General features: G+C 61.7%; 49 protein-coding genes, 1 tRNA gene and 1 pseudogene (1 of these 51 running past the window's edge). 15 read left to right on the forward strand and 36 right to left on the reverse strand.

Going from position 1 to position 57,671, the window contains the following annotated elements:
- Positions 1 to 98: 98 nt before the first annotated feature.
- Positions 99 to 680, reverse strand: a complete 582-nt coding sequence (locus PAN31108_RS07330) for a hypothetical protein (RefSeq protein WP_150668240.1) — start codon at positions 678 to 680, stop codon at positions 99 to 101.
- Positions 681 to 1,353: 673 nt separating this feature from the next.
- Here PAN31108_RS07330 and PAN31108_RS07335 point away from each other — a divergent pair.
- Positions 1,354 to 2,238 carry an EamA family transporter gene (locus PAN31108_RS07335; RefSeq protein WP_150668241.1) on the forward strand — a complete coding sequence of 295 codons (885 nt, stop codon included), beginning with the start codon at positions 1,354 to 1,356 and terminating at the stop codon, positions 2,236 to 2,238.
- Here the strand turns inward: PAN31108_RS07335 and PAN31108_RS07340 are convergent.
- Together PAN31108_RS07340 and PAN31108_RS07345 are read right to left on the reverse strand one after the other, a co-directional pair.
- The gene (locus PAN31108_RS07340; RefSeq protein WP_150668242.1) at positions 2,207 to 2,671 is read right to left on the reverse strand and encodes a GNAT family N-acetyltransferase; all 465 of its coding nucleotides are present in this window, start codon (positions 2,669 to 2,671) and stop codon (positions 2,207 to 2,209) included. The two genes, PAN31108_RS07335 and PAN31108_RS07340, sit on opposite strands and share 32 nt — an antisense overlap.
- Before the next feature lie 171 nt (positions 2,672 to 2,842).
- Positions 2,843 to 2,919: transfer RNA gene (locus PAN31108_RS07345), tRNA-Met, on the reverse strand.
- A gap of 233 nt (positions 2,920 to 3,152) precedes the next feature.
- On the opposite strand from PAN31108_RS07345, the gene PAN31108_RS07350 reads away from it, so the two are divergent.
- The 7 genes from PAN31108_RS07350 to PAN31108_RS07375 all read left to right on the forward strand — a co-directional run bounded on the left by PAN31108_RS07350 (position 3,153) and on the right by PAN31108_RS07375 (position 8,305).
- Complete coding sequence (locus PAN31108_RS07350) at positions 3,153 to 3,764, forward strand: NUDIX hydrolase (protein WP_246183848.1); 612 nt, start codon at positions 3,153 to 3,155, stop codon at positions 3,762 to 3,764.
- Positions 3,757 to 3,888 (forward strand): hypothetical protein, encoded by a 132-nt coding sequence (locus PAN31108_RS26980; RefSeq protein WP_281350044.1) that lies wholly within the window; start codon positions 3,757 to 3,759, stop codon positions 3,886 to 3,888. The genes PAN31108_RS07350 and PAN31108_RS26980 overlap by 8 nt, the downstream gene beginning before the upstream one ends.
- Before the next feature lie 7 nt (positions 3,889 to 3,895).
- Positions 3,896 to 4,660: a leucyl/phenylalanyl-tRNA--protein transferase gene (aat, locus tag PAN31108_RS07355; RefSeq protein WP_150668244.1), complete on the forward strand. Its 765-nt coding sequence runs from the start codon at positions 3,896 to 3,898 to the stop codon at positions 4,658 to 4,660.
- Positions 4,657 to 5,433, forward strand: a complete 777-nt coding sequence (locus PAN31108_RS07360) for an arginyltransferase (RefSeq protein ID WP_150668245.1) — start codon at positions 4,657 to 4,659, stop codon at positions 5,431 to 5,433. Before aat ends, PAN31108_RS07360 begins: the two co-directional genes overlap by 4 nt.
- Positions 5,434 to 5,618: 185 nt before the next feature.
- Positions 5,619 to 6,647, forward strand: a complete 1,029-nt coding sequence (locus PAN31108_RS07365) for a quinone-dependent dihydroorotate dehydrogenase (RefSeq protein ID WP_150668246.1) — start codon at positions 5,619 to 5,621, stop codon at positions 6,645 to 6,647.
- Positions 6,648 to 6,696: 49 nt separating this feature from the next.
- A complete protein-coding gene (locus PAN31108_RS07370; protein ID WP_150668247.1) occupies positions 6,697 to 7,494 on the forward strand; it encodes a transporter substrate-binding domain-containing protein in 798 nt (265 codons plus the stop codon).
- A gap of 151 nt (positions 7,495 to 7,645) precedes the next feature.
- Complete coding sequence (locus PAN31108_RS07375) at positions 7,646 to 8,305, forward strand: amino acid ABC transporter permease (RefSeq protein ID WP_150668248.1); 660 nt, start codon at positions 7,646 to 7,648, stop codon at positions 8,303 to 8,305.
- A 110-nt stretch (positions 8,306 to 8,415) separates the two neighbouring features.
- Here PAN31108_RS07375 and PAN31108_RS07380 read toward each other — a convergent pair whose 3' ends face one another.
- The 3 genes from PAN31108_RS07380 to PAN31108_RS26325 all read right to left on the reverse strand — a co-directional run bounded on the left by PAN31108_RS07380 (position 8,416) and on the right by PAN31108_RS26325 (position 12,075).
- Positions 8,416 to 9,825, reverse strand: coding sequence for a lactate utilization protein B (locus tag PAN31108_RS07380; RefSeq protein ID WP_150668249.1), 1,410 nt, complete (start codon positions 9,823 to 9,825; stop codon positions 8,416 to 8,418).
- 165 nt (positions 9,826 to 9,990) lie between these two features.
- Positions 9,991 to 10,716: a (Fe-S)-binding protein gene (locus tag PAN31108_RS07385; protein WP_150668250.1), complete on the reverse strand. Its 726-nt coding sequence runs from the start codon at positions 10,714 to 10,716 to the stop codon at positions 9,991 to 9,993.
- Positions 10,717 to 10,806: 90 nt separating this feature from the next.
- Positions 10,807 to 12,075, reverse strand: a complete 1,269-nt coding sequence (locus tag PAN31108_RS26325; RefSeq protein WP_174994889.1) for a hypothetical protein — start codon at positions 12,073 to 12,075, stop codon at positions 10,807 to 10,809.
- Between the two features lie 259 nt (positions 12,076 to 12,334).
- Here PAN31108_RS26325 and PAN31108_RS07395 point away from each other — a divergent pair, with 259 nt between their 5' ends.
- Positions 12,335 to 13,159: an IclR family transcriptional regulator gene (locus tag PAN31108_RS07395; protein WP_150668251.1), complete on the forward strand. Its 825-nt coding sequence runs from the start codon at positions 12,335 to 12,337 to the stop codon at positions 13,157 to 13,159.
- A gap of 203 nt (positions 13,160 to 13,362) precedes the next feature.
- Here the strand turns inward: PAN31108_RS07395 and pbpG are convergent, their stop codons facing one another.
- The 4 genes from pbpG to PAN31108_RS07415 all read right to left on the reverse strand — a co-directional run bounded on the left by pbpG (position 13,363) and on the right by PAN31108_RS07415 (position 17,717).
- Positions 13,363 to 14,628: a D-alanyl-D-alanine endopeptidase gene (pbpG, locus tag PAN31108_RS07400; RefSeq protein WP_150668252.1), complete on the reverse strand. Its 1,266-nt coding sequence runs from the start codon at positions 14,626 to 14,628 to the stop codon at positions 13,363 to 13,365.
- 188 nt (positions 14,629 to 14,816) lie between these two features.
- Positions 14,817 to 15,563 (reverse strand): nitroreductase, encoded by a 747-nt coding sequence (locus tag PAN31108_RS07405; protein ID WP_150668496.1) that lies wholly within the window; start codon positions 15,561 to 15,563, stop codon positions 14,817 to 14,819.
- Between the two features lie 181 nt (positions 15,564 to 15,744).
- Entirely contained in the window at positions 15,745 to 16,689 is a 945-nt protein-coding gene (locus PAN31108_RS07410) for a DMT family transporter (protein ID WP_246183849.1), read from the reverse strand.
- Positions 16,690 to 16,775: 86 nt separating this feature from the next.
- A complete protein-coding gene (locus PAN31108_RS07415) occupies positions 16,776 to 17,717 on the reverse strand; it encodes a histone deacetylase family protein (RefSeq protein ID WP_150668254.1) in 942 nt (313 codons plus the stop codon).
- A 507-nt stretch (positions 17,718 to 18,224) separates the two neighbouring features.
- Here PAN31108_RS07415 and PAN31108_RS07420 point away from each other — a divergent pair.
- Positions 18,225 to 18,785 carry a phasin family protein gene (locus PAN31108_RS07420; RefSeq protein WP_150576875.1) on the forward strand — a complete coding sequence of 187 codons (561 nt, stop codon included), beginning with the start codon at positions 18,225 to 18,227 and terminating at the stop codon, positions 18,783 to 18,785.
- A gap of 631 nt (positions 18,786 to 19,416) precedes the next feature.
- Here the strand turns inward: PAN31108_RS07420 and lpdA are convergent.
- From lpdA to aceE, 4 genes are all read right to left on the reverse strand, one after another.
- Positions 19,417 to 21,198: a dihydrolipoyl dehydrogenase gene (lpdA, locus tag PAN31108_RS07425; protein WP_150668255.1), complete on the reverse strand. Its 1,782-nt coding sequence runs from the start codon at positions 21,196 to 21,198 to the stop codon at positions 19,417 to 19,419.
- A 20-nt stretch (positions 21,199 to 21,218) separates the two neighbouring features.
- The gene (locus PAN31108_RS07430; protein WP_047907736.1) at positions 21,219 to 21,800 is read right to left on the reverse strand and encodes an Ntn hydrolase family protein; all 582 of its coding nucleotides are present in this window, start codon (positions 21,798 to 21,800) and stop codon (positions 21,219 to 21,221) included.
- Positions 21,801 to 21,878: 78 nt separating this feature from the next.
- Positions 21,879 to 23,573 carry a dihydrolipoyllysine-residue acetyltransferase gene (gene aceF / locus PAN31108_RS07435; protein ID WP_150668256.1) on the reverse strand — a complete coding sequence of 565 codons (1,695 nt, stop codon included), beginning with the start codon at positions 23,571 to 23,573 and terminating at the stop codon, positions 21,879 to 21,881.
- 95 nt (positions 23,574 to 23,668) lie between these two features.
- Positions 23,669 to 26,356 carry a pyruvate dehydrogenase (acetyl-transferring), homodimeric type gene (aceE, locus tag PAN31108_RS07440; protein ID WP_150668257.1) on the reverse strand — a complete coding sequence of 896 codons (2,688 nt, stop codon included), beginning with the start codon at positions 26,354 to 26,356 and terminating at the stop codon, positions 23,669 to 23,671.
- 342 nt (positions 26,357 to 26,698) lie between these two features.
- Here aceE and PAN31108_RS07445 point away from each other — a divergent pair, with 342 nt between their 5' ends.
- From PAN31108_RS07445 to PAN31108_RS07460, 4 genes are all read left to right on the forward strand, one after another.
- Positions 26,699 to 29,182 (forward strand): PAS domain-containing sensor histidine kinase, encoded by a 2,484-nt coding sequence (locus PAN31108_RS07445; protein ID WP_246183831.1) that lies wholly within the window; start codon positions 26,699 to 26,701, stop codon positions 29,180 to 29,182.
- Positions 29,179 to 29,847 carry a response regulator transcription factor gene (locus PAN31108_RS07450; RefSeq protein ID WP_150668258.1) on the forward strand — a complete coding sequence of 223 codons (669 nt, stop codon included), beginning with the start codon at positions 29,179 to 29,181 and terminating at the stop codon, positions 29,845 to 29,847. Before PAN31108_RS07445 ends, PAN31108_RS07450 begins: the two co-directional genes overlap by 4 nt.
- Before the next feature lie 260 nt (positions 29,848 to 30,107).
- Positions 30,108 to 30,959 (forward strand): bifunctional methylenetetrahydrofolate dehydrogenase/methenyltetrahydrofolate cyclohydrolase FolD, encoded by an 852-nt coding sequence (gene folD, locus PAN31108_RS07455; protein ID WP_150668259.1) that lies wholly within the window; start codon positions 30,108 to 30,110, stop codon positions 30,957 to 30,959.
- Between the two features lie 364 nt (positions 30,960 to 31,323).
- Positions 31,324 to 33,402 (forward strand): M3 family metallopeptidase, encoded by a 2,079-nt coding sequence (locus PAN31108_RS07460; protein ID WP_150668260.1) that lies wholly within the window; start codon positions 31,324 to 31,326, stop codon positions 33,400 to 33,402.
- A 184-nt stretch (positions 33,403 to 33,586) separates the two neighbouring features.
- Here PAN31108_RS07460 and PAN31108_RS07465 read toward each other — a convergent pair whose 3' ends face one another.
- The 17 genes and pseudogenes from PAN31108_RS07465 to ndk all read right to left on the reverse strand — a co-directional run bounded on the left by PAN31108_RS07465 (position 33,587) and on the right by ndk (position 51,127).
- The gene (locus PAN31108_RS07465; RefSeq protein WP_150668261.1) at positions 33,587 to 34,225 is read right to left on the reverse strand and encodes a DUF4189 domain-containing protein; all 639 of its coding nucleotides are present in this window, start codon (positions 34,223 to 34,225) and stop codon (positions 33,587 to 33,589) included.
- A gap of 299 nt (positions 34,226 to 34,524) precedes the next feature.
- Complete coding sequence (locus PAN31108_RS07470) at positions 34,525 to 35,061, reverse strand: phosphoribosyltransferase (RefSeq protein WP_150668262.1); 537 nt, start codon at positions 35,059 to 35,061, stop codon at positions 34,525 to 34,527.
- A gap of 27 nt (positions 35,062 to 35,088) precedes the next feature.
- Complete coding sequence (locus PAN31108_RS07475) at positions 35,089 to 36,429, reverse strand: adenylosuccinate synthase (protein WP_150668263.1); 1,341 nt, start codon at positions 36,427 to 36,429, stop codon at positions 35,089 to 35,091.
- Between the two features lie 73 nt (positions 36,430 to 36,502).
- On the reverse strand, positions 36,503 to 37,663 hold the full coding sequence (locus tag PAN31108_RS07480) for an ATP phosphoribosyltransferase regulatory subunit (protein ID WP_150668264.1): 1,161 nt from the start codon (positions 37,661 to 37,663) through the stop codon (positions 36,503 to 36,505).
- A 38-nt stretch (positions 37,664 to 37,701) separates the two neighbouring features.
- Positions 37,702 to 37,893: a DUF2065 domain-containing protein gene (locus PAN31108_RS07485; RefSeq protein ID WP_150668265.1), complete on the reverse strand. Its 192-nt coding sequence runs from the start codon at positions 37,891 to 37,893 to the stop codon at positions 37,702 to 37,704.
- A 71-nt stretch (positions 37,894 to 37,964) separates the two neighbouring features.
- Positions 37,965 to 38,864 (reverse strand): protease modulator HflC, encoded by a 900-nt coding sequence (gene hflC, locus PAN31108_RS07490; RefSeq protein WP_150668266.1) that lies wholly within the window; start codon positions 38,862 to 38,864, stop codon positions 37,965 to 37,967.
- 12 nt (positions 38,865 to 38,876) lie between these two features.
- On the reverse strand, positions 38,877 to 40,196 hold the full coding sequence (gene hflK / locus PAN31108_RS07495; protein WP_150668267.1) for an FtsH protease activity modulator HflK: 1,320 nt from the start codon (positions 40,194 to 40,196) through the stop codon (positions 38,877 to 38,879).
- Between the two features lie 343 nt (positions 40,197 to 40,539).
- Positions 40,540 to 41,619 (reverse strand): annotated as a pseudogene (gene hflX / locus PAN31108_RS07500) (GTPase HflX); the annotation flags it as partial.
- Positions 41,620 to 41,718: 99 nt separating this feature from the next.
- A complete protein-coding gene (gene hfq, locus PAN31108_RS07505) occupies positions 41,719 to 41,955 on the reverse strand; it encodes an RNA chaperone Hfq (protein ID WP_010807283.1) in 237 nt (78 codons plus the stop codon).
- A gap of 126 nt (positions 41,956 to 42,081) precedes the next feature.
- Positions 42,082 to 43,419 carry a ribosome biogenesis GTPase Der gene (gene der / locus PAN31108_RS07510; RefSeq protein ID WP_150668269.1) on the reverse strand — a complete coding sequence of 446 codons (1,338 nt, stop codon included), beginning with the start codon at positions 43,417 to 43,419 and terminating at the stop codon, positions 42,082 to 42,084.
- A 79-nt stretch (positions 43,420 to 43,498) separates the two neighbouring features.
- Positions 43,499 to 44,692 (reverse strand): outer membrane protein assembly factor BamB, encoded by a 1,194-nt coding sequence (bamB, locus tag PAN31108_RS07515; protein WP_174994902.1) that lies wholly within the window; start codon positions 44,690 to 44,692, stop codon positions 43,499 to 43,501.
- 98 nt (positions 44,693 to 44,790) lie between these two features.
- On the reverse strand, positions 44,791 to 45,420 hold the full coding sequence (locus tag PAN31108_RS07520; RefSeq protein ID WP_150668271.1) for a YfgM family protein: 630 nt from the start codon (positions 45,418 to 45,420) through the stop codon (positions 44,791 to 44,793).
- A gap of 32 nt (positions 45,421 to 45,452) precedes the next feature.
- Positions 45,453 to 46,832, reverse strand: coding sequence for a histidine--tRNA ligase (gene hisS / locus PAN31108_RS07525; protein ID WP_150668272.1), 1,380 nt, complete (start codon positions 46,830 to 46,832; stop codon positions 45,453 to 45,455).
- Between the two features lie 51 nt (positions 46,833 to 46,883).
- Entirely contained in the window at positions 46,884 to 48,164 is a 1,281-nt protein-coding gene (gene ispG, locus PAN31108_RS07530) for a flavodoxin-dependent (E)-4-hydroxy-3-methylbut-2-enyl-diphosphate synthase (RefSeq protein ID WP_150668273.1), read from the reverse strand.
- An 18-nt stretch (positions 48,165 to 48,182) separates the two neighbouring features.
- Positions 48,183 to 49,259 (reverse strand): helix-turn-helix domain-containing protein, encoded by a 1,077-nt coding sequence (locus PAN31108_RS07535; RefSeq protein WP_174994891.1) that lies wholly within the window; start codon positions 49,257 to 49,259, stop codon positions 48,183 to 48,185.
- A 261-nt stretch (positions 49,260 to 49,520) separates the two neighbouring features.
- Positions 49,521 to 50,642: a dual-specificity RNA methyltransferase RlmN gene (gene rlmN / locus PAN31108_RS07540; protein ID WP_150668275.1), complete on the reverse strand. Its 1,122-nt coding sequence runs from the start codon at positions 50,640 to 50,642 to the stop codon at positions 49,521 to 49,523.
- 59 nt (positions 50,643 to 50,701) lie between these two features.
- A complete protein-coding gene (ndk, locus tag PAN31108_RS07545) occupies positions 50,702 to 51,127 on the reverse strand; it encodes a nucleoside-diphosphate kinase (protein ID WP_150668276.1) in 426 nt (141 codons plus the stop codon).
- 406 nt (positions 51,128 to 51,533) lie between these two features.
- On the opposite strand from ndk, the gene PAN31108_RS07550 reads away from it, so the two are divergent.
- A complete protein-coding gene (locus PAN31108_RS07550; protein WP_044455381.1) occupies positions 51,534 to 52,235 on the forward strand; it encodes a Bax inhibitor-1/YccA family protein in 702 nt (233 codons plus the stop codon).
- Positions 52,236 to 52,367: 132 nt separating this feature from the next.
- Here the strand turns inward: PAN31108_RS07550 and rlmD are convergent, their stop codons facing one another.
- The 5 genes from rlmD to PAN31108_RS07575 all read right to left on the reverse strand — a co-directional run.
- Complete coding sequence (rlmD, locus tag PAN31108_RS07555) at positions 52,368 to 53,912, reverse strand: 23S rRNA (uracil(1939)-C(5))-methyltransferase RlmD (RefSeq protein WP_281350045.1); 1,545 nt, start codon at positions 53,910 to 53,912, stop codon at positions 52,368 to 52,370.
- Positions 53,913 to 54,041: 129 nt separating this feature from the next.
- Positions 54,042 to 54,818 carry a 3'-5' exonuclease gene (locus PAN31108_RS07560; protein WP_150668277.1) on the reverse strand — a complete coding sequence of 259 codons (777 nt, stop codon included), beginning with the start codon at positions 54,816 to 54,818 and terminating at the stop codon, positions 54,042 to 54,044.
- 129 nt (positions 54,819 to 54,947) lie between these two features.
- Positions 54,948 to 56,048 (reverse strand): RNA polymerase sigma factor RpoS, encoded by a 1,101-nt coding sequence (gene rpoS / locus PAN31108_RS07565; protein WP_150668278.1) that lies wholly within the window; start codon positions 56,046 to 56,048, stop codon positions 54,948 to 54,950.
- Positions 56,049 to 56,063: 15 nt separating this feature from the next.
- The gene (locus PAN31108_RS07570) at positions 56,064 to 56,852 is read right to left on the reverse strand and encodes a peptidoglycan DD-metalloendopeptidase family protein (RefSeq protein ID WP_150668499.1); all 789 of its coding nucleotides are present in this window, start codon (positions 56,850 to 56,852) and stop codon (positions 56,064 to 56,066) included.
- Between the two features lie 85 nt (positions 56,853 to 56,937).
- Positions 56,938 to 57,671, reverse strand: partial view of a protein-L-isoaspartate(D-aspartate) O-methyltransferase gene (locus PAN31108_RS07575; RefSeq protein WP_150668279.1) — the 3' portion only. 430 nt of this gene lie beyond the right edge of the window; only the last 734 of its 1,164 coding nucleotides appear in the window; its start codon lies off the right edge, out of view; the stop codon is at positions 56,938 to 56,940.

Consider the following 57,671-nt stretch of genomic DNA (forward strand, 5'->3'; position numbering starts at 1 on the left):
GCGCTAAAGATGAAGACCCCGGCCGAGGCATTCGCTTTAGCCGCTTAACCTGTGCAGGTTTTGCTAGGTCAATACACCGTGCTACACCGACGGTCCGTTCATATTGCCCACGGATCGATGCCGTCACTGAGACAGTCCAGCTTCCACTCGTCCAATAGTACTTTCACGTCTTGCTTTTGCTCCTCGGAAAACGCGCCATTGATGCCGAACCACACACGATTCAATATTTCGAGGCCGCCTTGGTCGCCTGATGAAAAGATGGACTTCAGCCCGACAACCCTAAGACTCTGGCGAATGTCATTGATCCTCGGTGCGAAAACAAACTCGTAGATATCATCGCGAAATACTCCGGTGTATTTGCGGAGCGTCTTCGTCAAACATGATTCAAGCGAATCTCCCTGAAAATCGTAGCCTTCCGCCGCCTGGTGCTTGAGTTCATTCGTCCATCGATCAATCAGGGTATTTTTATCCGCCTCCGATAGCACGGACGCCGTGTTTGACTCTTCATAGACAGATCTCGATTGAACGACCGGGGCGTCGCCTTCAAAGCCTTGACTCGACGACACGTTGGCGCCACCTGAAAAATCCCCCGCGACTAGCGGCAATGTAGCCGTCGCGGTGACGTCACCTAATGACACGGGGGCAGCATTCGCTGCAGAACAGGGCGGGATATTTTGCACGGTGACTCTCCATCGGAAGTAGGAGTGCCCAGTCTGTTACTTATGATGTGCAACTACTTTTGAAGAGTTGCACCAATCTTGCGGATTTGCGCGCAACCGGCTTGCGAAGTACATCGACGACCGCCGGGCAGCGGCAGTGAAGGAGTGCCAGCAACTCTGCCATTGAGTCGCCCAGGTCAACCGGAATAGCTTGAAGCTCGACACATAAACTTCGCCCCGAAAGTTGGGTGCAAATCCAACCTTTGGGGCGCTTTGAGGCTGATCAAGGCACGGCAAGCCGCGCCAAGAAGTGCTACATCCGTGCTACACCGACCGCCGCCCTACCCTGAAACGTCCAAACGACGGGCGTCACGCGCCGTTATGCCGTCCAATCCATCATCGGTGCGACGCTGACGCGGCGGCAAGTTCATCCAAATCCTCTGATACGGCAAACGCCGTCTCGTACACCTCGGCTAGCAAGCGTCGGAAAACGGCGTCCCTCAAGTAAGCGAAAGCAAAGTATACGTCATGCCCCCAATAGCAGACGCCGCCGGGTGTGTCGTCATGCGGTGAGCCGAGCGCACGGAAATCCGGCCAGCGGGCCGGATTTTCGCACGACACGTCAACGCGGCAAGAGTACACTTCGCGTTCTGTCGATAACAAATTAACTAATAACGCTCACGGAGACACCGGCATGACACCGAAGGACCTCTTGCTAGCACTGATCGTCGTACTCGCTTGGGGCGTGAACTTCGTCGTCATCAAGGTCGGCCTGCATGGCGTGCCGCCCATGCTGCTAGGTGCCCTCCGATTTTTGCTCGCAGCGTTTCCCGCCATTCTCTTCGTCAAACGTCCGCAAGTCCCGCTACGATGGCTGATCGCCTACGGCACAACGATCTCGTTCGGCCAGTTCGCACTGCTATTCACCGCGATGTATGTCGGCATGCCCGCCGGACTCGCCTCGCTCGTGCTACAAGCGCAAGCCTTTTTCACACTCGGCCTCGCCGCCGTTTGCCTCGGCGAACGCTTCCGAGCGCAAAACATCGTCGGCTTGCTGATCGCCGCGACAGGGCTGGCCGTCATCGGCATGCAAGGCAGCGGCGCCATGACGCTGATCGGCTTCGTGCTGACACTGTGCGCATCGCTCAGCTGGGCAACGGGCAATGTCGTCACGAAGAAAATCGGCAACGTCGATCTGGTCGGTCTCGTCGTCTGGGCCAGCCTGATTCCGCCAATCCCGTTCGCCCTGCTCTCCTACTGGTTCGAAGGACCACAGCAGATCGCGGACTCGCTCACGCATATCTCAGGGCCGTCGATGTTCGCGATCGCTTATCTCGCTTTCATCGCCACACTCGTGGGCTACTCGCTATGGGGCCGCCTGATGACGCGCTACCCCGCCAGTCAGGTCGCCCCTTTCTCATTGCTCGTACCGATCATCGGACTGGCCTCGGCCTCACTGCTCCTCGACGAAACCCTCACGATCGCGCAAATTGCGGGGGCAGCGCTCGTCATGGCCGGACTCGTGGTCAATGTCTTCGGCACGAAGATCAAACAGCGACTGTTGCCGGCGTCGCAGTAGCAAGGCGCATGTGCAGCAGCGGGAACGGTCGCCCCTGGCCGTCGAGCGCCGAACGCCCCGTCACTTCGAACCCCTCGCGCCGGTAGAACGCCAGCGCTTGCGGATTCTGTTCGTTGACGTCCACACGCGTGCAGTCGAGCTCACGCACCGCATAAGCGAGCAGTGCCGCCCCGATGCCCTGTCGACGCGACTCGGGCGCCACGAACAACATCTCCACATTCCCCGACGAGACGCCGAGAAATCCGCGAATGACGCCCGCGTCGTCGCGAAACACGCGCAACGTCACTGCACCAAGGTATTCATTGCGGATGCGCGGACGCAGCCACGCGATGTCGTCCTCGCTCAGGAAGTCATGCGTCGCTCGCACAGAGGCTTCCCAAAGTTCGCTGATACAGTCGAACTCGCTTTCGGTTACGGTGAAAATGCCGGACATAGAGAATAGCCTCGTCGTTTTACTAGACGCCGATCAACATGAGCGCACGGGCGGCACAACGAAACAAGCGAACCCAAAAACGAACAAAACAACGCCACCGCAGCGCGACACGGAACTCAGCGACCAGAACGCAAAAAGCCTGATTTCGTAGGGAAATCAGGCTTTCGAATTTGGTTGCGGGGACAGGATTTGAACCTGTGACCTTCGGGTTATGAGCCCGACGAGCTGCCAGACTGCTCCACCCCGCGTCTGAAGAATTAGATTATATGACAATTGCCATCGCAGTGCAACATGACTCGCTGAATATTTTTCCAATGACCGCTTATGAGACGCACGCCGAGACGCACGCCCATCGCCGGGCAGCCGCCATCCGACAGCGCGCGTCCCGATACCACGGGTTATCCCGGCACGCCGTGTGCATCGCCGCACAGCGCGCGTTGCCGGTGATACACTCGCAGCAACCATGAACCGACGTCCTCCCATCCAATTCTGTTCCGCTTGCGGCCATTCGGTCGAGTTGCGCATTCCGCCCGGCGACAACCGTGAGCGGCATGTCTGCACGCATTGCGGCACCATCCACTATCAGAACCCGCGCAACGTGCTCGGCACGGTGCCTGTGTGGGGCGATCAGGTGCTGTTGTGCAAGCGCGCCATCGAGCCGCGATTGGGCTACTGGACACTTCCCGCCGGATTTATGGAAATCGGGGAGACGACATCGCAGGCAGCGGCGCGCGAGACACTGGAAGAGGCCGGCGCAGTCGTCGAAGTGGGTGCCCTGTTCTCCGTACTCAACGTGCCGCACGTCAATCAGGTGCACATCTTCTATCTGGCGCAGATGCGCGAGCCGCAGTTCGCCGCCGGCGAAGAAAGCCTCGAAGTCGCCCTTTTCTCCGAAGACGAAATTCCGTGGGACGACATTGCGTTCCCCACTGTCGCGAAGACCCTGCGCTTCTTCTTCGAAGATCGTCGCGCAGGTGCATTCGGCGTACACCAAGAAGCCTCGCCCGAGGTGATGCCAGGCACTCCGGTCCCGACATTGCCCGTGCATACGGCGCACACCGAGGACATCCTCACGCCGATGCTGCGTGTCTGAGCGCAACGGTATTCGTCGCGTGCACCTCATGGACTTCACGGACTTCACGGACTTCATGGCCTTCATAGACTTCGCAGGCTTCATCGGTCTGGCCGCGAAGTCGACGCCAATCCCGCCACGCTAACGTCGTCATGGTCGTCTGGCTCGAAGCAAACGATCCCTTCCCTTGCGTCGACGAAGCGCTCGACGCGTCTAGCGACGCACCGGGATTGCTGGCCGCCGGACTCGATCTCTCGCCTCAGCGCCTGCTCGCCGCCTACCGGCAGGGCATCTTCCCCTGGTACTCGCAAGGCCAGCCGGTGCTGTGGTGGAGCCCCGATCCCCGCATGGTGCTGCGGCCCGAGAACTTCGTGGTCAGCCACAACTTCCGCAAACTGCTGCGCCGCGTGCTGCGAGAGGACGCCTGGGAAATCCGTCTGGACGCCGACTTCCCGGCCGTCATGCAAGCCTGCGCTCAGGCGCCGCGCCGGGGTCAGGACGGCACGTGGATCACGCCCGCCATCGTTGCCGCTTACCGCGCGCTGCACGACGCCGGGCTCGCGCACAGCGTGGAAACCTTTTACGAAGGTGAGCGTGTCGGCGGCCTTTACGGGGTGGCGCTCGGACGCATGTTCTACGGCGAATCGATGTTCGCCAAACGCACCGACGCGTCGAAAATCGCGCTCGCCGCGCTCGTTTCGTTTGCACGCAAACACGCAATAGAGGTGATAGACTGCCAGCAAAGTACCGCCCACCTGGCGTCGCTCGGCGGAGGCGAAATTCCCCGCCAGACGTTTATGGCCCATGTGGAGAAGGCGGTCATGGCCCCCGCGCCGGTCTGGCGTCTGGACAAGCAGATGCTCAGCGCACTGGCCTACGGTAACGCAGCAGACAAGGCTCACGAGGTTTCGCAGTGACCCATCCGAACGAACTGCCGCTCTCTCCGCTGTCCGCCCTTCAGTTTTACGCAACGGCGCCCTATCCCTGTAGCTACCTCGACAACCACACGGCACGCTCGCAGGTCGCCACCCCCAGCCATCTGATCAATTCGGACGTCTACAGCGAACTCGTACGTGCAGGCTTTCGCCGCAGCGGCGTGTTCACCTATCGCCCGTATTGCGACGGCTGCCGCGCGTGCGTGCCGGTGCGCGTGCCGATTGCGCGCTTTGTCCCGAACCGTACGCAACGGCGTATCTGGAAACGTCATGCAGCACTCGCCGTCAACGTCTCCGGGCTTCACTACACCGAGGAGCACTACCAGCTTTACATGCGCTACCAGTCTCGCCGCCACGCCGGTGGCGGCATGGATCACGACAGCCGCGAGCAGTACGAGCAGTTCCTGCTGCAAAGCCGCGTGAACTCCCGCCTGGTGGAGTTTCGCGAACCCCCAGGCCATCAGGGGGCCGGCACGCTGCGCATGATCAGCATGGTCGACATCCTCAGCGACGGACTCTCGTCGGTCTACACGTTCTTCGACCCGGACGTCGAGGGTGCGTCGTACGGTACCTACAATATCCTTTGGCAAATCGAGCAGGCTCGCGCGCTGGGCTTGCCCAACGTCTACCTCGGCTACTGGATTCAGCAGAGCCGGAAGATGGTCTATAAAGCCAATTTCCGCCCGCTCCAGGGCCTGATCGACGGCCAATGGCAGGACATGCCCGAGGCCATGCTCGACGCCGCCGGTCAATAGGCGCCAGCCTCGGTACGTGCCCGCACCGCCGACACATTGTGCCCCCGCGGTGGGCAGTGCGCACGGCGCTCATTTCCACGTCGACTGCACGCAAACCGAGAGTACGCAGAGCGTAGAAAAAGACACGCTCCCAGCACGCGATACCGGTAAAATGGCGACTTTCCGATTCCGCCGAACCCGACATCGTGCTTGCGCCCCTCTATCCTCTGGCCCGTCGCGCCCTGTTCTGTCTTGACGCCGAACAAGCCCACCACCTGACGCTGGCCACCCTGCGCGGTGCCGCCTCGCTCGGCCTCGCGAGCCTCGTCGGTCAGACACTGCCGGAAGATCCGCGCACCGTCATGGGCATCCGCTTCCCGAATCCGGTCGGCCTCGCCGCAGGTCTCGACAAGGACGGCAGTTGCATCGACGGTCTCGCCGCCCTCGGCTTCGGTTTCGTCGAAGTCGGCACGGTCACGCCGCGCCCGCAGCCCGGCAATCCCAAGCCGCGCATTTTCCGGCTGCCGCAGGCCGAAGCGATCATCAACCGCATGGGCTTCAACAACGGCGGCGTCGAACAATTCCTCCAGAACGTACAGTCCGCCCGCTATCAGGGGCCGCTCGGGCTGAACATCGGCAAGAATGCCGACACGCCGATCGAGCGCGCCGTCGACGACTACCTCATCTGCCTTGAGAAGGTCTACCCGTACGCGACCTATGTCACGGTCAATATCTCGTCGCCGAACACCAAGAACCTGCGTCAGTTGCAAGGGGGCGACGAACTCGATGCCCTGCTGGGCAAGCTCAAGGACAAGCAACGTGCGCTGTCCGATCGTCACGGCAAGTACGTGCCGATCGCCCTGAAAATCGCCCCGGATCTCGACGACGAACAGATCAAGGTGATCGCTGGCACGCTCACGCGCCACGGCTTCGATGGCGTGATCGCGACGAATACCACGCTCTCGCGCGAAGCCGTCGCCGGCCTGCCAAACGCCAACGAAACCGGCGGCCTGTCGGGACGTCCGGTATTCGACGCGTCCAATCGCGTGATTCGGGCGCTGGCGACCGAACTCGGCGGCGCGCTGCCGATCATCGGCGTGGGCGGCATTCTGTCGGGGGCCGACGCCCGGGCGAAGCTCGATGCAGGCGCCAGTCTGGTCCAGGTGTACAGCGGCCTGATTTACCGCGGCCCCGAGCTGGTGCGAGAATGCGTGCAAGCGCTGCGTACGGTCTGACAGGTCGAACGTCGGCGTCCCATCATCTGCCAAAGGAAAACCAAACACTATGAAATCCTGGCTCAAGACGCTTTGCCTCGTTCCGCTCGCCGCCGCCGCACTGATCGGCACCTCCCCGGCCCGCGCCGCCGACCTTCTCGACACCGTGAAGTCGGCCGGCGTGCTGAAGATCGGCATCGAAGGCACCTACCCGCCGTTCAACTACCGCGACAAGAGCGGTCAGCTCGACGGTTTCGACGTGGATGTGGCCAAGGCGGTGGCGCAACGCCTCGGCGTCAAACCCCAGTTCGTCACGACGGAATGGAGCGGCATCATCGGCGGCCTCCAGGCAGGCAAGTTCGACGTCATCGTCAATCAGGTCGCCATCACCGACGAGCGCAAGGCATCGCTCGATTTCAGCGCGCCTTACACGTATTCGGCGGCACAGCTGATTCGCCGTAAGGACGACAAGCGTCCGTTCGCGACGCTCGACGCCCTCAAGGGGCACAAGCTCGGCGTGAGCCTCGGCAGCAACTACGACAAGATGGCCAAGGCCGTGCCGGGCATCGAAGTGCGCACCTACCCGGGCGCTCCCGAGTATCTCGCCGACCTCGCCGCCGGCCGTGTCGACGCCGCCCTCAACGATCAACTGATGATGGCCTACCTGCTCGAGAACGCAAAGTTGCCGCTCGAAGCCGGCGCGGTGCTGCCCGGTACGAATCAGGCCGTCGGCATCCCCTTCCGCAAGGGCAACCCGAAGTTCGCCAAAGCCATCGATGACGCCATCACCGGCATGAAGCAAGACGGCTCGCTCGCCAAGCTCGCGCAAAAGTGGTTCGGCAAGGATACGTCCAAGCCGGCGCAGTAAAACGCAAGCCGCGCAGCGATAGCCTTCAGCGGTCCGACTCGCCCGACGTCACACCGGACTCCGAAGGCAGCGCCACGGCCGGCATCACGCCCACCATGCGGATGCCGGCCGTCGTCTTTGCGCTCAACGACTCATCATCAGACATCCCCCCATGAATCCATTCGAACTCGCTGCCCAATCCCTGCCTGTGCTGTTACAGGGCACCGTGCTCACAATCAAGTTTGCCTTGATGTCGATGGTGTTCGGCCTGGCGATCGGCATTATTGTGGCGGTCATGGGCATCGGCAAAATCCGCGCGTTTCGCGGCATTGCGCGCGCGTACGTCAGCATCATGCGCGGCACACCGCTGCTGGTGCAGATCTTCGTGGTCTATTACGGCCTGCCCGGCATCGGCATCTCGCTAGAACCGACGCCTGCGGGCGTGCTCACGCTCAGCCTGAATGTGGGCGCGTATTTGTCGGAGAGCATGCGCGGTGCGCTCGACGGCATGCCGCGCGGACAATGGCTCGCGTCGTACAGCCTCGGCCTGTCGTACTGGCAGACGCTGCGCTACATCATCGCGCCGCAGGCGCTCCGTATCGCGGTGCCGAGCCTCGGCAACAGCCTCATCAGCCTGATCAAGGACACGTCGCTCGTCTCCGTCATTACTGTGACCGAATTGCTGCGCTCGGCTCAGGAGGTGATCGCGTCGACGTATCAGCCGCTACCGCTCTATCTCGCCTGTGCCGCGATCTACTGGGTGCTGTCGACGGGATTGTCGGCACTGCAACGTCGCATCGAAAAGCGCCTGGCGCTGCCCTCCCGCACCTGACATTCGCCGGATCGGTCGACGTAAAAAAAGCTGGCGCTCCCTTCGGAGGCCAGCTTTTTTTCGACATCGGCGCTCTCGCCGCGCCGCCGCCGCGTCGCCGCCGCGCTGTCTCAGCGCGGTGCGCGACGCTCACGGTACATTGCGCGGAAGGTCTTGCCGCTCGGCGCCGGCATCTCGCGCGTGTCGGTCCAGCCACCGGCGAACGGCAACCTGGTGATGCTGCCACGATCGCGCCCCATGCGCTTCAATGCCCAGGAGCCGAGACTGGAGAGCGTTGCGTACAGACGCGGACGCCGCGCCGCGAATGCCCACGCCGCCAGCGCCGCACGCTCCCGCCACGGCCGCAGACCGCGATCGACCTGACGCTCGCGCAGCTTGCGCAACAAATCGGAAATCGGAATGCCTACCGGGCACACGCGATTGCACTCGCCGCAAAGCGTGGCCGCCTGCGGCAGATCGAGCGTCTTCTCCAGACCGACATAGCTCGGCGTCAGCACGGACCCCATCGGCCCCGGGTACACCCAGCCGTACGCGTGGCCGCCGATCTTCTGATACACCGGGCAGTGATTCATGCACGCACCGCAACGGATACAGCGCAGCATCTCCTGAAACGCCCCGCCGATCAGCCCCGAACGCCCCCCGTCGACGAGCACGAAATACATGTGATCGGGGCCGTCGACCTCCCCTTGCGCGCGCGTGCCGGTGAGCAGCGAAAAGTAGTTCGACGTGCCCTGCCCGGTGGCCGAGCGTGGCAGCAGTCGCATGGCGGTGGCCAGGTCTTCTAGCGTGGGCAATACCTTTTCGATGCCCGTGACCGCAACGTGCACGCGCGGCATGATCGTGCACATGCCTTCGTTGCCTTCGTTGGTCACAACCGCCACGGAGCCGGTCTCGGCAACGAGGAAGTTCCCCCCCGTCACGCCCATGTCCGCCGATAGAAACTGCGGACGCAGCATCTCGCGCGCCTCGCGCGTCATCAACGGAATTTCCGTCAGACGCGGCTTCTGGTGTACACGCGCGAACAGATCGGCGACTTCGTCCTTGTCCTTGTGCACGACCGGCGCAATGATGTGCGACGGCGGTTCGTTGTCGTTGATCTGGAGGATGTACTCGCCGAGGTCCGTCTCCACGGACTGCACGCCCATGTCGGCAAGCACCTTGTTGAGTTGCAGTTCCTCAGTGACCATCGACTTCGATTTGATCACTTTTTTGACATCGTGCTTTCGGGCGATTTCGGCAATCAGGCGTGCAGCATCCTGCGTCGACTCCGCGAACAGAACGGTCGCGCCACGACGCGTGGCCTCACGCTCGAAGATGCCAAGCCAGACGTCGAGGTTCTCGATGCCGCGATTGCGACGCTCCTTGAGCGCCTCACGCGTGGCTTCGAAGTCGATCTCCTCGATAGCCGCGGCACGCGCCGTCACGAACTTGGTCGAGAGCTTCTTGAGGTTGGCTTGCAGACGCTGATCCGCGAGCTTTTGCCCGGCGCGCGCCTTGAACTGCATCGATTGAACTTGCATCGCGACTCACGAAAAGAGAAGACCGGGCAGGCACGCGACGTCGGTCGCGCTCACGCCCCCGGAGATCGGGAGGATCGGGAAAATGACGGCGTGCTCAGGCATTGCGTTGTGCATCCTCATGCGTCGTACCGAGCGCTCTTTACAGGCATACGGCATTTACACCGCTCAAGCATCGCCCGCGAGCACCTGAGCGATGTGCAACACGCGCGTTTTCGTGTCGCCAGTGCGGCGCAGACGCCCCTCGATGTTAAGCATGCAGCCCAGGTCCCCCAGCACCACGGCCGGTGCACCGCTTGCCGCGATGTTGGCGCACTTCTCGTCCACGATGGCCGTCGAGATGTCGCCGTACTTGAGCGCGAACGTGCCGCCGAAACCACAGCACGCCTGGCAGTCCTTCATCTCGGTCATCTTTACGCCCGGCATCTTCGCGAGCAGCGCACGGGGTTGCGTCTTCACGCCGAGCTCTCGCAGACCGGAGCAGGAGTCGTGATACGTCACCTCACCGTTGTAGTCGCCCGGCACCGTATCGATGTGCAGCACGTTGACGAGGAAATCCGTCAGTTCGTACACACGCGGACGCAGACGCTCGTAACGCCCCATGAGTTCGGGGTCGTCCGCAAAGAGATCGCCGTAGTGCGCCTTGACCATGCCGCCGCACGATCCCGAGGGCACGACCACGTAGTCGAACGAGTCGAATTCGTCGAGGAATTTCTGGGCGAGATCGCGGGCGATGGCCCGCTCACCGGAGTTGTAGCCCGGCTGGCCGCAGCAAGTCTGGGAATCCGGGATCACGACTTCGCAGCCGGCTGTCTCGAGCAGCTTGAGCGTGGAGAAGCCGATCTCCGGGCGCATCATGTCGATCAGACATGTGACAAACAGTCCGACGCGCATTGGGGGAATCCTCTTTTCGGGAATAATGCGCCATTATAAATCGCTGGACCGTACCGGCCCAGCGTGGATTCCCGCATATCGCGTGAGCGCTTACGCCATATGCGGCGCATTCTTGCTGTAGTAGCCCCACGAGTTCGCGCGTATGGGCGGCGCCCGGTCGGGCGAGCGGGCCGCAGTCTCGGGCGCCTTCGCCACATTCGTCACATTCGTCGCCTGCTGGCCGCACGAGTGCGCGCGCTGCGCCTCTGCAACGGCCCTCAAGTCGGCGCGCATCGAATCCATCCGGTCATTGAGCCCGTCGCGCATGCCGTCCAGCTTGTTGGAGACATCCCCGATCCTGCGGTCCATCCCGTCCATTCGCTGATCCATGCCCGCCATCCTCTGCTCCAGACCTCGCAAATCCTGCGACATCTGTTGTTGCCCGTCCACGAGATCCCCCAGGCGATTCCACACCAGGTCGTCCAGACGTTGCGAGGTTTTCGCCTGAATACCCTCGAGATACGTTCTCATTTCCGTCTCCTCATTTCTTAAAAGTTGCTTTGTCGACTCCAACAGGCTTTCCGTCGCCTTCCAGCCGCGCTCGCGATCAAATCCGCGAATGCTGCCCAAACTCACGATGCGGATGAGCATCGTCACTGCAAATCCGATCACGGCAATCACCAGGCCTACCTTCGCAAGCGCCAATGCCGCAACTGTCGCCGCCGCCAGATACAATCCGCCCGAGAGCGAAAAACGCTTGCCGTAGTGCTTCTTGTCGGGCCAGACCTGTTTGGATGCCAGCACCAATGCCCGGCGCGCATCGGCAAGACAGCGGCTCGTGTGGGCAATCGCGGCAGCGCAATCCGCCTTGACGGCAGCGTAGGCCGCTCGCTCGTCCGAAGCGTCGGCAAAAACCTTGCCCTCCAGCATCGCGGCGCGATCGCGTAGTCGTGTGCAGTGCGCAATGGCCTCCTGCTCCCTGATCAGAACCTCCTCCAGGCGCACGAGAATTTCCCGAAAGCGTTTTGCGGATGGCGTCAGGTTCTCCGGATTTCGCACGGCCAATTGATCCCGAACGCGCGAATACACCCCGTGCTGCCCGATCGACGACCGGTAACGCCAGCACCCGTCCCACAACCCGCCCTTCCAATAGCCGGACGTCGCTTTCCTGAACGACTTTTCGAAAGACGCTTCCAACTCCCCAATGTCGTGGGTGCTCATCCCGAGACGAGACCTCGCATTGGTAATGCTGGCGAACCGCGCGGCAATCTCGGCCCGCTTCTCGGCAATGGACGGCCCCATGCCAGCGCCATCGCATTGCACCCGCTTTTGCCCCACAGGCCACTTCGCGACCGCCGGTGCGTACACGTACCCGAACATGCGCAACACCTCCGTTGAGACGCGTCGGCCACTCGCGTGGTAACGCGGGGCCAGACGTCGTTGATGAAGTACGCGCTGATGCTAACGGCCGACGATTCGGGCCACTTTCGGTTTCGACACGCAGACACTGCAACTTCGACGCATACCCTGTGGAAGTCACATCGCGCCTCGCGTTTTCGCAGAAGTCCTCTACGCGAAAGGTGCGAATTTTTCACAATATGATATAGAATCGACGCTATACGAAACTCGGCCCTACCTCATGAAAGACGACACCAGCCAAGGCGCGGAGTCGCGCACGTCCATTCAGGTAATCGAGCGCATGATGCGTCTGCTCGATGCACTTGCCGGTCATGCCGATCCCGTCAGCCTCAAGGAACTGGCGCAAGCCACCGAACTTCACCCATCGACGGCGCACCGCATCCTCAATGACATGGTGGCGTGCCGCTTTGTCGATCGCTGCGACCCGGGCACGTACCGTCTCGGCATGCGTCTGCTCGAACTCGGCAACCTGGTCAAAGCTCGCCTGTCGGTGCGCGACGCCGCGCTTACGCCAATGCGTGGCCTGCACCGCATTACCGGGCAAACGGTCAATCTGTCGGTGCGTCAGGGCGACGAAATCGTCTACATCGAGCGCGCCTACAGCGAGCGCTCGGGCATGCAGGTCGTGCGCGCCATCGGCGGTCACGCACCGCTGCATCTGACGTCGGTCGGCAAGCTCTTCCTCGCGGCCGACGAAGCCTCGCGCGTGCGCGCTTATGCCACGCGCACCGGGCTCTCGGGCCACACGCGCAACAGCATTACCGACCTTCAAAAACTCGAACGCGAGCTGACGCACGTTCGCAAGTCGGGTTACGCCCGCGACAACGAAGAGCTTGAGTTAGGGGTGCGATGCATTGCCGCGGGGATCTATGACGACAGTGGCAAGCTGGTGGCGGGATTGTCGCTCTCCGCACCGGCCGATCGCCTGCAAGACGCGTGGCTCGCCAATCTGAACGAAACAGCGCTGCAAATCTCGTCGTCGCTCGGCTTTCATGCACCCAATCCGGACGCGAACGGCCTGACGCAAATTGCGACGGCGGACTAAGGACTAGGGCCGACGGTGCAGCCTCGCCGCTGTCCGCTAGCCCCGGGGCAGCGTGGTAGCGCATCATCGCCGGCGTTCGCCAGCAGATTCGCAGGCAGCGAATACCGAACGAATTCACGTCGTGCAACGCACAACGCAAAAGGCGCTCCCGAGGGAGCGCCTTGCTTTTGTCACCCAGGGCGCGGACGCGCCGACAGACAACCTTACAGCGCGTGACCGTTGTTGGTCGCCACTTGCGCCGTCGGCGAGGTGCCCGCCGTGCGCTGCGCGGTACCGCCACCGCCTTCCATCAGCCACTTGCGAACACGCGTGGCGTCGGCAAAGCGCGAGTACTTGCCGGTCGAATCCAGCAGAATCATGATCACCGGACGGCCATCGACATTGGCTTGCATGACGAGGCACTGTCCCGCTTCGTTGATGTAGCCCGTCTTCTGCAATCCGATTTCCCAACCCGAATGACCGATCAGATGGTTCGTGCTGACATAGTGCAGTTCACGACGACCGGTATTGACGTCGTAATTGCTGTCCGTGGAGAAACGACGAATCATCGGGTACTGATAAGCCGCCTTGACCATCTTTACGAGGTCGCGCGCGCTCGATACGTTCTGGCTCGACAGCCCCGTCGGATCGTTGAAATGCGTGTCGTTCATGCCCAGTTGCTTCGCCTTGGCGTTCATCGCGGCGAGGAACGCCGGACGCCCCCCCGGGAAGTAACGCGAGAGCGCCGCGGCAGCGCGGTTCTCCGACGACATCAACGCAATATGCAGCATGTCTTCACGCGACAGGCGCGAGCCCACCGACAAGCGCGAACCCGTGCCCTTCTCGTAGTCGCGATCCTCATCGGTCACTTCCATGACATCGGTCATCGGAACGCCTGCGTCGAGCGACACCATGGCCGTCATCAGCTTCGAGATCGACGCGATCGGCAGCACCGCTTGCGAGTTCTTGTCGAACAGCGATTCGCCCGTGCGCTCGTCCACGACGTACGCTACGGAAGAACGCAGCGCGAGGGCGTCCGGCGTTTCATGCAGACCGAAGGCTCGCCCCGTCGACAGACGCTCGGGCGCTTGCGGTGCAAAGTTGACGGTGCGATACGACGTTACGACACGGCGCTTGCCATTCTTGTAGACGACGCGTTTGACGGCGACCTTCTTCGCTGCGGGTCCGTCGTCTTCGACGGCGGCGAGCTTACGTGCTTTGCTGCCGACCTTGGCGCTCTTGACTTCACGAGCGGCAGGCGTGGCGGCGGCACGTTTGGCACCGGATTTGGAAGTGGCGACGGCTTTCGTCGCGTTCGGATTCGCGCACGCGCGCTTCTGGGCGGCAGTCTTGGCCGACTTCGAGCAATCGCTCGTCTTACCGGCGGCGTGAACGACTGCCGGCGCACCGGCGGCGAGCGAGATCGCCACGACGGCGGCACCCCAGAGACGGGAGCGGCACAGACGCGCAAGGGTGGTGATCGCGTACATAGATTGGGAGTAGCGTGAGGTTGGCGGGCAACGAGTTTGGGAGAAGTTTAGTAACTTCCGAAAAAATAAGCAATATGAACGACTTAGCTGAAATACTTAAACCGGCGTCTGGCAGTTTTGTGCAGCGCAACGCGTCAAATTACACGCTTGCCAAATATTGCCAAATTACGCCAAACCCCTGATATTCGTTAGTCCAAAAAGTGCGCCCATTCCTGAAGCGGCGCACGCTCGGTGACGAGACCGTTTTCCACCGCGTTCGGGTCGGCATAGCCCATCGCCATGCCGCATACCACCATCCGGGACGGCGGCAGATGCAGCTCGGCCGCAATGACCTGATGGAACGTGGCAAACGCCGCTTGCGCACAGGTATCCAGCCCACGCGCCCGCGCCGCGATCATCACGCTTTGCAGGAACATGCCGTAGTCCAGCCAACTGCCTTGCTCCAGATGGCGATCGATCGTGAAAATCAATCCGACCGGCGCATCGAAGAACGTGAAATTGCGCGCATGCTGACCGTGCATACGCGCTTTGTCCGCCCGACCGATGCCCAGCAGACCGTAAAGATCCCACCCCACCTTGCGGCGCCGTGCCTGATACGGCTCGGTCCATTCGCGCGGGTAGTACGCGTATTCCTCCTGATGCATCAATCGCTGTGCCGGATCGTTGAACGCGTCCAGCAGCCGCGACGTCAAGCGCGTCAACGTCTCGCCCGTCAGCACGTAGGTCTGCCATGGCTGGATGTTGCTGCCAGACGGCGCACGTGACGCGACCGACAAGATGTCAGCCACCGTCGTCGTCGGTACCGGCGTCGGCAGATAGGCACGAATCGAACGCCGGCTGCGAATCGCCTCGTCGACATGTTCCACGCGCAACCCCGCGTTATCGTTGACAGGCGCCGGATGCGTACTTTCCCCAGCCCCCGGCTGCGCCTGCATCGGTGCGCCCGACCGGCTCAGCGTGTCGGACGGGTTCGAGGCGTTGGCGGCAGTCGCAAATCCCGAAGGCTGCGTAGCCCCCGCACGCGAATGTGGGTGTTTCATGAGAGTTCGCTCACGAGTCACTGTGAATGAAAGAGAACGCGCCGCTCAGGAGACCGAGGACATCGAGGACATCGGCCTAGGAAGTCAGGGACGCTCCAGACGTCGCCGCGCGCCGCTCGATCACGAGCGCAACGCCAAGCGCGGCCACGACCATGCCCGCAGCGCTCAACGGCGATAGCGTCTCGCCGAACAAAAGCCAGGCCATGACGGCGGTGGTCGGCGGCGTCAGGTACATCAGACTGGAAACCTTGGTGGCGGCGCCGCGACGGATCAGCAGGAACAGCAACGAAATCGCACCGATCGACAGCGCGAGCACCGACCACGCCAGCGCGCCGATCATCTCGGCGTTCCAGCGCACCTGCATCGTCTCCAGCGCCCATGCAGCGGGCAGCGTCACCACGAACGCCGCGCCGAATTGCACCACCGTACCGACGCGCAAATCGAAGTGCGCGCAAAAGCGTTTCTGATAAAGCGTGCCCGCCGTAATCGCCACCAGACTCAGAACACACAGCGCGACAACCCCTATCCCGACGCCGCGCACCCCAACCTTGTTGGCCACCACCAACCCGACACCCATAAAGCCGCACAGCAACCCAAGCCACTGGCGTCGCGACACCGGCTCACCGACCGCGCGTGCAAAAAGCGCCGTCAGAAGCGGTTGAATGCCGACGATCAGCGCCGCCAGTCCCGCAGGCGCCCCTTGCTTGATCGCCGCCCACACGCCGCCGAGATATACCGCCTGGATCAGAACGCCCGAGACCGCCAGATGCGCCATCAACGGCCAGTCGGTACGTTCCTGATCGCTGGTCGGCGAAGCCCCCGGCGCTGCCATGCCGGGCGTGCCTGTGGCGGTGGTAACGCGCACTGGCCACGGCGTGCGCGTGAGCCACGCGATCGGCAACATCACCACCAGCGTGCAGCCGAAACGCCATGCGAGGAAGGTAAGCGGTTCGGCATTCGGCATGCCGTACTTGGCCACGATGAACCCCGTACTCCAGATCAGCACGAACCACCACGGCATGGTCGCCGCCCAGATGGCCGCCCCACCGCCGGGCGGCACTTGTGCGACAGCACGCGACGGATGTTGCCGGCTCACTCGACGCTCGCTCATGCGTGCACACCGCCCGCCAGCGCGCGATACTCGCGGCGACCGTTCCAATCGAACTGACTCGCAAGTCGGATTGTCGCGAAGTGCGCCGCCACCGTCTGGTCGATGTCGCGGCCATAGCCGCCCGCCATCGCAATGGCAACGGGCAATCCCCGCTCGGCGCAGGCCGTCAGCACCCGATGGTCCCGGGCGAGCAAACCGTCGTGGGTGAGCGAAAGCCGTCCGAGCCGGTCGTTTTCGAGCGGATCGGCGCCGGCAAGGTAGATGGCGAGTGTCGGGGTGAATTGCGCGAACAGATCGGTAAGCGCATGCCCGAGCGCCACGAGGTATTCGTCATCGCCGCACCCATCCGGCAAGGCCACATCGAGGTCACCAGTGGCTTTATGGAAGGGGTAGTTGTGTTCGCCGTGCAACGACAACGTGAAGACGCTCGGGTCGTGCTCGAAGATGGCGGCGGTGCCGTTGCCCTGATGCACATCGAGATCGATGATGGCCACGCGCGTGCCCGGCCCGAGTTCGGCTTGCATGGCGCGGGCCGCCACGGCGGCGTCGTTGAAAACGCAAAATCCCTCGCCTCGGTCCGCGTAAGCGTGATGCGTCCCCCCCGCGAGATTGGCCGCCACCCCATCGGTCAGTGCCGCGCGGCATGCCGCGACCGTTGCCCCGGCAGAGCGACGCGAGCGCTCGACCATCTGCGGCGACCACGGGAATCCGATGCTACGTTGCTCTTTCGGATTCAGCTCGCCCGCCCCCACGCGCGCAACGTACTCGGGCGAATGCACGCGACCGAGCATCACATCATCGGCGGGCAACGCTTCCGCCAGGTCGACATGTGGCAACTCGCGTGCGACCCGCTCGCGCAAACGCGCGTACTTCTCCATGGGGAACCGATGTCCGGGTGGCAACGGCAAGACGAAATGATCGCTGTAAAACGCTTGCATCGATGCGGGTGGCCGACGGTAACGGCGCGCAAAAAAGCGTTGAATGACAGTGGCACCGGCGAACGGCAGACGCGAGGCCATCCTCTAAACGAGAGTCAGCCTGCGGCGCTTGACCGTCCTGCCAGTGCCGAAACTGATCGATAGTACCATCGCCGGGCAACGGTCGCGGAAGCGCCAAAATGGTGCGGATGGACAGGGCCAATACGGTGCAAAGCCGCATCCTTCAAGGATTCGCCACGCATGCGTCATTCGCCGCAACGCGGTGTCACTCGACAGTTGCCAGCCCCCAAGCTTATGATTTTTGTAGATTTTGTCGAATTTGTGCGCCGCACAAAAAACCCTTGACAGCCACGAAAATATCTCTACACTTGCAATTGTGCGATGCACAAAAGAGATCGCATCGAATTTGAGAAGGCCCCAACCGTGGTTTCACCGCCATAAGGTGAGAACCAACTAGCGAACACGGAGTGGGTCCATATGTTGTGTTTGACACCATAGGAGAACGCCATGTCGTTTCTGACCCCCGAGCAACTCGCTGCTGCCCACAAAGCCAATCTGGAAACCCTGTTCGGCCTGACCAACAAGGCCTTCGAAGGCGTTGAAAAACTGGTCGAACTGAACCTGCAAGCCGTCAAGGCATCGCTGGCCGAGTCCGCATCGACCGCACAGAAGGCTTTCGCAGTGAAGGACGCGCAGGAGCTGCTCGCCCTGCAAGCCAACCTCGTGCAGCCGGCCGCCGAAAAGGCCCTCGCTTACGGCCGTCACCTGTATGAAATCGCTTCGTCGACGCAAGCCGAAGTGACCAAGGTAGCCGAAGCGCAACTGGCTGAAGGCTCGCAGAACGTGCAAGCACTGTTCGACAACCTGGCCAAGAACGCTCCGGCCGGTTCGGAGTCGGCAGTGGCACTGGCCAAGTCGGCCCTGTCCGCCGCCAACAGCGCGTTTGACAGTGTGCAGAAGGCCACCAAGCAAGCTGTGGAAATCGCCGAAACGAACTTTGCTGCGGCGACCAACGTCGCCTCGAAGGCTGCGGCTCAGGCATCGCGCGCCGCCACCGCCAAGAAGTAATCGATAGCGCCCCTGCACTGACGAGGGACGTTTTCGGCTGGTCGCATTGCTGTCGCCGCACCCTGAGCAGTCGTCACACCCAGTTGTCTCCTCGGTACCGCAGGTACCTTTCGGACCCGGCCTCGCGCCGGGTTTTCTTTTTTTGGGCGCTATTCGACCGTCATGTCGCGGAAGGATACCGAATGACGCCAAGACACGCTGAATCACGCTGAATCACTCGGGACGGCATGGGATAGCGCGAAATGGCACAACTCGCGACCGCCGCCACAAAATCCCGAGTCCGGGCGCATTGTGTCGGGTGTCCGGTGGGCGCCTCGTTCGGTTCGTCACATCCAGCGCATCCGCCGCGAACCCGCCGCATGCCGTCGAACGTACCGCGTCATGGGTCACGTGAGGCCGTGCGCCCGTCAGGTCACAGCACGGCCATGCGCGCATTCGTGGCTCATAAAAAAACCGTCACTCCATGAAGGAATGACGGTTTCGGACGGCGACGCGGCCCTCGGGCTTGCCATTTCAGAGAAGCCGTCGATGGCAGCGCCGCACCGGCGCGGGTCAGCAAACGCGACTACATGTCCCTACCCTCCGCAAAAAACATAAACGAGCGGTACGTTCCGAGTGACGCGCGCGCCCGTTACTTCTTGCGCGGTGGCGGAACGTCGGTACAAACGCCTTCGTAGATCTCGGCGGCCATACCGACCGATTCGGCCAGGGTGGGGTGCGGGTGAATCGTCTTGCCGATATCGACGGCGTCTGCCCCCATCTCGACGGCGAGACACAGTTCGCCGATCAGGTCACCTGCATGCGTGCCGACGATCGCGCCGCCCACAATGCGGTGCGTCGCTTCGTCGAACAGCACCTTGGTGAACCCCTCGTCGCGACCGTTCGCGATGGCGCGGCCCGATGCTGCCCACGGGAACACGGCCTTGCCGTACTTCACGCCTTCGGCCTTCAACTGATCTTCGGTCTTGCCTGCCCAAGCCACTTCCGGATCGGTGTACGCCACCGACGGAATCTGGATCGCATCGAAGTAAGCCTTCTCGCCGGCGGCTGCCTCGGCAGCAACGTGCGCTTCGTGCACGGCCTTGTGCGCCAACATCGGCTGACCGACGATGTCGCCGATAGCGAAGATGTTCGACACATTGGTGCGCATCTGCTTGTCCACCGAGATGAACCCGCGATCACCCACCACAACGCCCGCCTTCTCGGCACCGATCTTCTTACCGTTCGGGCTACGTCCCACGGCAACCAGCACGAGGTCGTAGCGCTGGGGTTCGGCCGGCGCGGCTTCCCCTTCGAACTTCACGTAGATGCCATCAGCCTTGGCTTCCGCACCCACCGTCTTGGTCTTGAGCATGACGCGGCCGAAGCGCTTCGCGTTCATCTTCTCCCAGACCTTGACCAGATCGCGGTCGGCGCCTTGCATCAGACCGTCGAGCATTTCCACGACGTCGATCTCGGCACCCAGGGCGCTGTAGACCGTCGCCATTTCCAGACCGATGATGCCACCGCCGATGACGAGCATCTTCTTCGGCAGTTGACGCAGTTCCAGCGCGCCGGTCGAGTCGACGATACGCGGATCTTCCGGCAGGAACGGCAGCTTCACGGCTTGCGAACCCGCAGCGATGATGGCTTGCGCAAACTTCACCACGCGCTTGCCGCCCTCTTTGTCGACCACTTCGACGTGGTTCGCATCGAGGAATGCCCCGACACCATGGAGGACTTCGACCTTGCGCATCTTGGCCATCCCGGCCAGACCGCCGGTCAGCTTGCCGACCACGCTTTCCTTATACGCACGCAGTTTGTCGAGATCGACTTCCGGCTTCGCGAACGAAATGCCGTGATGACCCAGCGACTGCGCCTCTTCGAGTACCGCCGCCGTATGCAGCAACGCCTTCGACGGAATACAGCCCACGTTCAGGCACACACCGCCCAGCGTTGCATAGCGTTCGACCAACACCGTCTTGCGGCCGAGATCGGCACTGCGGAACGCGGCGGAGTATCCCCCAGGCCCCGCGCCCAGCACGAGGACTTCACATTCGATATCGGCACCGCCGGTATGCTTGGCAGCGGCCGGCGCCGGTGCGCTCGGGGCAGGAGCAGGAGCAGGGGCCGCGGCTGCCGGCGCAGACGCTGCGGCCGGTGCAGCCGCCGGTGCCGCAGGTTTCGCGGCTGCCGCGTCTTCGGCCTCGACGATCGCGATCAGCGTACCCTCGCTGGCCTTGTCGCCGACCTTGATTTTCACTTCCTTGACAGTACCTGCCACTTCGGACGGCACTTCCATGGAAGCCTTATCGGATTCCAGCGTAATGAGCGACGCATCCTTGGCGATCTTGTCGCCGGGCTTGATCATCACTTCGATGACATCCACGCCCTCTGCGCCGATATCCGGCACTTTGACTTCAATGAGACTCATGCGGGGTCTCCCTGTCGCATTTATGACTTGATGGTGGTATCGATCGGAAACGCATGCACTTGAAACGGGCCAGCCGAACTCTTATCGAATTCCGCTCCCGCCTTCACGCCTGCTTCGGCGATGGCGCGTGCGCTCAGATCCTGGTCGTAGAGGGCATACATGGCGCCGAGCGCGAAATTACGCCCCGAGCCGATGCCCCAGAACCGATCGAAAACAAACACTTCCCGGTAGGAATAAACCCCGTAGATCCCTGTGGGATTCGCGATCACGCTGGTGATCTGCGACGACTCGTACGGGTCGTCTTCCTCTTCCTTCGTGTTGAGGAAATACTCTTCCTTGAGCTTCTGATGGACGCGGCAGAATGTGCGGAAGACCTCGTCTCGCGAATGCAGACGGCATTCATCCGCCATGCCGGAGAGAATGGCTCGCATGACCGGAAAGTGCGCCGTCGTACCCGCCAGTCCGACATACGAATCGCCCACGAGGAAGACCTTGCGGTTTTCTTCGTACGATTGCGAAAGCCGGGTATCGCCGAACGTCACGAGCGAATCGGCGGCAATGGCGATCTCGCCTGCCTTTTTGACGACTACCACGGTGGTCATGCTGCCCTCCCCGTCCAGAATCCTGAAGCTTGCGCGAAAGCCACCGGCGCGCTCGCGCACGCCGGGTGGCGCATTCCCTTACAGCATCGCGCGACGGAAGTCCGCCAACAGTTGCCCCAGGTAGGCGTTGAAGCGAGCGGCTTCTGCGCCATCGATCACGCGGTGATCGTAGGACAGCGACAGCGGCAACGTCAGTTGCGGCACGAACTGCTGCTTGCGCTCGTCCCACACCGGCTTCTGATACGAACGCGACAGACCGAGAATGGCCACTTCCGGCGCATTGATGATCGGCGTGAAGTTCGTGCCGCCGATACCGCCGAGCGACGAAATCGAGAAGCATCCGCCCTGCATCTGATCCGGCTTGAGCTTGCCTTCGCGGGCGAGCTTCGCCAGTTCCGACGTTTCACGGGCAATCTCGAACACCCCCTTCTTGTCCGCGTCGCGCACGACCGGCACCACGAGGCCATTGGGCGTATCCGCCGCGAAGCCAATGTGGAAATACTGCTTGAAGACGAGGTTGTCGCCATCGAGGCTGGCGTTGAACGTCGGGAATTTCTTCAGGGCCAGCACGCAAGCCTTGATCACGAAGGCGAGCATCGTCACCTTGATGCCAGCCTTTTCGTTTTCCTTGTTCAACTGCACCCGGAACGCCTCGAGTTCACCGATATCGGCTTCGTCGTTGTTGGTGACGTGGGGGATCATCACCCAGTTGCGGTGAAGGTTCGCGCCCGAAATCTTCTTGATGCGCGAAAGCGCCTTCGGCTCTACCGGGCCGTACTTCGAGAAGTCGACCTTCGGCCACGGCAACAGATTCAACTCACCGCCGCCAGCCGGCGCCGCGCTGGCCGCAGTCGGACGGTTGCCGGAGAGCGCGTTCTTGACGAAGTTGCGCACGTCTTCGACTACCACGCGTCCCTTCGGACCGGTGCCCTTCACCTGCGTAACGTCGACACCGAGTTCACGGGCGAACTTGCGCACCGACGGACTGGCGTGGCTGATCGGCTGATTACCCGAGGCAGCGGCAGGTGCAGCAGGGCTCGGCGCGGGCGCTGCGGCAGGTGCCGGTGCTGCACTCTGCGCAGCCGGCGCCGGGGCGGCGGCCGGAGTGACAGGAGTGGCAGGAGCGGCAGGCGCCGTTGCCTTTGCGGCAGCGGCGGGCGCGGCCGTTGCCGCGCCTTCAAGCACCAGGATCAGCGAACCTTCGGAAACCTTGTCGCCGACGTTGACCTTCAGCGCCTTCACGACACCGGCAGCCGGGCTCGGCACGTCCATCGACGCCTTATCGGATTCCAGCGTCACGAGCGATTGTTCCGCAGCGACCGTGTCGCCCACCTTCACCAGCACTTCGATCACGGGCACATCGTCGTAGCCGCCGATATCCGGCACCTTCACGTCGATCGTGCTGGCTCCACCCGCAGATGCCTGCGCGGCGGCAGGTGCTGCAGGCGCAGCGGGAGCCGCAGCGGCTGCCTGCGGCGCGGCAGCAGGCGCTGCCGGTGCGGCGGCGCCGTTGGCCTGCGCGCCCGAGCCGTTTGCCGTCTCGAGCGTCAGAATGAGAGACCCTTCGGACACTTCATCGCCGACCTTCAGGCTAAGCGCCTTGATGACACCGGCAGCAGGGCTCGGCACGTCCATCGTGGCCTTGTCCGACTCCAGCGTGATCAGGGCCTGCTCGGCGTCGATCTTGTCGCCCGCCTTCACCAGCACTTCGATTACGGGCAAGTCCTTGAAGTCACCGATATCAGGGACTTTCACTTCGATCACTTGACTCATTTTCCACAGTCTCCTCGAGGCTGCGCTTGACGTGCAGCACACGCCTGCCTGCCGCTGGGGGGCGGCCGACAGGCGCGCGCTGCATGCAGCGGCCTTTAGACGGTCATCGGGTTGGGTTTATTCGGATCCAGGTTGTACTTGGCGATCGCTTCGGCAACCTTGCTCGCCGGCAGCGTGCCTTCGTCGGCCAGTGCCTTGAGGGCAGCGACCGTGACCCAGTTACGATCCACCTCGAAGAAGTGACGCAGCTTCTCACGCGTGTCCGAGCGACCATAACCGTCGGTGCCGAGGACAACGTAACGGCCACGAACGAACGGGCGAATCTGGTCTGCGTACGTACGGATGTAGTCGGTCGATGCGATGACCGGGCCACGCGTTTCGTTGAGGCACTTTTCGACGTGCGACAGGCGAGCCGTTTCGGTCGGGTGCAGCAGATTGTGGCGTGCCACGTCGTTGCCTTCGCGGGCCAGTTCGGTGAAGCTCGGGCAGCTCCACAGATCCGATTCGACGCCCCAATCGTTCTTGAGCATTTCCGCGGCAGCAAGCACTTCATTGAAGATCGTGCCCGAACCCAGCAGTTGCACGCGCGGCGCCTTGCTGTCGTCCGTACCGCGACGGAACGAGTACATCCCCTTCAGAATGTCCTGCTCCACGCCTTCCGGCATGGCCGGGTGGGCGTAGTTCTCGTTCATCACGGTCAGGTAGTAGTACACATCCTCCTGATCCTGCACCATACGACGCAGGCCGTCCTGCACGATCACAGCGAGTTCATAGGCGAACGTCGGATCGTACGGCAGGCAGTTCGGGATCGACGACGCCCACAGCAGCGAGTGACCGTCTTCGTGCTGGAGGCCTTCGCCGTTCAGGGTCGTACGGCCGGCCGTGCCACCCACGAGGAAGCCACGAGCGCGCATGTCGCCGGCGGCCCAGGCCAGATCGCCGATCCGTTGGAAGCCGAACATCGAGTAGAAGATGTAGAACGGGATCATCGTCTCGCCGTGCGTCGAATACGACGTCGCGGCAGCGATCCAGTCGCACATACCACCGGCTTCATTAATGCCCTCCTGCAGAATCTGACCGTTTTCAGATTCCTTGTAGAACATCAACTGGTCCTGATCCTGCGGGATGTAGCGCTGGCCGACCTGGCTCCAGATACCGATCTGACGGAACAGACCTTCCATACCGAAGGTGCGCGACTCATCAGGCACGATCGGCACGATACGCTGCCCCAGCGCCTTGTCCTTGAGCAGCACGTTGAGAATACGCACGAACGCCATCGTCGTCGAAATCTCACGGCCTTCGGCAGTCGCCTTGAGCAGTGCGTCGAACGCATTGAGTGCCGGCACCGGCAGCGAGGCCGCCTTGGTACGGCGCTGCGGGAGGTAGCCGCCCAGCTCCATACGGCGAGCGCGCATGTATTCCAGTTCCTTCGAACCTTCCTCGAACTTGAGGTACGGCACGTCGGCAATCTGATCGTCCGAAATCGGCAACTTGAACTGATCGCGGAACTTCTTGAGCGACTCCACCGGCATTTTCTTCTGCTGGTGGGTGATGTTCATCGCCTGACCGGCCTCGCCCATGCCATAGCCCTTGATGGTCTTGGCCAGAATGACAGTCGGCTGCCCCTTGTGGGTCGTGGCGGCCTGATATGCGGCGTAGATCTTGTGCGGATCGTGACCACCACGATTCAGCGACCAGATGTCTTCGTCCGACCAGTCGGCCACCATCGCCTTGAGTGCCGGCGTGTTGAAGAAATGCTCGCGAACGTAGGCACCGTCTTTCGACTTGTAGGTCTGATATTCGCCGTCCACGCACTCCATCATGCGCTTCATCAGCAAGCCCTGCTTATCGCGGGCGAGCAGCGAATCCCAGCGGCTGCCCCAGATCACCTTGATGACGTTCCAGCCCGCGCCGCGGAATTCCGACTCGAGTTCCTGAATGATCTTGCCGTTACCGCGCACCGGGCCATCCAGACGCTGCAGGTTACAGTTGATCACGAATACGAGGTTGTCGAGCTGCTCGCGACCGGCCATGCCGATAGCGCCCAGCGATTCCGGCTCGTCCGTTTCACCATCGCCGAGGAACGCCCAGACCTTGCGGCCTTCGGTCTTCACGATGGAACGCGACTCCAGATACTTCATGAAACGCGCCTGGTAGATCGCCATGATCGGACCCAGGCCCATCGACACCGTCGGGAATTGCCAGAAGTCCGGCATCAGCCACGGGTGCGGGTACGACGACAGACCGCCGCCGTCCACTTCCTGACGAAAGTTCTCAAGCTGAGTCATCTCCAGACGGCCCAGCAGGAACGCGCGGCTATAGACGCCCGGCGACGAGTGACCCTGAACGAACACCAGGTCGCCACCGTGCTTGTCGGACGGCGCATGCCAGAAATGGTTGAAACCAACGTCGTAAAGCGTTGCAGCCGAGGCGAACGAGGCGATGTGACCGCCGACGTTCGTGTCCTTGCCGGCACGCAGCACCATCGCGATCGCATTCCAGCGGGTGTACGAGCGGATCGTGTGCTCGACGTCCTGATCGCCCGGAATACGGGCTTGCTGGTCGACGGGGATGGTGTTGATGTAGGGGGTGTTTGCCGAGAACGGGTGATGCTCACCGTTGATGCGAGCGAACTCGATCAGTTTCTCGAGCAGGTAATGCGCGCGCTCCGGGCCTTCTGCAGCCAGCACGCCTTCGAGCGAGGCCAGCCATTCTTGCGTTTCTTGGGGATCGGCGTCCGCAGGGGATACGATCTTCAGGGCTTCTTCAGGTACGGCGGACATGGTGTCTCCTTGTCTGTCGCTAGCGGGTTGGCGTAATGGTCGTAACCCGCTTCATGGACGGGCCTACCGGCATTTTTACCGGGGCATTGTACGAAGGTTGTTCCCGCCTTCGCAAGCGAAATTTCAGATTACGATAGCAATTTTCACAATGCGGAATTCTGCTGCAGTGCACATAAAATCAATGGGTTGCCGACACCATCAGATCACGGTTTGCAGGCGTACCGATCGGTCTCAGGGGGACTTTGAGCGGCAGTCTTACCGAAAAGATCGGACACTTCCGAAAAGCAGCTATCGACCGACTGTGACAGAGGGAAACCGGCCGGCCTGCGCTACAATCTCGCCATGCTTTCGCCACGCCTCGCAAACTCCTCCCCGCCGTCCCGGTCCGCTGCTTCGCCAGCCCGCTCCAACCGTTGGTTGCAGGGGTTCGCGGAGTCGCACTACTACTTGCTGGTGCCGCTGGTCTCCATTGTGATCTTCCTCGTCGTGATGAGTTTGATCCTTTGGAGCCTGAATCGCCGGGAAACGGAGCAGCAGCAGGACACGCTTTATCGCAACGTCGCGTGGGCGCAGCAGCAGATTCGCCTCAATATGCTGGCCATTCAGGACCAGATCAGTTCCCTTGCGCGCGACACGGCGGCCAGACCGCAGGACATCGCGCACTTCAAGAACACGGCGAGCGAGTTGATGCAGAACCATGCGGACATCGTCTTCATGAACTGGCTCGACGCGTCGCAACGGCCGAAGTGGGCGGTGCCTGCGGACGCCCCCTTCGCCTCGCGCCTCCAGGGCTCGGCACAGCATCCGATGGAGGACGAACTATTGGTGGCGTTTCGCGCGGCACGCGATTCACGCCGTTCGGCCTATTCCACGTTGATCTACGACGCGTCCGGTGCGAGTTACATCGTCGTTCAGGTGCCCGTTCTGCGGGAGCGGGAATTCCTCGGCACCATCAGCGCAGTGTATTCGGTCGAAGGGTTGTTGATTCACGAACTGCCGCAGGAACTGGGCGACAAATTCAAGGTGTCGTTCATCGACACGCATAACAACGAGTTGGCGACGACCTCGACCCGGCCCCCGCTGCCTCGCGACGTCTCTTACGAATTGCTGCTCGACCCGCCGGGGCACAGTCTGGCGGTCCGGATTTACTCGTATCCGGCGGTCGGCAACTTCGTCAACAACACGCTCGTGTGGTTGATCGCCGGCCTGTCCTGTTTCGTGCTCTGGAGCCTTTGGAGTCTATGGCGGCACACTCGCCAGCGATTCGAGGCGCAACAGGCGCTTTTCAACGAGACGTCATTCCGTCGGGCGATGGAAAATTCCATCGTGATCGGCATGCGAGTGCTCGACCTTCAGGGTCATATTACCTACGTGAATCCGGCCTTTTGCCGCATGACGGGCTGGGACGAGCCGGACCTCATGAACCGTGCGCCGCCCTATCCGTACTGGCCCAAGGACGACATTCACGAAATGCAGCGTCGCATCGATATGACGCTGCGCGGCAAGGCACCGTCCCACGGCTTTGAAATCCGCGTGCAACGCAAGGACGGCACGATCTTCTACGCCCGCATGTTCGTCTCGCCGCTCGTGGACGCCCATGGCCGTCAGACCGGCTGGATGTCGTCGCTTACCGATATCAGCGAACCGAAACGGGCACGCGAGGAACTGGCCGCGGCCCACGAGCGCTTCACGACGGTGCTCGAGAGTCTTGACGCCTCGGTGTCGGTGCTCGCCGTCGACAAAGCAGAATTGCTCTTTGCGAATCGCTATTACCGGCAGTTGTTCGGCACGCGTCCGGAAGGTCATCTCGAATTGTCGGGCGGAGGCGAACTCTCGCCAACGTCGCTCGATCACATCGATATGGTCGATGCGTTTGCCGGCCTGCCCGCCGCCTCGTTGACCGATACGGCGGCGGACACGCAGGAAATCTACCTGCCGACCCACCAAAAATGGTTCGAAGTCCGACGTCAATACATCCAATGGGTGGACGGTCATTTGGCACAGTTGCAAGTGGCGACTGACATCACGGCGCGACGCCATGCGGAAGAGTTGGCGCGTCAAGAGGAAGAACGCCTGCAATTTACGGGCCGTCTGACGACGATGGGGGAAATGGCATCGTCCCTCGCGCATGAATTGAATCAGCCGCTCGCCGCCATCAACAATTACTGCATGGGTACCGCCGCCCTGGTGCGTGCCGGACGCACATCGCCGGAAACCCTGCTGCCCGCACTCGAAAAAACCTCGCAGCAAGCAGTCCGTGCTGGCATGATCATCAAACGGATTCGCGCGTTCGTAAAACGTAGTGAACCGAAACGTCAGCCGTCATCCATTTATGAGATTGTGGCGGACGCGGTCGGCTTGGCGGAAATCGAAGCACGCAAACGTCGCATTCGCATCGTCACGGAGCTTCCGGCAGGACTGCCACAGATCAACGTCGACCCGGTGCTGATCGAACAGGTCCTGATGAACCTGCTCAAAAACGCAGCGGAGGCCATGCACGGCTACACACCGCCACCGGGCCAGCGACGCGACCCGATCGTGCGCCTGCATGTGGAACGGCGTGACAAATCCGTCGAATTCCAGGTGTCCGATCACGGACCCGGCGTCGACGAAGCCACTATCGAACGACTGTTTGAACCGTTCTTTAGTACCAAGTCGGACGGCATGGGCATGGGCCTGAATATTTGCCGTTCGATCATCGAATCGCATCACGGCCGTCTGTGGGTAGAAAACAATGAGATCGACGGCGTGCGGAATGGTTGTACTTTTTGTATTCTGTTACCGTTAGAAAGCGATACGACATCCGGATCCGGGGGAGGACTATGACGACACCCAATATCAGTACCGATCAAGAAACCGTCTTTATCGTCGATGACGACGAGGCTGTCCGCGACTCGCTTCGCTGGCTTTTGGAAGCGAACGGCTATCATGTGCGAGGGTATGGCAGTGCAGAAGAGTTTCTTACTTTCTGCAAAGAAGTTATCCAAAGCAATCGGCCCAACAATCTGTTCGGCTGCCTGATTCTGGACGTACGCATGCCGGACATGAGCGGCCTGGAACTTCAGGACGCCCTGATCGAGTTGAACGTCAATCTTCCGATCATCTTCGTGACCGGGCACGGCGACGTGCCGATGGCCGTCGAGACGATGAAGAAAGGCGCGATGGATTTCATCGAGAAGCCGTTCGACGAAGCCGACCTTCGTTTGCAAGTCGAGAAGATGCTGTCGAAGGCCCGCCAGGAAGCCAGCAGCCATCGCGAACAGCAAGCGGCCGAGGAACTGCTGCGCAAACTCACCAGCCGTGAGCACCAAGTGTTGGAGCGCATCATCGCCGGCCGTCTTAACAAGCAAATTGCCGACGATCTCGGTATCAGCATTAAGACGGTCGAAGCGCACCGGGCCAATATCATGGAGAAGCTGAACGTCAACACCGTTGCCGACCTGCTTCGCCTCGCGTTGTCCAAACGATCGAGCGGCGCACCTCGCCCCTGAGCGAGTCACTGGCATTGCCGCTTTTGCACGACTCGCGCCGCGCTCATTCACTGAGCGGCGCCTGATTCGCCAGCGCCGACGGGCACGCCTACTGCCCGTCGCGTCTTCTCGTTCGCGCGGGCGCCTTTGCCCAACCGCGCTCTCCCGTCGGCTTCGCCGCGCCGCTATAATACGGTCTTCGCGCATGTCACCCGCCTGACTGGCGCTGCTGCATCCGGCCTGCTGGCCAGCCCCCATCCTTCATACGACATCCACGCATCATGACCGCCACCCTCATCGACGGCAACGCCCTCGCTAAACGCATTCGCGCCGAAGTTGCTACGCGCGCCGCTGCTCTCACTGCCCGCGGCCATCAACCCGGCCTCGCCGTGGTCCTCGTCGGCGACGACCCTGCGAGCCAGGTTTACGTGCGCAACAAGGTCAAAGCTTGCGAAGACAATGGCCTGTACTCGTCGCTCGACCGCTATCCGGCCGATCTGACGGAAAGCGCCCTGCTCGCCCGCATCGATGAACTGAACCGCGATCCGAAGATCAACGGCATTCTCGTGCAACTGCCGCTGCCGAAACACATCGACAGCCACAAAGTGCTCGAAGCCATTGCGCCGGAAAAAGATGTCGATGGTTTCCACGTATCGAACGCCGGCGCACTCATGACCGGGGCACCGCTTTTCCGTCCGTGCACGCCGTATGGCTGCATGAAAATGCTCGAATCCGTGGAATTCCCGCTGCGCGGCGCCGTCGCCGTGGTGATTGGTGCGTCGAACATCGTCGGCAAGCCGATGGCCATGATGTTGCTTCAGGCAGGCGCCACCGTCACGATCTGTAACAGCAAGACGCGCGATCTGGCTGCCCATACACGTAATGCCGACGTGATCGTCGCCGCCGTGGGCAAGCGCAATATCGTCACCGCAGACATGGTCAAGCCGGGCGCTGCCGTCATCGATGTCGGCATGAATCGTGACGACGAAGGCAAGCTGTGCGGCGATGTCGACTTCCACGGCGTCAAGGACGTCGCGGGCTTCATCACGCCGGTTCCCGGCGGGGTCGGTCCGATGACGATCACCATGCTCCTCGTCAATACCATCGAGGCAGCGGAACGCGCACTGGGCTGATCGACACGATCGCTAGAACGCCGACATCTTGAGCGCCTCGGGGCGCGCATGGCCGACAGGTCGTGCGCGCCCTTGTCATTTGGGGCCACGCCACACGATGCAACCGCCTCATGCAACGATCAAGGAACGAATTTACCGACTTAGACATCGGAACCTACTGAAAAACCTGTCTGTGACGCGTGACAAATTGCACTTCCATCTTCGCCATCCGCGCGTCTAACGCACCGAAACTCCATGCAGGACAAGGATCCTCGGGATTTCCACACATATCACCACCAATCGACCCGGTTGAAAAAAACGACTGGAAAATTCGACAGGTTGCCCCCACACTCTTCCTACGCCCCTTCAAGTGGATAACGAACGCATGAATACGCCGCAAACCAATCCTCTTCTCGACCTCGAAGGACTCCCGCGTTTTGCCGATATCCGCCCGGAGCACGTGACACCTGCTATCGACGTGCTGCTTGAGCAAGCACGCGTTGCGGTGGACCGGGCAGCGGATCCGGCCACGCCGGCGACATGGGCCAACATTCTTGACGCCGTGGAAGACGGCACCGAAGGTCTGGGCCGCGCGTGGGAGATCATCGGACACCTCAACGCTGTCGCAGATACGCCCGAGTTGCGCGCCGCGTATAGCGAAAATTTGCCTCGCGTGACGGAGTTTTCGGCGAGCGTTGGTCAGAATCTGGCGCTATTCGAAAAGTACAAGGCGATCGCAGCCGGACCGGAATTCGCCGGGCTCTCGCCTGCCCGCAAGAAGATTCTCGACAACGAGATGCGTGGGTTCCGTCTGGGCGGCGCAGAACTCCCCGAGGACCAAAAACCTCGATTTGCGGAGATTCAGGAAGAACAAGCTGGCCTGGCCAAGCGTTTCTCCGATCACGTGCTCGACGCGACGAATAAGTTTTCCCTCGTCGTCACCGACGAGCAGGAAATCGCTGGCCTGCCCGATGACGACAAGGCTGCCGCACGCGCCGCTGCGGAACGCGATGGCGTTGAAGGCTGGAAGTTCACACTGCATTTCCCGTCGTATTTCCCGGTCCTTCAGTACGCAGACAATCGCGCTCTGCGCGAGAAGCTGTATCGAGCCAACGTGACTCGTGCCTCCGAACTCGGCCCCAAGTTTGGTGACGGTGAGGCCGAATGGGATAACACGGGCATCGTCGTCGAGCAGTTGGCTCTGCGTCGCGAAGAAGCACAAATGCTTGGCTTCAAGAACTACGCGGAGGTGTCTCTCGAACCCAAGATGGCCGAGTCGCCGGCGCAGGTCCTGGAGTTCCTTGAAGACCTCGCGCGCCGCGCGCGTCCCTATGCCGAGCAGGACTGGAAAGAACTCCAGGCCTTTGCCGCCAAATCGCTCGGCATTGATCAGTTGCAACCATGGGACACCGCCTACGCGTCGGAGAAGCTGCGCCAGCAACGCTATGCCTTCTCCGAAACGGAAGTTCGCCAGTATTTCCCGCTTCCCAAAGTGCTCGACGGGCTGTTCCGCGTCGCCGGCACATTGTTCGGCGTGACGATCCGCCCGCAGGACGCCGAGACATGGCACCCGGATGTGCGCTTCTTCCGCATCGAACGCGATGGCGAACTCGTCGCGCAGTTTTACATGGACCTCTTTGCACGGGAAGGCAAGCGAGGCGGTGCATGGATGGACAGCGCACGCACGCGCAAGCGTTTGCACGATGGTTCACTGCAAACCCCTGTCGCCTATCTCGTGTGTAATTTTCCGGCACCGGTTGGCGACAAGCCGGCGCTGCTGCCGCACGACGATGTCATTACGCTGTTCCACGAATTCGGCCACGGCCTGCACCACATGCTGACGCAAGTCGAAGATGCCGGTGTTGCGGGCATCAATGGCGTGGAATGGGACGCGGTGGAATTGCCGTCTCAGTTCATGGAGAACTTCTGCTGGGAATGGGATGTGCTCGAACATATGACAGCCCACGTCGAGACCGGCGCTGCGCTGCCGCGCGAGCTATTCGACAAGATGATCGCAGCGCGCAACTTCCAGAGCGGTCTGATGATGCTGCGCCAGTTGGTCTTCTCGGACTTCGACATGCATCTGCATTACGACTTCGATCCGCGCGGCAAGGAATCCGTACTCGAGGTCTCACGTCGCATCAACGATCGTCTGCACGTGACACCGCAGGCAGAGTTTTCGCGTTGGCCGAATACCTTCAGCCATATCTTCGCCGGCGGTTATGCCGCAGGGTATTACAGCTACAAGTGGGCTGAGGTGCTGTCCGCCGATGCTTACTCGGCGTTCGAGGAAGCCGCCAAAGCCACCGGTTCCGTCCTGGATTCGACGACCGGCGCTCGTTACCGCGACGAGATTCTTGCGGTTGGCGGAAGTCGCGAGGCGATGGAGTCGTTTGTTGCGTTCCGCGGGCGGGCACCGCAAGTCGATGCCCTGCTGCGCCATAGCGGGATGTCCGCAAGCTGACGACTTTCGCGCAGGCGTAACGAAGCGCCACGGGCGTTCGATAACAGTCGGCGCCCGTTTTTCATTGCTCAGAGGAAATGATCGACCGAAGCATTTCCTCTCCGGACGAAGCTAACCGCCAGCAAGATGACGAAGTGCTACGACGCGATTCGCCGCCGAGCAGGGTGAGGCGCATTGAGCGGTATCAACTATCGTCGTCACACCCATTGGGACGCCACACGTAGCTGTGCGTCTCTTTATCCAGACATCGAGCCGCCTGAAAACGAATGGTGCAACCATTCTCGTACGTCCGCGTGCACTCACCGTTCACGCATTGTGTGCGCATGCGCACCACTTGCCCTGTCGGTATGCGGCATTGCGTCGGCGCAGCTTGTGCCGCTTTAGGGGGTGGCAGGCGCTTTCCAGGTCGCTGACCGTTGTCGAACCATATCTGCGCGCTATCCAGCGAGCACTGCTCGCCTCCTCGCTGGCAAACCACGAATGCGTCCTGCACCGCCGATTCCTGCGTGTCGCCAAGCGCAACGCCGACCTCCCCGTTACCGGCTCGTACGACCGCCCAGTATGCCGGACCATTTCCCGCCATCAGGACATCACACCGCCCGCCACGACTGCCCGATGCCAACTGTAGGCGGCATCGATCGAGCGCCGCCAACTTGGCTTTTGCCATCGACGTCTGGTTCGTCACATAGAGATACCGGAGTCCGTTCGCAGTCCGGACGCCGGCAACGGCGGACGCAGCGTATCCCGGCGTGCTGACCAACACCGTCACGCCTGCTACGCAAGCGATGAAAATGACGAGAATGAGGCGGAACGACGTGCTCATGAAGAAACTGCTGGCGCACCCTCCAGAATTCGCAAAAAAACTCACCGCATCAAACCATATGCCGGGCGCTCATGAAACGGTGAGCTAAGGGACATTTTCCCGCTTAATAAACCACCAAGAGTCATGGGAACCGCCCCGGACCAGAAGAAAACCACGGCCGCCCTCGCGTTCAGGCACAAGATCCAGGCCACAAAAGCAAAAAAGGCGGTGCATCTTTCGATGTCACCGCCTGCGACGTCCGGAAAGGCTCCGAACCGAGGGCGCCAACCTGCCACTGCCCCCTAATTCGTCAGACTGCCTTAGGTACCGCGCTTGATCCACGCCGACAGATTATGCGGGCGCAGTGTGTCGTACTCTTCGAACGGCTGATGAATCCATGGATTCGTCGGCAGAAAATCGACTGCGTAATCCGGCGCCACCTTCGAGCAGGCCTTGTGCCAGAGCACCGCCGAGCGAACCTCCGTCACCTTTGGGAAACGCTCCTTCAGGTGTGTACCGACGCGTTCGAGCGTCACGCCCGAGTCGACCAGATCATCGACCAACAGCACGCGACCTTCCAGCTCGCCACGGGTGATGGTGATGTACTGAGCGATGTCGAGATCACCGCGAACGGTGCCCTCGGCTTCCCGATACGAACTCGTGGCCAGAATCGCGAGTGGCACGTCGTAGATGCGCGCGAGCTGATCGCCCACACGCAACCCACCACGGGCCAGACATAGGATCTTGTCGAACTTCCAGTTGGACTCATAGACTTTGAGCGCCAGACGCTCGATCAGTCGATGGTACTCGTCCCAAGAGACCCAGAGGTTCTTATCGTCGTTTTGGGGCTGATTCATGGTGTGTCTTGCGAGTCTTGCTGTTTTTCAGTGCTTGAAGGGGTGACGCAAAAGGATCGTTTCGTCGCGATCCGGGCCCGTCGACACCATATCGATCGGAATACCGCTCACTTCTTCGATACGCTTCAGATAATTCTGCGCCTGAACCGGCAACTGGTCCCACGACGTCACACCCACCGTGCTCTGCGACCAGCCCGGGAAGTCTTCGTAAACCGGCTCGCAGCGACCCACGTCGACAGCACCGCGCGGCAGGATGTCTACCGACTTACCGTCGATCTTGTAGCCCACGCAAAGACGCACCGTCTCCAGACCGTCCAGCACGTCGAGCTTGGTCATGCACAGCCCCGTCACACCGTTGATCTGGATCGAGCGCTTGAGCGCAGCGGCGTCCATCCAACCCGTACGACGCGGACGGCCCGTGACCGAACCGAACTCCTTGCCGACCGTGGCCAGTTGCAGACCGATAGCTTCCTGTCGGGCGGGATTGTCCGCATCGTAAAGTTCGCTCGGGAACGGACCCGCACCGACGCGCGTGCAATAAGCCTTCGTGATCCCCAGCACGTAGTGCAGTTGTTGCGGGCCGACGCCGGCGCCAGCCGAGGCCGCGCCTGCAACGCAGTTGCTGCTGGTCACAAACGGATAAGTGCCGTGATCGATGTCGAGCAATGTGCCTTGCGCGCCTTCGAACAGCAGCTTGCTGCCTGCGCGGTTGGCGGCGTACAGCTCCTGCGACACGTCGGCAATCATCGGACGCAGACGCTCGGCATAGCTCAGCATCGTGTCCAGCGTTTCCTGGAAATCGACGGCCTTCGCGCCCAGATACTGGGTCAGCACAAAGTTGTGGTAATCGAGGTTTTCGCGCAGGCGTTCGGCGAACGTCTTCGGATCGAACAGATCCTGCACACGCAACGCACGGCGACCGACCTTATCTTCGTACGCCGGGCCAATGCCACGGCCGGTCGTGCCGATCTTACCCGCACCGCGGCGCGCTTCGCGCGCCTGGTCGATGGCAACGTGGTACGGGAGAATCAGCGTGCAGGCCTCGGAAATGCGCAGACGGCCGCAAACATTCAGGCCGGCGCTTTCGAGTTCTTCGATTTCCTTGAACAGCGCTTCGGGCGACAGCACGACACCGTTACCGATGTAGCACGTGACGTCCTTGTGCATGATGCCCGACGGAATCAGACGCAGAATGGTCTTCTTGCCGCCGATGATGAGCGTGTGTCCGGCATTGTGCCCGCCTTGGAAACGCACCACGCCTTGCGCGTGATCGGTCAGCCAATCGACGACCTTACCCTTACCTTCGTCGCCCCATTGGGTTCCGATAACGACGACGTTGCGTCCCTGATTCAATGCATTGCCGGACATAACAATAGTTGGTTTGGTTAAAAACGTATTCTACCCGTGTTGGCGCAGGCGAGTGCCGCTTTTTTCAGCGGATTCACCGGGGCGTCACAACCCACTGGCCATCTTTTTCAACGAGGACGCGGTCCCCCGTGAATTCCTCGAAATCCTGGGCGTGCCCCGGCAGCATGCGAATGACCACCTCGCCCGCATCGCGCAGGCTCTCAATCTTGGCACGCAAGCCCGGCACATCGTCCGCCGGCGCCAAAATCGCATTACTGCGCGCTTCGACCGGCGAAATTGCTGCCAACTCACGCAAATCGAGCGAAAAACCGGTTGCAGGACGATCCCGGCCGAAAGCTTGGCCGACCTTGTCGTAACGCCCGCCACGGGCAATGGCGTTGGGAATGCCATCCACGTAAGCGGCGAACATCACACCGCTGTGATATTGATACCCGCGCAGATCGGCCAAATCGATCGACAGCACCGCAGAGCCGCCGTGGCCCTGCGATGCTGCGAGGTAAGCCAGGTCGTCCAGCGCCGAGGTGACGCCGGGCAGATCCGGCAGAACCTTGCGTGCCCGCGCCAGTGTCTCGGCGGGTTCCCCGTACAATGTTGTCAAGCTCAGCAACGCAGTGCGAACATGCTCGGGAAGATCGCACGTCAGTTCCTGCAATTGCGGGACATCCTTGGTCGCCAGCGCCCCGAACAATTGGCTCTCGATGGCCTCAGCCGCCGGCACGCCTTCAAGCAAGGCTTCCAGCACGCCCGCATGACAAAGATCGATACGAATCTGCTTCAGACCAGCCAATTGCAGGCAGAACAGCAGCAACTCCTGAATCTCGAGATCGGCTTCCAGACCGCTATGACCGAAGATTTCGGCACCGATCTGGAACGGCTCACGCGTCGCAAGCAGATTGCGCGGACGGGTGAACAGCACACTGCCGGCATAGCACAGGCGCGTCACCCCTTTGCGGTTCAGTAAGTGGGCGTCGATACGGGCGATCTGCGGGGTGATATCGGCGCGAAGGCCCATGGTACGCCCCGAGAGCTGGTCGACCAGCTTGAACGTGCGCAGGTCGAGGTCGTGGCCGGTGCCGGTCAGCAGCGACTCGACATACTCGAGCATCGGCGGCATGACGAGTTCGTAGCCGTAGGTACGGAAGCGATCGAGCATGAGACGACGCAGATCTTCGATCTTGCGCGCCTCGGACGGCAGCACGTCGGCGATATTTTCGGGGAGTAGCCAGTTAGGCATGGGTATTTCGGAATTCAGACGGCGCGCGAAAGCGCCTTTTAGTAATCGGCCAGTAGCATCAAAATCAGCCCCAGCAAGACGGCGGCCAGGCCGAAGAAACGAATCTGGCCGGACGGCATTTCCGTTATTTTACGAAAACTTTGCCGCCACCGGTCCGGCGCGACGAACGGAAACAGTCCCTCGACGATCAGCATGAGGGCGAAAGCGAGAATGATTGTGCTGCTGGTCACAGGGGGACTCGGCCAAAACGCCACCGCCCGCGTCGACGCGGGCGGTGGCAGCTACTCGGATGTCAGAGGCGTTATTTTCCCGCTTTTCCGGCCGACGCGCCAGCACCACCGGAACCGCGCATGAATCGGAAGAAATCGCTGTTCGGATCGGCGATGATGACGTCCCTCTTGTCACGGAAGGTCGCCTTGTACGCTTCGAGGCTCTGGTAGAACTGAGCGAACTGCGGATCACGACCGAAAGCCTGCGCATAGATGTTAGCAGCAGCGGCATCGCCCTCACCCTTGACCTGCTGGGCCTTGGCATAGGCTTCGGCAACCACCACGTCGCGCTGACGGTCCGCATCCGCGCGGATCTGCTCGGCTTCGGCCGCGCCCGTCGAACGCAGTTCGTTCGCCACACGCTTGCGCTCGGCCGCCATCCGGCTGTAGACCGAATCGCTGATGCCGGCGGCGAGGTCCACCCGACGCATACGCACATCGACGATTTCGATACCGACTTGCGCAGCTTCGTCACCCACCTTCTGCTTGACCCACTGCATCACCTGGTCGCGCTGCGTCGACACGACTTCGGTCACCGTGCGCTTGGTGAACGCTTCCTGCAACGCCGAGCGAATCTGTTGCGTCAAACGATCCTGCGCGAGGCGGTTATCGCCCTTGAAGCTCACGTAGAACTTGCGCGGATCGATGATGCGCCACTTCACATACGAGTCGACGATCAGGTTCTTCTTCTCGGCCGTGATGAAGCGCTCCGGCTCGGGGTTGTCGATGGTCATGATGCGCTTGTCCAGATACAGCACGGTCTGGAGCGGCGGCGGCAACTTGAACTTCAGGCCGGGCTGATTATAGACATCTTTGATCTCGCCCAGCGAGAACACCACGGCATAACGGCGCTGATCCACCACGAACATGGTCGAGGCGAGCACGATCAACAAGACGATCAGCGCGACGATAACGGTTCCAATACGGTTCATGCGCTTATCCCCTTAGCGTGAATCGCGGTCGCGGTTGCGCAGTGCCGCGCGCGATCGATCATGGTCGACATCATTGTTGTCATCCGCGGCAGGCGCGCCTGCCGCCGCCCCCGTACCCGCACCGGATGCCGGCGCCGGGGTCGACGCGTCGCTACGCGTGCGCTCCATGATCTTGTCCAACGGCAAATACAACAGGCTGTTGTTCTTCGAATCCACCATGATCTTGGTGGTGCGCGAATAGATCTGCTGCATCGTATCGAGATACATACGCTCGCGGATCACGCCCGGCGCCTTGGCATACGCCTCCTGCACCGACTTGAAGCGATCGGCATCACCCTGCGCCTGCGACACGACACGCGCCTTGTAACCCGCCGCCTCCTCCGTCAGACGCGACGCCGTACCCTTGGCTCGCGGAATCACGTCGTTGGCATAAGCCTGCGCTTCGTTCTTGGCGCGCTCCAGATCCTGACCTGCCTTCACGGCGTCGTCGAACGCCGCCTGCACCTGCTCCGGCGGCTGAACGCTCTGCATCGTGACGCTCGTGACGAGAATCCCCGTCTTGTAGCCATCGAGAATGCGTTGAATCGACGTCACGAGTTCGTTCGCAATCTCTTCGCGACCGGCATAGAGCACGAAATCCATCTTGCTCTTGCCGACGATTTCGCGCACCGCCGTCTGCGCCGCGAGATTCACCGACGATTCGGCGTCCACGTTATTGAACAGGAACTCGGTCGCGTCCTTGATGCGGTACTGCACGGCGAAGCGCACATCGATAATGTTTTCGTCGCCCGTGAGCATCGAGGAGTCTTTCAGGTCGGTGTCGCGAATCGTGTTCGAGCGGCCGATTTCGACCGACCGGATCTGCGACATATTGACGACCTCGACCGACTGGAACGGGTACGGCAAACGCCACTGAATACCCGACGTCGTCGTGTACTTGTACTTGCCGAACTGAGTGACGACACCGACCTGACCTTCCTGGACGATGAACACGCCAGTCGCCAGCCAGATCAGGAACGCGAGTGCGACGACGACGCCCACACCGATACCCGAGCCACGCGAGCCGCCGGAGAAGTTGCTCGACCCGCCATTGCCGCCCCCGCCGTTTTTACGGCCGAAGATACGGTTCAGGCGGCGATTGAAATCGCGCCACAGTTCGTCGAGATCGGGCGGACCGTCCTGCTGCGGACCTTGCGGTCCGCGCGGCGGCTCCTTCTGATCTTGCGAATTCGGTGTATTCGCCCGATCAGGGCGGTTCGGCTCCTGATTGCCGGACGGCGTATCGCCACCGCCGTCCCGCCCCCAGCGCGGGTCGTTCAGGGAGAAAATCAAGCCAACTCGTCGCATCAAAGCTCTTGGAAGCATAGGTAGAAGCGTGGTGACTGAAGCGGGTTGGGCGTTGCGACCGGCGCGCCTCGCATCGGAGCACGCATCTTGCCGGTTCGCGCGTGGTTCCCGAATCTGGTTTGCCGATCGGCGGCCTTACCCGGCCTCCGTCTAGTCTCTTGCCAGTTCGTCACCCGCGTCGGATCGTGCTGCCGGTATTCCCCGGGGCAACCCGCCCGCCGCGGTGCGACGTCTCGTGTTATCTGTCTTCTGCGCGCGGCACATCATCCCAACGGTCGATGAGCCGGACATCGGGCGCTTCGTGCTGCGATTGTAACCCACCAGTGCCGGCCACGACCGCCTCGCTGATGGCCTCGCGCAGCAGGTCCAACCCCTCACCGGTACGTGCGCTCAAAAAGACGCGCGTGATACGCCCGCCTTCGTCCCGCTCGATTCTCGGCCCTTGGGCAGCCAGTTCCGGCACTGCGTCAATCTTGTTCCAGACGAGAATCTGCGGAATATCGGCCGCGTCGATCTCCGCCAATACGGCATTGACCTCGGCCATCTGCTCCTTGCGCACCTGACTCGACGCGTCCACCACATGCAGCAGCATGTCGGCGTGCACCGTCTCCTCGAGGGTTGCCCGGAATGCCGCCACCAATTGGTGAGGCAACTCGCGGATAAATCCGACAGTATCGGACAGCACGATGTTCCCCACCTCGCCAAGATAAACACGGCGCGATGTCGTATCGAGCGTGGCGAACAGCTGATCGGCGGCGTAGGCGTTGGCCTTCGTCATCGCATTGAACAGCGTGGATTTGCCGGCGTTGGTATAGCCCACGAGCGAAATCGACATCGTGCCGCTGCGCTGACGCGCGCGGCGCTGCGTGTCGTGCTGACGCTGGAGCTTCTCGAGCCGGACTTTGAGCGACTTCACCCGCTCCCCGAGCAGACGACGGTCCGTCTCCAGCTGCGTCTCACCCGGCCCGCGCAGACCGATACCGCCCTTCTGACGCTCCAAGTGAGTCCAGGCGCGCACCAGGCGCGTGGACAAATACTGCAACTGCGCGAGTTCGACCTGCAACTTGCCCTCATGACTCTTCGCACGTTGGGCGAAGATATCGAGAATCAAACTGGTGCGGTCCACCACACGGCGTTGCAACAGGTGTTCGAGGTTACGCTGCTGACCGGGTGTCAACGCGTGGTTGAAAATCACCAGTTCGACGTCGAATTCGGCAATCGCTTCACGCAGTTCTTCCGCTTTGCCGCTGCCAATGAATAGCTTGGCATCAGGGCTATGGCGGCGACCGGTAATGGTCACGACAGGCGTGGCGCCTGCGGATTGCGTCAGAAGGTCGAGTTCCTGGAGACTGGCGTCGAAATCGAGTTTGCCGAAATCGATGCCGACGAGCGCGGCGTTGGTGGTCAAGCTACGCTGGGAATGGGTGTTGGGACTGTTGGACAAGAGCGGGCGATGGGGAAGATAAATTCGCCCGGCCGGAGACACTCCCGGTCGGGCGAGCCTGAATCAGGACTGCTCGGCTTCCGGATGGAAATTCACCGGACGCGCAGGAACGACCGTCGAAATGGCGTGCTTGTAGACCATTTGGGTGACCGTGTTGCGCAGCAGGACGACATACTGGTCGAACGACTCGATGTTTCCCTGCAGCTTAATACCGTTGACCAGATAGATCGAGACGGGAACATGCTCCTTACGCAAGGCGTTCAGAAACGGGTCTTGTAGAAGTTGCCCTTTGTTGCTCATAAGTTACTCCATTGTATTTTTAGCAAATGACCGTAAGCCAGGGCGTGTGCGCGCTTCCCACCCTGACTTCCACACTATAGCCGATTTTGCTAGCGTCGCCAGCAAAACCCCGCCCCGGGCCGGCTTTCACTCGCCCTTGGCGTAAGGGTTCGCGCTGTTGCGGAACTCTATGCGTAATGGAGTGCCCTTCAACTTAAAAGTTTCGCGGAAACGGTTCTCCAGGTAGCGACGATAGCTATCGGTCACACCATCCAGACTATTCCCGTGAATGACGATGATGGGCGGATTCGAGCCCCCTTGGTGTGCGTAGCGCAGCTTGGGACGCGAGAAGCCGGAACGGCGTGGTTGCTGGTGCTCGACCGCCTCGATAAGCGCCTTCGTCAGCTTCGGCGTGGGCAGCTTGCTCATCGCCGCCGCGTACGCTTCGTCCACCGAACGCATCAGCGGACCGATACCGGTCGCCTTGGCGGCGGAAATGAAGTGGAAGTTCGCAAAACCGAGGAATTTAAGCTTTCGCTCCAGCTCCTGCTTGGCCTGGTCGCGCGTGTACTCGTCCAGCCCGTCCCACTTGTTCACGCCAACGACCACGGCACGGCCCGACTCGAGAATGAAGCCGGCGATGTGCGCATCCTGATCGGAAATATCCTGACGGGCGTCGAGCATGAGAATCACGACGTTCGCATCGGCGATCGATTGCAGCGTTTTCACAACCGAGAACTTCTCGATCGCCTCGAACACCTTACCCCGACGGCGCAAACCCGCCGTATCGATCAGCGTGTAATGCTTGCCCTGCCGCTCGAAGTCGATATGAATCGAATCGCGCGTGGTGCCCGGCATGTCGAAAGCGATCACGCGCTCTTCGCCAAGCAGCGTATTTACCAGCGTCGACTTGCCGACGTTCGGACGCCCGACGATGGCGATCTTGACCCGACCGTCGTTCTTGTCGTCGTCCTCGTTCTCGTCCGGATTCGCGTAGAACGGCGCAATCGCTTCGTCGATGACTTCCTTTACGCCGTCGCCGTGAGCGGCCGAAATCGCCAGCGGATCACCGAGACCGAGCTCATAAAAGTCGTTCGCGACCGTGGTGTACTTCATGCCCTCGGCCTTGTTGACCACGAGCATGATCTTTCGCCCCGTCTTGCGCAGGTAGTCCGCAATGATCTGGTCCTGCGGCGTGAGCCCCTGACGACCATCTACGATGTAGATCACCACATCGGCTTCGACCACGGCCTGCCGCGTCTGCTTGGCCATCTCGTGGAAAATGCCGTCTTTGGCCACGGGTTCGAAGCCACCGGTATCGATCACGAGATACGGATGCTCGCCAACGCGCCCCTCGCCATAGTGACGGTCGCGCGTGAGCCCGGGCATGTCGGCGACGAGCGCGTCGCGCGAGCGGGTCAAACGGTTGAATAGCGTCGATTTGCCGACGTTGGGGCGCCCTACGAGCGCGATCAAGGGTTTCATGAATAAGCCCTAAAAACGAAGACGGCCGGCGCGCTGCCGGCCGTTCCCGGAAGTTGCCCGGGTGCTTGCCGGTTACCGGTTATTCCGGACGGAAGCCATAAATATTGCCATCGCGGGTCTGCACCACCAGCGTCTGGCCAGCGATCACCGGCTGCGCGCTGATGGCGCCGCTCAGCTTGACGCGGGCAAGGAACTCGCCGTTGTCACGCGACAGGAAATGCAGATAACCCTGCTTGTCGCCCACGACCACGACGCGGCCAAGCGCCAACGGCGCCGACAGATCGCGATACTTGAGCTTGTCGTTCTGCCACAGTGTACTGCCATCGGCAGCGTTGAACGCGTACACGGCGCCATCGGTATTGACCGCTGCGACCACACGTTCGTCCTGCGTCACACCGTTCGGCGACGAGAAGTCACGCGCCCACAGGCCATTGCCCGTCTGCACGTCGGCGCAACCCACACGCCCCTGGAACGTCGCGCCACACACCTGGCGACCGAACACGACCGGCGTGCCCGTTACGTCATTCACGCGCTCGACCTCGGTCACGCCCTTCGGATACGACAGCGGCGTAATCCACTGCGGGTTGCCCGTATTGGCGTCGAGCGCCACCAGCTTGCCGCCCGGGAAACCGGTGATCACCGAGCGATCGCCCAGGAACGTCATGCCCGTACCGGTACGCAGCGTGAGCGTCGTCGACGGCTGAGAATACGACCAACGCACCGAACCGGTGCTCGAATCGAACGCCGTGACACGGTTGTTGATGGCACGCACCACGACCAGACCACGCCCGACCAGCGGTGCGGTCAGCACTTCGCTGCCCGCGTTGGCCTTCCATGCCGGCTTGCCGTCGTGATCGAATGCGATGACGTCGCCCTTATGCGTTGCGACAACCGTCGTTTCACCATCGCTGCCCGGCCCGGCAGTGATATCCGTATCGGCCTTGGTCGACCAGTTCGACGCTCCCGTCTCGGCATCCACACGCACCACACTTCCATTGGCCCCCGCCGCGAAGACAGCGTTGCCCACGGCGACCGGCCCGAAGCTGTACGCACCGGACTTGCCAACGCTCGCCGTCCAGATCTGCTTGACGGTCAGCGCCTGCTTGATCTCCGTGAGCGGTGTCGGCTCATGCGCCGGCTTGCTGCCGAAGAGCCCGCAACCACCCAGCGTGCCCAGCACTGCCAGCGTCAGCACCGCAGTGCTCGCACGCTTGTAAATGCCGCGGCGCGGCGAGACCGCCTGAGCGACCTGCGAGGACTGTGACGTGGCCATCGTTTGCGGCATCGATCGACGGAAGTCGTTAAGGATCATCATGTACCCGGTTATGCGTTATGGGAGGGTAATACTTGCCAACGGAATGCGCACGCGCGTCAGGCCCCCAGCGCGTCGAGCTTGAACTGAACGAACTGACGCATGCCCGAATCCTGCTTGTCGAGCTTGTCGAGCGCCAGTTTGTAAGCCGTGCGCGCGTCGGCCACCTTGCTCTGTGCGACGAGCACGTCGCCACGACGATCCGCGAACAGCCCGGCATACGGCGCCGGCGGGTTGTCGAGCAACTTGAGCGCTTCGTCGTAAGCCTTCTCGTCGAGCAACACACCCGCCAGGCGCAGCTTGGCCAGTTGCTTGTACTCGTCGTCCCTGGCGTTCGACACCGCCCATTGCAACTGGGCCTTCGCCCCCGCTGCGTCACCGCTGTCGGACAGCGTTCTGGCAGCCAGCAGCGCGGTCATTTGCGCATACGGCGTACCGCTGAACTTGCTCTCCATGTCCGACGCAATGCGAGTGACCTTCGCCTTGTCCTTCGCATTGATGGCGTTTTCAAGCTCGCCGTACAGCACGCCGGCTTCCACCGTTTGCTTACGCTCGTAATAGCGCCAAAGGTTCCAGCCGCCATAGGCCAGCATGATGACGACGAGCGTCCAGATAACGTAATTGCCGTACTGCTTCCACCAGGCCTTTACGTTCTCGATCTGTTCCTGTTCCTCGTGATAGCTGCTCATTCGCCGGTATTCTCCGTGTCTGGCGTCTTGAATTAATGAAGGGTTTCGTTGCTGCCCGGACCATCTTCGGCCAGGCTTTCGTTCACGCTTTCGTCGGCACTGGCGACGATGGCGTCGATCAGGTACTCGGCGAGTCCGTCGAACGGCACACTCGTCTGGTTGTTTGCCTGATCGGCAGCACGCAGATGCTTGACTTCGGCAGTGCCCGAAGCCACTTCGTTTTCACCGATGATGACCGCGAAGTTCGCACCGCTGGCGTTCGCACGCTTCATTTGCGACTTGAAGCTCCCGCTCTTGCCATCGGGACTGCAATGGAACACGACGTTCAACCCGGCATCGCGCATGCGCTCGGCCGCGATCAGCGCGGGCGCCACCGCAGACTCGCCCTGATGCACGACATAGACATCGGCGCCTTCGGCCTGCGGCACGAGATCGTCTTCGCGCAGCAGTTCTAGAATACGTTCGACGCCCATCGCCCAGCCGCACGCCGGCGTGGCGTCGCCGCCGAGTTGCTCGATGAGGGGGTCGTAGCGACCGCCACCGGCCACCGTGCCCTGCGCACCCAGCTTGTCCGTCACCCACTCGAACACGGTCAGATTGTAATAATCCAGGCCGCGCACCAGACGCGGATTGATCGTGAACGGAATGTTGTTCGCCTTGAGCAGCGACTGCACGCCTTCGAAGTGCTTGATCGACGCTTCGCCGAGGTAATCGATGAGCTTCGGCGCGCCTTCGACCATCTCCTGCATTGCCGGGTTCTTCGTATCGAGCACGCGCAGCGGGTTCGTGTAAAGACGGCGCTTGCCGTCTTCATCCAGCAGATCGACGTGCTTCTCGAGGTAAGCGATCAGATCGGCACGGTGACGTGCACGTTCTTCGCCCTGCCCCAGCGAGTTCAATTGCAGGTGGATGCCGGTCAGCCCCAGGTCGTCCCACAGGCGCTGACACATCAGAATGATTTCGACGTCCGCATCCGGCCCCGCCAGGCCGAGCGCTTCCACCCCCACCTGATGGAACTGACGGTAGCGGCCGCGTTGCGGTTTCTCGTGGCGGAACATCGGGCCGAAGTACCACAGACGCTTCGGACCGCTGTACAGCAGATTGTGCTCGAGGGTTGCGCGCACGGCAGCTGCGGTGCCTTCCGGGCGCATCGTCAGATGCTCGCCATTGAGCGCGTCGGTGAAGCTGTACATCTCCTTTTCGACGATGTCCGTCACCTCGCCAATCCCGCGCGTGAACAGCTGCGTCTGCTCGAGAATCGGCGTACGGATCTGCTGATAGCCGTACGCGCGCAACATCGCGCGCACCGATTCCTCGAAAAACTCCCACAGGGCTTCGTCCTGCGGGAGGATGTCGTTCATGCCTTTGACCCCGGCCAGTTTGGCGAGGCGATTCTTCTTTGCGTCAGTCATATTCTCTTGTGTTCTGCCTGCATACCGCAGGCGTGCTGCCGGAATGCCGGTTTATGCGGCAACCGCTCCTTCGGCCTGACCGTAATGGGTCTTCACGTAGTCGTCGACGATCTGCTGGAACTCTTCCGCGATATGGTCGCCGCGCAGCGTGCGCACCTTTTCACCGTCGACGAACACCGGCGCCGCCGGCGATTCGCCCGAACCCGGCAAACTGATGCCGATGTTCGCGTGCTTCGACTCGCCCGGGCCGTTCACGATGCAACCCATGACCGCGACGTTCATGTTCTCGACGCCAGGATATTGAGCCTTCCACACCGGCATTTGTTCACGAAGATATTTCTGAATACTTGCCGCCAGTTCCTGGAACACCGTGCTCGTCGTGCGGCCGCATCCGGGACACGCGATGACCATCGGCGCAAACGCACGCAAGCCCATCGTCTGCAGGATTTCCTGCGCCACCACGACTTCGCCGGTACGCGCGCCGCCCGGTTCCGGCGTGAGCGAAATACGGATCGTGTCGCCGATTCCTTCCTGCAGCAACACCGACAGCGCTGCAGTCGAGGCCACGATGCCCTTCGACCCCATACCGGCTTCGGTCAGTCCGAGGTGCAACGCATAATCGCAGCGCCGGGACAACTCGCGATACACGGCGATCAGGTCCTGCACCGCGCTCACCTTGCACGAGAGCAGAATCTTGTCGGCCGACAAACCGACACGTTGCGCCAGTTCCGCCGACTCCAGCGCCGACGTGATGAGCGCTTCGTACATCACGCTTTGGGCATCCCACGGCGTGGCGCGAGCGGCATTCTCGTCCATGATGCGAGCGAGCAGCGTCTGATCCAGACTGCCCCAGTTCACACCGATACGGACCGGCTTGTCGTACTTGATCGCCATTTCGATCATCTGCGCGAACTGCGTGTCGCGCTTCGCACCCTTGCCGACGTTACCCGGATTGATGCGGTACTTCGACAACGCTTCGGCGCACGCCGGATAGTCGGCGAGCAACGTATGACCGTTGTAATGGAAGTCGCCGACCAGCGGCACCATCACGCCCATGCGGTCGAGCTGGTTACGAATCTCGGGCACGGCAGCCGCCGCTTCCGGCGTATTCACCGTGATACGCACGAGTTCCGACCCCGCCTGCGCCAGTTCCTTGACTTGAATGGCCGTGCCGATCACGTCTTCGGTGTCGGTATTGGTCATCGATTGCACGCGAATCGGCGAATCGCCGCCGACCGTCACAAGCTGGCCGCCCCAGCGAATCCCGACTTTACGGGACTTGCGACGGGGGGCCGGACCACCGATGATCGGCATGCATTCTACAGAAGCCATGATTCCCCTCTTTCGGTCTTACTGGAGCGTCAAACGCGCCACATTGCCCGCATTGCGGGACTTGATCTCGACCGGTTGACCGTTGAATTCCAGCGACTCGACGCCCGCGACGTTACCCACCACGACCTTGAACGGCGTATCGCCCGTAATTTCCTGTTCGGCGCCGGCACGCATCAGTTGGGAGAACAGCACCTTGCCGTCCTTCGAGCGCACCTCGACCCAACTGTCCGCCTTCAGGCGCAACGCAATCTTGCCATTGCCCGGCGCCCCAGCACTCGACGCCTTCGCGTCGGCCGGCGCCGCCGATGCCGCGACCGGCGCGGCGGCGGCACTTGCCAGCCCGGCAACCACGTGCGTCGGATCGACCGCCGCAATCAGGCCCGGGCCTGCGGCGGCCGCACTGGCCGACGCGTTATTGACCGTACTTTCCGTATTCCCGTTATTCGCGGCATTCGTGCCAGTCGCACCATCCGCGCCCGGCGGCGTACCGTTCGCATCCGCGACGACCGGCTGGCTCGCCGGCTCCGCCGCCTCCGTCGTGCCCTGCGCCGACGCGCCGCTTGCCAGCTCCGCAGGCTCGATCCCGCCACGTCCGCCCTTATGGCTGTTACCGAAATACCATGCAGCACCGGCGATCAGCACGAGCGCCGCCAGGGCCCACGGCCACTTCGCTTGCGATGCGGCGACCGGAGAGCGGAAACGCACCGGGCTTTTCGGGATGCTCGGCTGCCCCGACTGGGGTTGCGGAATATCGATGGGGGTATGCGGCGTTGCGTTGACACGGCGCAGCGATTCGATCATCGGCTCGGGATCTCCGCCCACCATGCGGGCGTAGCTACGCACCACGCCCTGAATGAACGGCATTTCCGGCAAGGCGTCCCACTCGCCGGCCTCAAGACGCTTGAGCTTTTGCACGGAGACTTTCAGGCGCGCCGACACGTCTTCGATCGACATGCCGCGCTTCTCACGCAATGCGGCCAGTTGCGCACCCACTTGCGCCCCCAGCTCAGCCCATCCGGCAGGTGCTCCTTGCGGCAACCCCTGGCCTTGAGCCCCGGCTTGTCCGCCTGCATCCGCCTGATTCTGGTTATCCATCGATACGCCCCCGTTCGTAAGCAGCCGCCCGCAGCGGCTGAGGATATGCTGACGACAGCTCCGCTGCATCGTCCGCCGTGCGCGCGTTATGAAGATCTGCGCGACGCATCGGAAGACGCGACAAGGAACTGACGGAATCGCACGGGGCATGAGCCGCACCCCGTGCAAGGAATGCTGTAGTGCAAGACTGATCCGACGCACGGCATGGTACGAGCGGGGCCGACGGCCCTCGCCACGGTCCACGCCCGCCCATGCGTCGCGTCATACGGTTCGCACCTCGACCGCGATTTTCCCGAATTTGCCGCGTTGCGCAAGCCGCGTGCGATCCTGCACTTCGCCGGCAAGCTGACCACAAGCCGCGTCGATGTCGTCGCCGCGCGTTTTACGCACGGTCGTGACGAGACCCGCGTCGAGCAGAATCTGTGCGAAACGCTTGATCTGCGGATCCTTCGAGCGCAGCAGGCCGGATTCGGGGAACGGATTGAAAGGGATCAGATTGAATTTGCACGGCACGTCGCGCGTCAGGGCGACAAGCTCGCGCGCATGCGCTTCAGTGTCGTTGACACCGTCGAGCATGCAGTACTCGAACGTGATGAAATCGCGCGGCGCCACTTCCAAGTAGCGTTCGCAAGCGCCCATCAGTTCGCGTAACGGATATTTTTTGTTGAGCGGCACGAGCACGTCGCGCAGCGCATCGTTCGGCGCGTGCAGCGAGACGGCCAGCGCCACGGGCAGTTCGCGGCCCAGGCGGTCCATCATCGGCACCACACCCGAGGTCGACAACGTCACACGACGACGCGACAGCCCATAGGCGTTGTCATCGAGCATGAGGCGCATGGCCCCCACGACATTGTCGAAGTTGAGCAGCGGCTCACCCATGCCCATCATCACGACGTTGGTGATGACGCGCTCGTTCTTGCCCTCGCGCCCGAGGTCGCGACGCAACGCGAATTCGGCCATCCACAACTGACCGATGATTTCGCCAAGCGTCAGATTGCGCGAGAACCCTTGCTTGCCGGTCGAACAGAACCGGCAGTTGACGGCGCAGCCCGCTTGCGACGAAACACAAAGCGTGCCACGCGTCTCTTCGGGGATGTAGACGGTCTCGACGGCATTGCCGTTACCCACGTCCAGCAGCCATTTGCGCGTGCCATCGGCCGACAGGTGATCGGTAATGGCGGCAGGCGCGGCGATGTTCGCACGCGTCTTCAACTTTTCGCGCAGCGATTTGGCCAGATCGGTCATGCCGTCGAAATCGGCGGCGCCCATCTGGTGGATCCAACGCTGGAGCTGGCGGGCACGGAACGGTTTCTCGCCGAGCGTGCCGCAATAGGCGGCCAGACCGTCCGGATCGTAATCAAGCAGATTCGTAAGGTTGGTCATGGCCCTGGTCCGTCAACATCCCTTCGGTAACTTCCTGCGATTGAACGACTATACGCGGCTTAGCGCGAGTAGACGTTCATGCCCGGGAAGAAGAAAGCCACTTCCACGGCGGCGGTTTCGGGAGCGTCCGAACCGTGCACGGCGTTGGCGTCGATGCTGTCGGCGAAGTCGGCGCGGATCGTGCCCTTCTCAGCCTTCTTCGGATCGGTGGCGCCCATCAGTTCGCGGTTCTTCGCGATGGCGTTTTCGCCTTCCAGCGCCTGAATCATCACCGGACCCGAGATCATGAAGTCGACCAGATCCTTGAAGAACGGGCGCTCCTTGTGGACGGCGTAGAACTGCTCGGCTTCAGCGCGCGACAGATGCACCAGCTTGGCAGCGGCGATCTTCAGGCCTGCGGCTTCGAAGCGGCTGTAAATCTGGCCGATCACGTTCTTGGCAACGGCATCGGGCTTGATAATCGACAAAGTGCGTTCGACTGCCATGAAAAACTCCAAAAAATTAAGCAGTTATATAAACAACATGAACCCGTAATTGTAGCACGAAGGCTGTTATGATGGGGATGGAACCTACAGTGCGCATACGGCTCAAACGCAGGACGGCCGGGACGATCCGGCTTTTCGCGAAGTGGACGCCGGGATGTGATTCCCGTACCTTCCCCAAGTGGGAGGGTTTAGACGCAGACGGTAGATTGGAATTCAGGCTTTCGCCCAAAGATTTCAGGAATCGTCCAAGCGCCTTACCGGGCATCTTTCGGTATGCTTGAGCTTCGACGACAAGCCGGATCCACGGCTGCGGGGGATTCGCCGGCAGGGTTGCCGGTCATCGTATGCGTCATGAGGCGCCTGCCGGCCCCGCCAACAGGCACAACGACCACGGAGAACACAAGATATGAACCAGGATTTCCAACGCTTCGGCTACGGTGGGACGGGTGGCGTCTCGACCGCACAGGTACGCAACAAGGTACTGCGCAATACGTATTGGCTGCTCGCGCTATCGATGCTGCCGACGATCGCCGGCGCCTGGCTGGGGGTGACTTACGGCTTCGCGCTGTTCGCCGGCAGCCCGATGGTGAGCGTGATCCTGTTCCTTGCCGTCGCTTTCGGCTTCATGTTCGCCATCGAGCGCTTCAAGAACAGCGGCGTTGGCGTGGCCTTGCTGCTGGGCTTTACGTTCTTCATGGGCCTGATGCTCACGCGACTGCTGAGCTTCGTGCTCGGCTTCTCGAACGGCGCATCGCTCATCATGCTGGCCTTCGGTGGCACTGCCGTGATCTTTACGGTGATGGCATCGGTCGCCACGGTTAGCAAGCGCGACTTCAGCGGGCTGGGCAAGTGGCTGTTCATGGGCGTCATCGTGATTCTGCTGGCGTCGGTCGCGAATATCTGGCTGCAACTCCCGGCCCTGATGCTGACGGTATCGGTGCTCGCCATCGCGATCTTCTCCGCGTACATCCTGTTCGACGTGCAACGCGTGGTGAACGGCGGAGAGACGAACTACGTCACCGCAACGCTGGCGATTTACCTCGACCTGTACAACATCTTTACCAACCTGCTCGCCATCCTCGGCGTGCTGGGCGGCAATCGCAACTAACGTGCGCAAGTCGTGACTGGCAGCGCAAGCTTTTCCGCGCTGCCAGCCTGATCGCCAAAGAAGAAGCCAGCCCTTTCGGGGCTGGCTTTTTCTCTGGTCGACGCCGAAAAATAGGTCGGCGCGGGGTAACGCTCAAGCTTCCGGGGTGTCGTGAATCACTCCGTCGCCACCGGCGGCTCCGGCAATTGCCTCAACCGCCTCATCGACCTCACCCTCCGGCACATCCGACGTCTCCAATGCCGATACGCGGATACGCGGCACCCATGGACGACCGATACTTTCGTGCTCGAAAACAGCCATCGACTCGACGTGCGAGGTGTGCGGGAACATGTTCACGACACCGGCGAGGGTGAGACGGTAACCGGCCTCGTGCACCAGCAACCCGGCGTCGCGCGCGAGCGTTGCGGGGCTGCACGAGACGTAGACGATGCGCTTGGGCAGCCCTTCATAGCCTTGTTGCGCCAGTTCCGCGAGCGCCTTCGATACGGCCAGCGCCCCCTCACGCGGCGGATCGATCAGGTAGCGATCGAAGGCGCCCAACGCGCGGATGTCGTCTGCCGTGATGTCGAACAGGTTGCGGCAAGCGAATTCCGTACGCGCCGCCACGCCGTTACGCTGCGCATTCGCCAGCGCGCGCTCCGTCAATGCTGTACTGCCCTCGATCCCCATCACGGTGCCGGCGCGACGCGCCAGCGGCAACGTGAAGTTACCGAGTCCGCAGAACAGATCGAGCACCCGCTCGTTCGATTGCGGCGCGAGCAGACGCAGCGCACGATGCACAAGCACACGGTTGATCTGGTGATTGACTTGCGTGAAGTCCGTCGGCTTGAACGGCATCCGAATCTGGTATTCGGGCAGGGTGTAATGAAGCTCCGGCGCCAGCGGGTAGAACGGCACCGCCGTGTCTGGCCCCTTCGGCTGCACCCAGAACTGCACGTGATTCGCATCGGCAAACGTACGCAGAATGTCTTCGTCTGCGGGCGTCAGCGGTTCGAGAATTCGCAGCACGAGCGCCGTGACGTCGGCCCCGATCGCCAACTCGATTTGCGGCAGGCGCTCCCGAATGGACAACGACTCGACCAGCCGACGCAGCGGTACCAGCATGTCGGATACGTGGCGCGGCAACACTTCGCATGAATCCATGTCGGCCACGTAGCTGCTCTTGCGCTCGTGAAAGCCGATCAGCACGCCGCCCTTCTTGGGAACATAGCGCACCGTGAGACGCGCGCGGAAACGATACCCCCAATCCGGCCCTTGAATCGGCCGAAGCATCGCTTCGGCCTTCACTTTCCCGAGACGCGCGAGATTGTCTTCGAGCACGCGCTGCTTGATGGCGATCTGGGCGCGCGGTTCGAGGTGCTGCATGGAGCAACCACCGCACTTGCCGAAGTGCGGACACTGCGGCTTGGCGCGCATCGGGCTCGCGCGCAGCACGCTGATCGCCTCTGCCTGCTCGAATTTGGGCTTTCGACGGTAGCTGAGGTAAGTGACACGCTCGCCCGGCAGCGCGCCTTCGACGAAGATCACCTTGCCGGGTTTGAATTCCGGCGTGCCCGGTTCACCCTCGGGCGCGGTACGGCCGACGCCGCGCGCCTCCATGTCGAGCGATTCGATATCGATAATGCCGGGCTCGGCGCTGGGCCGATTGCGCGAGGAGTTTCGGGAGGAGCGGGTCACGTCTTTGTTCTCATATGCGACAGCAAACCCGGCATTTTAATCGATTCGTCCGCGACGCACGCACTGCGGGTGTTCACCGAATCCTCACGACCAGACACCACGCCCTGAAATTCTCGCAATTCGGGCGAATTATCCCCACGCGCCGAGATACTCCTTCCAGTGCGCCGCCGGCTCCTGTTCGAGCGATCGCTTCACGAATTCGATCTCCTGCTCATACTCGGCCTGACGCAAACCCCCGCGCATCAATTGGTAACGGCAATACACCAGATACGTATTCACCACGTCCGTCTCACAGTAATTCCGAATCTCTTCGAGCTTGCCGCCACGATACGCTTCCCACACCTTGCTGCCGTCCATGCCGAGCTTGCCCGGGAAACCGCACAGCTTTGCGAGATCGTCGAGCGGCGCATTTGCTCGCGCCTGATACATCGCGAGCAAATCCATCAGATCCAGATGGCGCTGGTGATAACGGCTGATGTAGTTATTCCACTTGAACTCGCGGTCGTCCTCGCCCATATCCCAGTAACGCGGGGCGGAGATGCCGTGAATCATCGCGCGATAGTGCAGCACCGGCAGATCGAAACCACCGCCGTTCCATGACACGAGTTGCGGCGCGTACTTCTCGATCGTTCGATAGAAACCGGAGACAAGCGCCGCCTCCCCGTCGGAGGGCGTGCCCAGTGACTTCACACGAAAGCCGTCGCGATCGCGAAAAACGCAGGAGATCGCGGCCACGCGGTGCAAGTGCAGCGGCATAAATTCGTGCCCCACTTTTTCGCGGCGTGCCGCAAACGCCGCTTCGGCAACGGCGTCGTCCGTCAGCCCGGCATACGCAGGCTCAAGCTTGCGCAAGCCGTCGACATCGGGAATCGTTTCAATATCGAAGACGAGAACGGGAGATGACATGGTGAAATTCAGAAGAAAAATCGGAAAGTGCCGCCATTCGACACCGATAGGCCCGCCGCGCGCAGCGGATCATCGCGATGCGCCGTCAGACGAACGACGCACGCCGGCGCCTGTGACGCTCGTCGCCGGTCAGAGCACGGCGTCTTTGCGTACGCCGTTCGACGCGAAATAGCGCTTGAGTTTGACGAGCGCCTCTTGCTGGATCTGGCGCACGCGCTCGCGTGTGAGACCCATTTCGTCGGCCAGTTCTTCCAGCGTGGCAGGCTCCACGCGGTTCAGGCCGAACCGGCGCTCGATGACGTAACGATGTTTGGTCGACAGCCGTGACAGCCAGAGCCGCATGAGGTCTTCCAGCTCACGATGCTGCACTTCCTGCTCCGGCGCCTCGCTGTGATCGTCGGAGAGCAGGTCGAGCAGACTGCTGCCGGGGTCGATGTCGAGCGGCGCGTCGAGCGATGCGACATGCTCGTTGAGGGCCAGAATATCGGTGATTTCCTCAGGCGTTTTGCCCGTGAGATCGGCGATATCTTCGATGCTCGCCTCGCGCTGCTCGCCACCGTCGACATACGCCGCGCTTTTCTCGAGGTGACGCTTGGCCCGCAGCACCTGATTGAGTTCGCGAATGACGTGCACCGGCAAGCGCACCGTACGCGCCTGATTCATGATGGCGCGCTCGATACTCTGACGAATCCACCAGGTCGCGTATGTCGAGAAACGGAAGCCGCGCCCCGGGTCGAATTTCTCGATGGCGTGCATCAGGCCGAGATTGCCCTCCTCGATCAGATCGAGCAATGGCACCCCACGATTGAGATAGCCCTTGGCGATGCTTACCACGAGGCGCAGGTTGCGCTCGATCATGACTTGACGCGCCGCGAACTCCCCGGCTTGCGCGCGCGTGGAGTAATCGAGCTCCTCCGCGGGCGTGAGCAGCGGTTTGACACTGATGCGATTGAGATAGTGCTGAACGGTGTCGGCCGTGAGTTCGGCCTGCAGCACGGTGCCGAAGTCGTCGGCGTCGGCGGACTTGCGCTTGCGCCCCGAACTGGTGCCGGCACCTTCCTCGCCCGCCTCGCCGTCGGACGACGAGGCGTCGTCGTCCTCCGCCTCGCGCTCGTCGAAAGCGTCGTCCACGTCCTCGTCCTGCCGGGATTGCCGATCGTCAACGTCCTGATCGGTCTCCGGGGCAGCGAGGTCTTCCTCTTGCGAAGTGCGACGCTTTCTCTTGAGCATTCGACCCTGCCTAGTTTATTGAGGCGGCAAATACTTTATCGGATCTACAGGCTTGCCGTCCTTACGCACTTCGAAATGCAGCATGACACGATCTGCATCCGAGTTACCCATTTCGGCAATTCTCTGACCCCGAGCGACGGAGTCGCCTTCCTTGACCAACAGTTTGCTGTTGTGTGCATACGCCGTCAAGAAGGTGGCGTCGTGTTTGATGATGATGAGATTGCCGTAGCCGCGAAGGCCGGCGCCCGAGTACACCACTTTGCCGGCACCGGCGGCAAAGACAGGCTCACCGGCCTTACCCGAGATGTTCAGGCCCTTGTTCTTCGAATCGTCGAAGCGCCCCACGACGCTGCCTGTGGCAGGCCAGGACAGTTGCAGCTCGCCGCTGGACACGGCCGACGGCGCGCCCGAGGCCGCCGAACTCGTGGGCGGCGGCGTCACGACCGCGGGCGGCACGGCAGCCGCGCTGTTGCCGGTCGACGACGGCGTGCTGGCCACCGGCGGCGGCAGCGGCGTGCCGGTGTCGCCGGCAGGCGGCTTCACACGCAGCACCTGACCGACTTCGATCTGGTCCGGGTTCTGAATATTGTTCCAGCGTGCGATATCGCGATAATTCTGGCCATTCTCCAACGCAATGCGATAGAGGCGGTCCCCCGGCTTGACCCGGTAGTACCCCGGCGGGACCGGCGTATTGTCGACGATGGGCGCAGAAGCGCCCGGCACAGTGCTGTCGGTCGTCGTACCGCCTACGGTACGGTCGACGACCGGCGCGCCGACTTGTCGCGATGCGCACGCTGCCAGCATGCTCAGCAACAGGACACTGGCGACGCGTTGTTGGAAACCCGCTCGCAAATTCACTCAAATCCTCCGCAGAATAGGCCCGACGGGCTCAAATGATGCCCGATTTTAAGGGGACGAATAACACCCTATCAAGCTGCGTCTCGCGCCACTGGCGCGCACCGATGCGCTCGATGAGGGTCAAAATTTGTTGCTCTCCGCCCACAGGCGCGACAAGACGCGCGCCCACCGCAAGCTGATCGACCAGCGCGTCGGGAATCTCGAGGCCGGCCGCAGCAATCACGATGCCGTCGAAGGGCGCCACCGCTGGCAGACCCAGACGTCCATCGCCGTAATGCAGGCGGATATTCGGTACGCGCAACGGCCGAAGATTGGCCTTCGCGCGCTCGTGCAAGGGCCGCACCCGCTCGATCGAGTAGACGTCTTTCGCCACGCACGACAATACCGCCGCCTGATAGCCGCAGCCGGTGCCGATCTCCAGCACCTTGTCGAGGGGACGCCCGCCCGCGAGCAGAAGTTCGATCATGCGCCCCACGACCGACGGCTTCGAAATCGTCTGTCCGTGACCGATGGGCAGCGCAGCGTCTTCATAAGCCTGATTGGCTAACGCCGCATCGACGAATCCGTGGCGCGGCACCGTCGCGAGCGCTGCCAGCACGCCCGGGTGTTTGACGCCCGACGCCGCCACGCGTTCAGCCATGCGGGCACGCACGCGCTCCGACGTCAGACCGATTCCATCGGGCGAACTGCTGCCGGAAGCCCCGTTCCCACGGGTTGGCGTGCCGGACGGCGACTTTACCGGCGTCGCGGACCGCCCCTGACTTT

The organism is Pandoraea anhela, assembly GCF_902459655.1.
GTDB classification, from domain to species: Bacteria; Pseudomonadota; Gammaproteobacteria; order Burkholderiales; family Burkholderiaceae; genus Pandoraea; species Pandoraea anhela.

Excerpts from the sequence above, each read along its gene's own strand:
- PAN31108_RS07335 (WP_150668241.1), top strand. The coding sequence starts at position 1,354 with ATGACACCGAAGGACCTCTTGCTAGCACTGATCGTCGTACTCGCTTGG.
- PAN31108_RS07340 (WP_150668242.1), bottom strand. The coding sequence starts at position 2,671 with ATGTCCGGCATTTTCACCGTAACCGAAAGCGAGTTCGACTGTATCAGC.
- aat (WP_150668244.1), top strand. The coding sequence starts at position 3,896 with ATGGTCGTCTGGCTCGAAGCAAACGATCCCTTCCCTTGCGTCGACGAA.
- PAN31108_RS07370 (WP_150668247.1), top strand. The coding sequence starts at position 6,697 with ATGAAATCCTGGCTCAAGACGCTTTGCCTCGTTCCGCTCGCCGCCGCC.
- PAN31108_RS07375 (WP_150668248.1), top strand. The coding sequence starts at position 7,646 with ATGAATCCATTCGAACTCGCTGCCCAATCCCTGCCTGTGCTGTTACAG.
- PAN31108_RS07380 (WP_150668249.1), bottom strand. The coding sequence starts at position 9,825 with ATGCAAGTTCAATCGATGCAGTTCAAGGCGCGCGCCGGGCAAAAGCTC.
- PAN31108_RS07385 (WP_150668250.1), bottom strand. The coding sequence starts at position 10,716 with ATGCGCGTCGGACTGTTTGTCACATGTCTGATCGACATGATGCGCCCG.
- PAN31108_RS26325 (WP_174994889.1), bottom strand. The coding sequence starts at position 12,075 with ATGTTCGGGTACGTGTACGCACCGGCGGTCGCGAAGTGGCCTGTGGGG.
- PAN31108_RS07395 (WP_150668251.1), top strand. The coding sequence starts at position 12,335 with ATGAAAGACGACACCAGCCAAGGCGCGGAGTCGCGCACGTCCATTCAG.
- pbpG (WP_150668252.1), bottom strand. The coding sequence starts at position 14,628 with ATGTACGCGATCACCACCCTTGCGCGTCTGTGCCGCTCCCGTCTCTGG.
- PAN31108_RS07405 (WP_150668496.1), bottom strand. The coding sequence starts at position 15,563 with ATGCAGGCGCAGCCGGGGGCTGGGGAAAGTACGCATCCGGCGCCTGTC.
- PAN31108_RS07410 (WP_246183849.1), bottom strand. The coding sequence starts at position 16,689 with ATGCCGTGGTGGTTCGTGCTGATCTGGAGTACGGGGTTCATCGTGGCC.
- PAN31108_RS07415 (WP_150668254.1), bottom strand. The coding sequence starts at position 17,717 with ATGCAAGCGTTTTACAGCGATCATTTCGTCTTGCCGTTGCCACCCGGA.
- PAN31108_RS07420 (WP_150576875.1), top strand. The coding sequence starts at position 18,225 with ATGTCGTTTCTGACCCCCGAGCAACTCGCTGCTGCCCACAAAGCCAAT.
- lpdA (WP_150668255.1), bottom strand. The coding sequence starts at position 21,198 with ATGAGTCTCATTGAAGTCAAAGTGCCGGATATCGGCGCAGAGGGCGTG.
- PAN31108_RS07430 (WP_047907736.1), bottom strand. The coding sequence starts at position 21,800 with ATGACCACCGTGGTAGTCGTCAAAAAGGCAGGCGAGATCGCCATTGCC.
- aceF (WP_150668256.1), bottom strand. The coding sequence starts at position 23,573 with ATGAGTCAAGTGATCGAAGTGAAAGTCCCTGATATCGGTGACTTCAAG.
- aceE (WP_150668257.1), bottom strand. The coding sequence starts at position 26,356 with ATGTCCGCCGTACCTGAAGAAGCCCTGAAGATCGTATCCCCTGCGGAC.
- PAN31108_RS07445 (WP_246183831.1), top strand. The coding sequence starts at position 26,699 with ATGCTTTCGCCACGCCTCGCAAACTCCTCCCCGCCGTCCCGGTCCGCT.
- PAN31108_RS07450 (WP_150668258.1), top strand. The coding sequence starts at position 29,179 with ATGACGACACCCAATATCAGTACCGATCAAGAAACCGTCTTTATCGTC.
- folD (WP_150668259.1), top strand. The coding sequence starts at position 30,108 with ATGACCGCCACCCTCATCGACGGCAACGCCCTCGCTAAACGCATTCGC.
- PAN31108_RS07460 (WP_150668260.1), top strand. The coding sequence starts at position 31,324 with ATGAATACGCCGCAAACCAATCCTCTTCTCGACCTCGAAGGACTCCCG.
- PAN31108_RS07465 (WP_150668261.1), bottom strand. The coding sequence starts at position 34,225 with ATGAGCACGTCGTTCCGCCTCATTCTCGTCATTTTCATCGCTTGCGTA.
- PAN31108_RS07470 (WP_150668262.1), bottom strand. The coding sequence starts at position 35,061 with ATGAATCAGCCCCAAAACGACGATAAGAACCTCTGGGTCTCTTGGGAC.
- PAN31108_RS07475 (WP_150668263.1), bottom strand. The coding sequence starts at position 36,429 with ATGTCCGGCAATGCATTGAATCAGGGACGCAACGTCGTCGTTATCGGA.
- PAN31108_RS07480 (WP_150668264.1), bottom strand. The coding sequence starts at position 37,663 with ATGCCTAACTGGCTACTCCCCGAAAATATCGCCGACGTGCTGCCGTCC.
- hflC (WP_150668266.1), bottom strand. The coding sequence starts at position 38,864 with ATGAACCGTATTGGAACCGTTATCGTCGCGCTGATCGTCTTGTTGATC.
- hfq (WP_010807283.1), bottom strand. The coding sequence starts at position 41,955 with ATGAGCAACAAAGGGCAACTTCTACAAGACCCGTTTCTGAACGCCTTG.
- der (WP_150668269.1), bottom strand. The coding sequence starts at position 43,419 with ATGAAACCCTTGATCGCGCTCGTAGGGCGCCCCAACGTCGGCAAATCG.
- bamB (WP_174994902.1), bottom strand. The coding sequence starts at position 44,692 with ATGGCCACGTCACAGTCCTCGCAGGTCGCTCAGGCGGTCTCGCCGCGC.
- PAN31108_RS07520 (WP_150668271.1), bottom strand. The coding sequence starts at position 45,420 with ATGAGCAGCTATCACGAGGAACAGGAACAGATCGAGAACGTAAAGGCC.
- hisS (WP_150668272.1), bottom strand. The coding sequence starts at position 46,832 with ATGACTGACGCAAAGAAGAATCGCCTCGCCAAACTGGCCGGGGTCAAA.
- ispG (WP_150668273.1), bottom strand. The coding sequence starts at position 48,164 with ATGGCTTCTGTAGAATGCATGCCGATCATCGGTGGTCCGGCCCCCCGT.
- PAN31108_RS07535 (WP_174994891.1), bottom strand. The coding sequence starts at position 49,259 with ATGGATAACCAGAATCAGGCGGATGCAGGCGGACAAGCCGGGGCTCAA.
- rlmN (WP_150668275.1), bottom strand. The coding sequence starts at position 50,642 with ATGACCAACCTTACGAATCTGCTTGATTACGATCCGGACGGTCTGGCC.
- ndk (WP_150668276.1), bottom strand. The coding sequence starts at position 51,127 with ATGGCAGTCGAACGCACTTTGTCGATTATCAAGCCCGATGCCGTTGCC.
- PAN31108_RS07550 (WP_044455381.1), top strand. The coding sequence starts at position 51,534 with ATGAACCAGGATTTCCAACGCTTCGGCTACGGTGGGACGGGTGGCGTC.
- PAN31108_RS07560 (WP_150668277.1), bottom strand. The coding sequence starts at position 54,818 with ATGTCATCTCCCGTTCTCGTCTTCGATATTGAAACGATTCCCGATGTC.
- rpoS (WP_150668278.1), bottom strand. The coding sequence starts at position 56,048 with ATGCTCAAGAGAAAGCGTCGCACTTCGCAAGAGGAAGACCTCGCTGCC.
- PAN31108_RS07570 (WP_150668499.1), bottom strand. The coding sequence starts at position 56,852 with ATGCTGGCAGCGTGCGCATCGCGACAAGTCGGCGCGCCGGTCGTCGAC.